Source organism: Streptomyces sp. NPDC056835 (assembly GCF_042789485.1).
GTDB lineage: Bacteria > Actinomycetota > Actinomycetes > Streptomycetales > Streptomycetaceae > Streptomyces.
The window spans coordinates 1-55,135 of sequence record NZ_JBHUBB010000024.1 but is presented as its reverse complement, the minus strand read 5'-3'; the positions used below and the strand labels follow the sequence as shown (position 1 = coordinate 55,135).

The window sequence follows — 55,135 nt, the reverse complement described above, 5'->3', positions numbered from 1 at the left end:
TCTCGACGGCCTCCAGGGTCAGCCCCTCGACACCGGACCCGGTCAGCGGGATGACCGAGGTGGTGAACTTCGGGTCCCACTCCGGGCGTACGTCCAGCGGAAGCGGCCGTTCCAGGGTGACCTCGCGACCGCGTACGGCGGTGATGCGTACGGGCCACTCGTACGGTGCGTACGACGTCAGCTTGGTCATGGCGGCCCAGTCGTACGCCTCGGTGCCGGGGCCACCACCCGCCATGTGCTTCAGAAGGGTGTGGTCCGCGTCATCGGCGAGCTGGAGCAGGACGAGCTGTCCGCGCCTGAGCTTCGAGGCGTCCCGGACGGTCACGGACCGGTCGCCCCGGGCGCCGGGGGCGACGGCGGTGAGGGTGGTCCACTCGTCGCGCGCGTTGCCCGTCCAGCCCTCGAAGGGCCACTCGCGCGCCTTGATGGCGGTGGTGAGGGTGTCCCAACGGTCCTGCGGGCAGAGCCAGATGAGGCCGCCGGCCCAGGACCAGCTGGATTTGTCGCCGCCGTAACGGCTGCCGTAGGGGCCGATCACCTCGGTCAGATTCCGGGTGGCGTACAGCTTCGTACGGTCGCTGCCCGCGCCGCGCAGGACGACGCCGCTGTGCGCGATCCGGATCACGTCGTCGATCCGGTAGGTGCCGGGCGGGATGGAGACCGTGCCCCCGCCACGCTCAGCGGCAGCGGCGAGGGCACGGTTGATGGCGGGGGCGTCGTCCACGGAGCCGTCGCCCTTGGCGCCGTACGCGCGGACGTCGGCCACGACCCGGTACCGGGGAAGGCTTCGCGCACCGGCGCGCTGCCCCGCGCGGCCTACGTACGGGATCTGCGGGTGCGTGTACGGCGACTCGGCGAACTCGCGCCAGAGCGGGGACGTCCGCGGCGGCCTGCGCTCACCGGCGGCGGCGGTTCCCGGGAGTCCGGCGGCCATCGCTCCGGCCGTGGCGGCGACGGCGACCGCGGCGCCGAGCACCGTCCGTCTGCCGAGGGCACGTTGGCGTCGGGGCTCCATCGACATGATCTCGCCTCCATGTATGTGAACGATGTTCAGGTGCACGTCTGGAGGTGAGCATGCCATGGCCTTGGGCGCCCGGGAAGATGTCGAACGCCGAGTCGTTCAGCGGAATTTCGGGCCGGACGGGCAGGCGGGGCGATTCGGACGGGTCGGGTTAGAGGGACGGGCCGGACGGGGCCTGGGTCAGATGGGCGAACGCGTCCAGGTTCCGGGTGGACTCCCCCCGGGACACCCGCCACGCGTACTCCTTGCGGATCGCACTCGCGAACCCCAGCTCCAGCAGGGTGTTGAACGAACCGTCCGCCGCTTCGAGCACCGAGCCGAGCAGCCGGTCGATCTCGTCCTCGGTGACGGCGGTCAGCGGGAGTTTGCCCGTCAGATAGATGTCCCCGAGCCCGTCGACCGCGTAACCCACCCCGTACAGCCTGAGGTTGCGCTCAAGCAGCCAGCGGTGAACACCCTCCGCGTTCTCGTCGGGGTGCCGGATCACAAAGGCGTTGAGGGACAGCGCGTGCCGGCCGACGCGCAGGGAGCAGGTCGTGGAGAGCTTGCGGGTGCCGGGGAGGGTGACGACGTATGAGCCGGGCTCCGGGCTCTCCCACCCCAGCTCGGCGCCCTTCAGCGTCTGCTCGATGACCCGCGCGGCTCGCGCCGCCGGCGAGGATTCCCGGGAGGTCTGCTGTCCGTCGGCCATGGAGCGAGCGTACGTCAGCGGTGATCGGCACGTGGGCCGGACGACGCCGGTGGAGGCGTGGGGCGTAAGGGCGTAAGGCGTAGGGGTGTAGGGCGTAAGGGCCGCAGGGGGCGTAGGGCGTATCCGAGCGGCGCGCTCGGCCGTCCCGTCCCCGTACGTCAGCCGTGGTGCGCGCGTCCGTGCTGCCGCCGGTGGTCGTGCACCGCGGCCGTGTAGACATCAGCCGTCGTCGACGCCGCCGTGTCCCAGCCGAAGGACTGGGCATGGCGCGCGGCCGCCGCGCCCATCCGGTCCACCAGCTCCGGGTGGTCGAGGAACTCGCGCAGCGCCCGCGCGTAGGCCGCCGGCTCACGGTCCCGGACCAGAAAACCGGTCGACCCGTCCCGTACCGCCACCGGCAGCCCGCCCACGGCCGCCGCCACCACCGGAGTGCCCGCCGCCTGGGCCTCTATGGCGACCAGGCCGAAGGACTCGCTGTACGAGGGCATGACCAGTACGGACGCTGCCCGGAACCAGTCCGCCAGCCGGGTCTGGCCCACCGGCGGCCGGAACCGTACGACATCGGCGATCCCGAGCCGCGCGGCGAGCTTCTGGAGCCCTTCCGGCTTCGCCAGTCCGCTGCCGCTCGGGCCGCCGACGACCGGCACGACCAGCTTTCGGCGCAGCGAGGGATCCTGTTCCAGGAGTACGGCCACGGCGCGCAGCAGCACGTCAGGGGCCTTCAGCGGCTGGATACGGCCCGCGAAGAGCGGGATGAAGGCGTCCTGCGGAAGCCCCAGCCGGGCCCGCGCGGCGGCGCGGCCGTCGGCCGGACAGAAACACTCCAGATTCACCCCGGGGTGGACGACGGCGGCCTTGGCCGGATCCGCTTCGTAGAAGCGGACGAGCTCGGCGGCCTCCTCGTCCGTATTGGCGATCAGCCGGTCGGCGGCGCGCACGATCTGCGTCTCGCCGATGACCCGGGCCGTGGGCTCGGGCCGGTCGCCCTCCGCGAGCGCGGCGTTCTTCACCTTCGCCATGGTGTGCATCGCGTGGACGAGCGGGACGCCCCACCGCTCGGAGGCGAGCCAGCCGACATGGCCGGACAGCCAGTAGTGGGAGTGGACCAGGTCGTAGTAGCCGGGGCGCTGGCCGGCCCACGCCTGCATCACCCCGTGCGTGAAGGCGCAGAGCTGCGCGGGCAGCTCTTCCTTGGCCAGGCCCTCGTACGGGCCGGCGTCCACATGCCGTACGAGCACTCCGGGCGCCAGCTCGACCGCCGGGTCCAGGCCGCCGGTCGTGGCGCGCGTGAAGATCTCCACCTCGATGTCGATGGCGGCCAGCCGCTTCGCCAGCTCGACGATATAGACGTTCATGCCGCCCGCGTCGCCCGTCCCCGGCTGGTGCAGCGGGGAGGTGTGGACGCTGAGCATGGCGATCCGGCGTGGCCGGCGGTGCTGGCCGGGGAGCCTGAGACGGGGCGGTCCCACGAACGTGCCTGCGATACGGGACACGTACTGGCTCACGTCTACGGTCCTCTCGCGCGGAGAATTCGGGGCACGGCGAAGAGAGGGTTGCGGGCCCTCCGAGGCTGACAACAGCGGAATCCCCTCCCGCATTTCCGTTTTGCCAAATCATTACCGGCGGCAGCTCAACCGTCCTCCGCCCTCGTTCTGCCCGCCTTCGCCCCCTTTCGCCCCCCTCCGCCCTCGTTCTCCGCCCTCGCCCGCCGCCTTCGTCCGCCCCTCGTCTCGCGCACCCCTCGCCGGGCCGCTCGGCCACCCGGTGTCGTTACGCTCGTTCCCATGGCGCCCGCGACCTCCCGTTCTCCCCGCCCGGTGGGCACGGTGACCCGCGGCACCACCCACCAGAACCGGCTGCGCCGCATGGACCGCTGGATCACCGCCACGCACGGCCCGGCGCTGCGCCGCTCGGCGGACCCGGTCGTGGTGGATCTGGGGTACGGCGCGGCCCCCTGGACGGCGGTCGAGCTGCTGCGGCGGCTGCGTACGGCGGAGCCGCGTACCGAGGTCGTCGGCGTCGAGATCGATCCGGCCCGGGTCGCCGCCGCGCGCCCGTACGAGCGCGACGGGCTCCGGTTCCGGCACGGCGGCTTCGAGATCCCGCTCCCCGGGGGCGTACGGCCGGTGCTCATCCGCGCGGCCAATGTGCTGCGGCAGTACGACGAGGACGAGGTCGCCGCGGTCTGGGCGCGGCTGTGCGCCCGGCTCGCGCCCGGCGGACTGCTGGTCGAGGGGACGTGCGACGAGATCGGCCGGCGGCATGTGTGGGTCGCGCTCGGCCCCGAGGGGCCCCGGACGGTGACGTTCGCGACCCGGCTCGGCTCGCTGGACCGGCCGTCCGATCTGGCCGAGCGGCTGCCGAAGGCGCTGATCCACCGGAATGTGCCGGGCGAGCCCGTCCACGCGTTCCTGCGCGATTTCGACCGGGCGTGGGCCGCGGCGGCGCCGTACGCCTCGCTGGGCGCGCGGCAGCGGTGGATCAGGGCCGTACGGGATCTGGCGGCCGACTGGCCGCTCGCGGACGATCCGCGCAGACGGCGGCAGGGCGAGGTGACGGTGAACTGGTCGGCGCTCGCGCCCGGTTCGGGTACGGGGAGCACCGGCGCCGGGCCGGGCGGCGGAGGCTGACCGCGGGAACGCGGGCGGCTGCCCGTTCGTCCTCACTGGGGCGAGTGCTTCCCGAGGTGGCTCCTGGGGTGCTACCTGTGAGATGCCAAACCCCTCTGTCCCTTTGGCCGAGGGCATGACACGATCGCGGCGTGAGAAGCGTTTGTTGACGATACGTCAGATTCGTGTCTGTCGTGTCGTCCGGTTCTGTCGTGTCATCCAGTGGTGTTGGCTCGGAGGGGGAGCTTGGTGAACCGACGTCGCAGTGCCGCTGCCGCGATCACCGTGGTCTGCGCGCTCGCCGTACTGGCGTCGCCGGCCCTGATGAACGGGGCGTACGCGGCCCCCGGCCCGCCGCCCACCCCCGGATCGTCAGCGTCGGCCGTCGCACCGCCACCGGTCGAACTCCCGCCCGGCGCCTCGTCGTCGGCCGCCCCCGGCACCACGACCGGCTCGGGCAAGAAGTCCCTCGAAGACATCCGCGAGGAGATCGAGGCCCTTTACCAGAAGGCCGCGTCCGCCACCGACGCGTACAACCTCGCCGAGGAAGAGACCAAGAAGCAGTCGGCCGAGGTCATCGAGCTGGCGGAGGACATCGTCACCGGCCAGTTGCGGATCGACGAGCTGAAGAAGCGCGCGGGCGCCGCCGCCCGCGCGCAGTACCGGGGCGGCGGGCTGCCGCCCGAGGCCCAGCTGGTGCTCACCGACGATCCGCAGCTCTTCCTGGACGCGGTGGGACGAATACAGCAGGGCCAGAAGGCCACCCACGATCTCATCGCCGAGCTCTCCCGGGCGCAGGAAGACCTGAAGACGTACACCACCGACGCCTCCACGCAGTGGCAGCGGCTGGAGGCCGGCCGCGTCAAGAAGGAGAAGGCGAAGAAGGAGATCACGCAGCGGATCGCCGCCGCCGAGAAGCTCGAAGCGAGCCTGGAGAAGGAGGAGCGGGCGCGGCTGGCGCGGCTGGAGAGCGAAGCGGCGCAAAAGGCGCAGACGACCTGGCTCGGTTCCGGCGCGCTGAAGGACATCAACCGCTCGTCGAGCGCGCGGGGCAAGAAGGCGATCACGTTCGCGACGGAGCAGATCGGCAAGCCGTACGTCTGGGGCGCGGAGGGACCGGACTCGTACGACTGCTCGGGGCTCACCTCGCGGGCGTGGGCGGCGGCGGGGCGGCCCATCCCGCGCACCTCGCAGGAGCAGTGGCGGCTGCTGCCCAGGATCGACATCAAGGACATGCGCCCCGGCGACCTGATCATTTACCACCAGGACGCGAGCCATGTCGGGATGTACATCGGGGACGGCGCGATCGTGCACTCGCCCCGTCCTGGACGGAACGTGACGCTGGCGGGGGCGGGCTCGATGCGGATCCTCGGGGTCGTACGCCCGGACAAATAAGGGCGATCCATACCGACCGGCCTCGTACGGACACACCGACCGGCCTCGTAGGGACACACCGACCCGACACACACCGTCCCGACACACACCGACCCGGCACGCACCGTCCCGACACACACCGTCCCGCATGGGAAGTGAGCCGGAGCAGTCGTACGTGATGTTTGTCATGGCCGCGGGGCGCCCGATCGCGCCGGATGCGTGACGGGAAGCGGCATATGACATCGGCTCTTCCCCCGTACGCCATTCCGCTGGGGCGGCGGCTAACGCTATGGTCCCCGTCTGGTGAGGCGTCGATCGTCGCCCCGCCCGCGCCCTCGGGGGGAGGGAAAGGAATCCCAGACCGATGCCCGTACCCGTACCCGTTCCGCGGCAGCGCACAGGTTCAACAGTGGAGAGGCAGCCCGCCGCGGAGACCGCCCAGGGCGGTGACCTCGTCCTGCTGGTCATCGAGGACGACCCGGCCGGCATCTTCACCGCGCCGGAGCTGCCGGAGGGGACCGGCGCGCGCCTGCGTATCCGTACCGCCCGCAACCTCACCGAGGCCGAGCGGCTGCTCACCGACGACATCCACTGCATCCTGGTGGACCTCGCCCTTCCGGGGAGGGACGACAGCGACGAGCTGGCCCCGCTGAAGGACGTCCTGCGGCTCGCACCGCGCCATGCCGTACTCGCGCTGGCGGCGGAGGGCGACGCCGAGCGAGCCGCCGCGGCGGTACGGGTCGGCGCCCAGGACTATCTGTTCCGCGACGAGCTGGACGGCCGGCTGCTGAGCCGCGCCATCCGGTACGCCGTCGAGCGCAAGCGCGCGGATGTCGCGCAGCGCCAGCTGACCGAGTCCCGGCTGCGCGCGCAGGAGAACGCCCGGCTGGAGCGCGGACTGCTGCCCACTCCCCTGCTCCAGGGCTCGGAACTGAGCTTCGCCGCCCGCTACCGGCCCGGCCGCTCCAGGGCCCTGCTGGGCGGGGACTTCTACGACACGGTCCGTACGCCTGACGGCACGGTGCACGCGATGATCGGCGACGTCTGCGGCCATGGCCCCGACGAGGCGGCGCTCGGCGTGGAGCTGCGGATCGCGTGGCGGGCGCTGACGCTGGCGGGGCTCTGCGGCGACCAGCTGCTCTCCACGCTCCAGCAGGTCCTGGAGCACGAGCGGGAGAGCGAGGAGATCTTCGCGACGCTCTGCACGGTCGACATCGCACCGGACGGCCGACGGGCGGGCCTCTGCCTGGCGGGTCATCCGTCACCGCTGATCACCCGCCGGGGGCGGGCGGCGCAGCTGCTCCCGCACGAGGAGGGCGGCCCGGCCCTGGGGCTGCTGCCGCGCGCACGCTGGCCGCGCCGGCAGGTCGAGCTGGGCGGGTCGTGGAGTCTGATGATGTACACGGACGGGCTGATCGAGGGCCGGGTCGGCCCCGACGCGAAGCAGCGTCTCGGCCAGGAGGGCCTGGTGGAGATGGTCAGCCGCCAGCTGGCCGAGGGCCTGAGCGGCGACGACCTGCTGGAGGCGGCGGTCGCCCGGGCACGCGAACTGAACGGCGGGGAGCTGACGGACGACGTGGCGGTCCTGCTGCTCGGCCGGGGCGGCGCGCGGCCACCCGCGCGCATCTGATCCGCGTACCGGCGCGTACCACCTGAGCCGCGTGCCTGATTCCGGCGTACCTGATTCCCGCTTGCCTGATCGCAGCTTGCTTGATCGCCGGTGCCTGACCGCCGCTTGCTTGATCGCCGCTTGCTCAGCGGCCGCCGTTGTAGGGGCCGTAAGGACCGTCACTGCTGGAACCGCCGCCACTGCGTCCACCGCCGCCACCGGAGATCGCGTGGACGGCCGGCCGTACGTCGACCATGAAGACGATCGTGGCGACGAGCCCGGCGATCTGGAGGAACAGCATCGGTACGAAGAGGTTCACGGCGACCGTGACACCGAGAATGATCAGCCAGAACTTCTTCGTCTGCTTGTCCGCCGCGCGATAGGCGTCCTCACGAGCCGTGGCGGAGAGGAACAGCGCGATGACTGCCAGGACGAGCATTGCCAGATTGAGCAGCCAGAGAAGTGTGCCGAATCCTTCGAGCAACATGCGGAGCACCGCCTAAGGGGTGGAGGAGACGTCGCGGCCCGTACGCCAAGGTACCTGGATAACGGGCCGGACACCCCCGAGGTGCCCGGCCCGCCTCCGTCGCGGGTGTGCGGTTCGCGGTCGGTTACTTGCCGGCCGGCGGGGTGGACTTCTTCGCCGTCGTTTTGCGCGGGGTGATCTTCTTCGCGGCCGCGGCCGCGGTCTTGGGCTCGGCCTTCTGCGCGGGCTTGACGGCGGGCCTGGAGGCGGGCTTGACCACGGGCTTGACGGCGCTCCTGGTCTGCGCCTTCGTCTCCGTCTTCGGAGCGGGCCTCGGGGCCGTCCTCGGCGTCGGCTCGGGCTCGACGGCGACGGCGATCTCGGTGATCTCGTCCGCGGCCTCACCGCGCCAGGCGCGTACGGTCTGCTCGCCGCGCTCGGCGACCTTCTCGTACGTCTCGCGTGCCTTCACCGCGTACTCCGCGGCCATGCCCACGCTCCGCAGCGCCAGGTCCTGAGCGGTCTCGCCCAGCTTCTTCAGATCGGTGTCGAGCGAGCCGAACACTTCGGTGACCTTGGCCTGAACGGTCGCCTGGGCCTCCTTGGCCTGGACGGAGACCTTCTCCTGGACGGCCTTGGGGTCGGAGTTCCGCACGGCCTCGAACCGCCCGGGGGCCTCGGCCCGCAGCTGCTCGATCAGACCGGGCACCTTCTTGGCCTGCTCGACGGCGATATCGGCGGTACCGGCCGCGAAGTAGAGGGGCGTCGGGTCGGTGAGGGTCTTACGCAGGTCATCGGTGATGGCCATGACTGTGGTCCTCCCGGATCAGTTTGAGGGTGGGGTGGCAGCACTGCCGTCTGTCGTACCGGAACCGCCGGAGGAGCCCCGGGAGCCCCGGGAGCCTCCGGAACCACCGGTGCCTCGGGCGTCGGCACCGGCCGCCCGTCCGGCGGTCCCCGTGTTCTCCGCGGCTTCCGTGTCCTCCGTGCTCTCCGTACTCTCCGTGTCGAGCGCGTTCTCCTTGCGGAACGACTCGTAGATCTGAAGAAGCACCTGCTTCTGACGTTCGTTTATCGAGGGGTCGGCGAGGATGACAGCACGCGTCTCCAGCTCCTCCCGCTCCCGCTCGTCCAACATCCCGGCCTGCACATACAGCGTCTCGGCGGAGATCCGCAGCGCCTTGGCCAGCTGCTGCAGAATGTCCGCGCTCGGCTTGCGCAGCCCGCGCTCGATCTGGCTCAGATACGGATTGGACACCCCGGCGGCATCGGCGAGCTGCCGCAGCGACAGCTGCGCGTTACGCCGCTGCTCGCGCAAGTACTCACCGAGATTGCCGACGTTGAGTGATGCCATACGGCCATCCTGCGTCGCCCCGCTAACTATTGCAAGCGCATGCTTGCAAAAGTGTTCCACGCAACAGCCCGACCCGATGTGGTCGGGGATCAGTTGTCCGTTCCCTGTCTATCTGCGGTTTCCCGCCGAGTCTGCAGTGTGAAGTGAACGGGTCCCGGACGACCTGCGCAGCGAGTTGCTTCACCGTCCCGCGAGGAGGATCGGACCAGTGGCGGTAGCGGGTTGAGGGTTGCGCTCGGTGCAGGCGTCCGTGCGTTCGTCTAACGAATGGTTTTGCCGGAAGGGACTGCGGCAGTGCCGCGCTGTCTCGTGAAGCCACGGCGAGCTGTTGGTGCTGGTGTTCTCGCGCCTGGCGGTCAGGATGGCTGGACTTCGTCGAAGAGGGCCAGGGCTTCGGCGGGGTCCGGGCTCACGAGGCGTTCCAGACCGGCCGTCGTGATCTTCGCCCACCTGCCGGCCCGTGCCCACATCTGTTTCTCGAAGGCGCGGACGGTCTCGTCCAGGTCTTCAGGGCCGGCGGCGATGGACTCGGCGAGTTCGGCGCCTTCCAGCATCGCGAGGTTCGCGCCCGCCCCCAAGGGGGGCATCAGGTGGGCGGCGTCGCCGAGTAGCGTCACCCCGGGGACGTGGGTCCAGGTGTGGGACACGGGCAGGACGTAGAGGGGGCGATGGACGAACGCGGTGCCGTGGCGGAGGAGGTCGAGGACGGGAGCGGCCCAGCCGTCGAACAGAGTCAGCAGGCTCGATCGCATGGCCTCGGTGTCGGCCAGGTCCAGGTTCGTGTGCTCCAGCGGCGCGCGGAACTGGGCGTACACCTTGACGTGGCCGCCGCTGTTGCGCTGGGCGACGAGAGCTCGGTTCACGCCGTACACAGCCACGGAACCGTCGCCGATCAACCGGGCGAGGTCAGGGTGGCGGGTGTCGACGTCGTCCAGGGAGGTCTCGACCAAGGTGACGCCGGTGTAGTGCGGCGTCACCGACGAGACTGCCGGGCGGATCCGGGACCAGGCGCCGTCCGCGCCGACCACGAGGTCGAACGCCTCCTGCCGCCCGTCCGCGAAATGAACCAGTACGCCATCCCGGGTCCCCGGCACCACCTGCGTCACGTCCCGACCCCACTGGACGTCGAGAGCGCCGAGCAGCAGATCACGGAGTTGCCCGCGGTCGATCTCGGGATTGGCCCGGTCATCTGGACGGGGTCGCCAGTCGCGCAGGACGGTCCCGTCCGCGTCCAGGATGCGCATGGCCTGTCCCTCGGGGCGAGACAGCGCCTGGAACTCCGCCAGCAGCCCCGCCTTGTCCAGCGCGAGCTGGCCCAGCCCTTCGTGCAGGTCCAGCGTGCCGCCCGGGGGGCGGGCGTCGGGGGCGGCATCGCGTTCGAGGATGGTGACGGGGTGACCGTGGCGGTGCAGGACGCGGGCGAAGGTAAGGCCGGCAGGACCGCTCCCGACCACTGCGATGCGATGTCTCATACCGATACACTGTATTGCTCGTATACGGCGCATCGCAACGGTACGGTGTGGGCATGACTGTCTGGGACCGGCCGGAGCCGCCGACTCGCCCCGTGCCGCTCGACCGGGAGCGGATTGTCGCCGCTGCCATCGCACTGGCCGACGAGGGCGGGCTGGAGGCGGTGTCGGTGCGCAAGGTCGCGACCCGCCTGGACGCCGGTCCGATGCGGCTGTACAGATACATCTCCACCAAGGAGGAGCTGTTCGACCTCATGGTGGACGAGGTCCACGCCGAGATTCTCCCCGAGGAGCAGCCCGGTGACTGGCGGGAGGCGTTGCGCATCCTTGCCCAGCGCACCAGGCAGGCCGCTCTCCGCCACGAATGGCTGGCCGACCTGCTCGGCGGTCGCCCGGCCCTGGGTCCGAACGGCCTTGCCGTGACCGAGGCCACACTGGCCGCCTTCGACGGCCTCACCGACGTCGACACCGTCATGCGCGCCGTGGAGACTGTCAGCGCCTACTTCATTGGCGCGATCAGGCGCGAGATCGCGAACCTGCGGGCCGAGCGCGCCACGGGCTTGTCCAAGCACGACTGGCAGCGCGCCCACGGCCCGCATGTGACGAGAATGCTGGCCTCCGGCCTCTTCCCGGCGCTGGCCAAGGCCGTGTACGACGGCACGGACGTGGACGCCGAGACATCCTTCGCGACCGGCCTGGACTGGGTCCTCGACGCCGTGGCCGCCAAACTGACCCGGCCGCCGGCGTGACGTTCAGCTCTTGCCGAATGTGAGCGAGGTCGGGGTCGGTATCCACGGGGGTGCGGGGCTTCTGCAAAGTGGCATACATGGGGCTGGGTGTGCTGGAGGGGACGAAGCCGTCACATGTAGACGGCTTCGAGGTCGGCCGGCGGGACGACCATGGTGGACATCGACCGCCGTTGGCGGATGCGGTCTCGGTGCCGTTCGAGGCCGGGCGGCCGGTCCGCGGCTTCCCGTCATGTCGCGGCAACGGCATTTCCCTGGGTTGTATTGGTCGTCGACGACCGGTGGGCACGTGGGGTTCGAGTCCTGGCTGGAACGGATCACGCGATGCTGCTCGACTTCACGCCGCAGGTGATGGGGCTGCTGTCGCAGCCGTTGTGGCTGTTCTGGGAGGACGAGCGGGGCAAGCGGATCTCGCATGCTCCGGACTACTTCGCTCGGTTCGAGAACGGGCGGGGGCTGGTGGTGGACTGCCGGTCGCTGGACCGGATCGACGCACGGTCGGCGGCCAAGTTCGCAGCGGCGCGGGCGGCTTGTGAGGCGGTGGGGTGGGGATACCGCGTCGTCGGCGAGGTCGATCCGGTACGGATGGTGAACGTCCGCTGGCTGGCGGGATACCGGCACCCACGGCATGGGCCGATGACGGGCTCTCGGCCCGGTCGCTGGCCCTGTTCTCGATGCCGTCGCCGCTGGTGGCACATGCTGCGCTGCTCGGTGATCCGATCGCGGTGTTGCCGACGGTGTTCCACCTGCTCTGGCTGGGACGGCTGACAGCGGATCTGTCGCGCCCCCTGTCGGATGACACGCTGGTGTCGCGGGCGGAGGCTCCGTGAGCGGGCACTCAGGGACACGGGCAGTGTTGCGGGTTGGGAATCGGGTGCGGCCAGAGAACCGATCAGGGCCGCATGCCACCGTTCGCACTGTTGGACATCGTGCCGGAGCGGGAAGCCGAGAAAGCGATGGCCTGGGAACGGCATGTGACCGAGGTGGAGATCGGCAGGCCGCTGGATGCTGATCCCACAGCCCTCGGACCTGCACCAGAAGCCGCTCCCACGTACCGTCGGCCGACCAGCGACGATGCCGCTTGTACACCGTCTCCCACGGCCCGAACCGCTCCGGCAGATCACGCCACTGAACCCCCGTCCGGACCCGGAACAGGACACCGTCGATCACCTTGCGGTGATCACTCCAGCGACCACCACGACTCCCGCCGCGAGGCAAGAGCGGCTCAAGACGCTCCCACTCCGCGTTCGTCAACGCACCTCGTCCAGTCACATGAGAGAGCCTGGACCTGCACACCAGGCCCTGTCACCAGATCCGAGAAACAGAACCTAGGCGTCCCGGTGTTGGTCCCGGACCTCGGGGCGTTGCTGGAAGCCGGCCGACCTGTAGGTGGCGACGGCGCCGGCATTGGAGCTCGGGGTGCAGACGATCGCGCTCGACGAGCCCAGCTCCTGGAGTGCGGCAGCCGCGGCGACGGTGATCGCCTTGCCGTGGCCGTGACGGCGATGTTCCCGGTGCACGCCCATCGGTTCGAGCAACCCGGGCCTGCCCGGACCGGCCGACCACACCGTCACCGACGCCACCGCGTTGCCCCGGTCGTCGTACGCGACCAGACACCGGGCGTCGGCGTACGGCAATCCGGCCGCCATCGCGTGCCAGCGCTCGTCCGTGAACCTCGACCCGCCGAACGCTGCCCGATGTACGGCGGCACACACGTGCGCCCGCTCCGGCCCGACCACCTCGATCCGCACGCCGGGGTCATCCACCGGCTCCGTGAGGTCGCGGCGCAGCGGAGTCCACGGCTCGCCGGCGCTCCAGCCGTCCTCGAACAGCAGATCCTGGACCAGTGCACCCGTCGGCGCCTCGATATCCGCCTTCCCCTCGGGCAGCACCCCGCGCTCCGGCACGGTCACGTCTTCAACCAACCGCCGCGCCAGCTCCTCCTCCCGCTGAGCGTCCGGCGCGATCGTCAGCCGCAACAGCCCTGGACCGTCCAGCAGCCCGACGGCGAGAATCTGTCCGTCCCTGCTCCACGTCCTGACCGCCGCGGCGGTCGCTTCCGCACCTGACCGCCAGAACCAGGCCAGGTCCCCCGGATGCAGTTGCATCGGCGCCCCGTCGTACTGCCACTCCCGCAGCACGCCCACAGCATCGCTCAGCCCGTCGACTCCCGGCTTGCCCAGCACAATCGCCATGCCCCGATCACACACCACCGCACCGACGGATCGCACCTGGTTTCCGACCGGCCGACGTGGTGCGGGTTCGGGGACTCGGGGAGGCAGCCGGTGATCGCGAGTTCACCGTCTCCACGCCGGCGCTGGACGAGTCATTCCGAAGGAGCGTCGTCCGCCGCCGGGCAGACGGGACTTCGGAATGACCGTCTAGCGTTGGTCCCATGATCGTATGGCTCAACGGCACCCACGGCGCGGGCAAGACGACGACCAGCGCACTCGTGCAGCGGCTGATCCCGGATTCACGGGTGTTCGACGCCGAGAAGGTCGGCGAGACACTCATGGACATCACGCCGGGGCTGCCCGCGACGGACAACTTCCAGCACTGGCCGCCGTGGCGGCCACTCGTCGTCGAGACCGCCCGCCGCGTACTCGACTACACCGGCGGCACTCTGGTGGTGCCCATGACTGTCCTGGTCGAGCAGTACTGGCGCGAGATCAGCACGGGCCTCGCCCACCATGCCATTCCGGTACGGCACTTCGTCCTCCACGCCGACCAGGACACCCTCCGCGGGCGCATCGCGGGGGACACTGTCCTCGGCCCCAACTCCCCGTTCCGTCTCAAATACCTTGAGCCCTATGCCGAGGCGGCCCGCACATGGCTGCACGGCGAGGCCGAGGTCGTCGACACCACGCACCTCACGCCCGCCCAGGCCGCCCTGCGGATCGCGGAGGCCGTCAAGAGTGAGGTCCACCCGCCACGCGAAACAGGCGCGGGTGGCAACAGAGCAGGTGGCAACAGAGAACGACCTTCCGGTGTCGAGCAGTGCGGATAACGGTGAGGAAGTCCCGCGGCCTCGCCCTGGCAAAAAACCATGGGGCACGCCCACAGCATGGGAGATCATGAAGCATGCGACCGGATGACTGGCACCTCACCGAAGACGTCGACGGATTTCTCGCCCGAGCCGGAGACTTCCTCCGCTCGCGGCCCGGCCCGCATGTCATGCCGCTGACGTGGGCCGAGAGACTGCGAACGCGTGGGGCGGACGCGTTCGGCACCGAAGCCCCCGTCTTCGGCACGCTGGAGCACGCGGGCGAGATCCACGCCACCTTCTACCGCCTCCCGTCCGGCGCCCTGGGCCTCACCCCGCTCACGCCCGAGCAGGCCGATACCCTCGCCGCACGCCTGGCCGCCCTCGGACACACCCTTCCGTCCGTCAGCGCGGACCACAGCACCGCCACCGCTTTCGCCGAGGCCTGGCAGCGGCACACCGGCGCGACGCCGAAGATCCGCGACACGCGGCTGTGTCTGTACCGCCTCGACACGCTCACCCCGCCGGAGCCGATGCCTGCGGGCTCGGGCCGCCTCCTGGGCGAGCAGGACCATGAGCAAGTCATGCACTGGTGCGGCGAGTTCGCCAAGGCCGTCGGGGAAGTCGTCTCCATAGACGCCGACTCCTGGGCCGGCACACGCTACGCCGACAAGCGCTACACGTTCTGGGAGACCCCCGACGGCACTCCCGTCTCCATCGCGGGCATGAACCCGCTGATCGGCGGCCAGATCCAGGTGGACATCGTCTACACCCCGGCCCACCTGCGTGGTCGCGGCTACGCGGGCGCCGTCGCGGCGGAGGTGAGCCGGGCCGCGCTGGCCGCGGGCGCGAAGGACGTCGTGCTGTTCGCGGACCTGTCCAACCCCACCAGCAACGCCCTCTACCAGCGCATCGGGTACGTCCCGGTTACCGAATTCTCCGCGTACGTCTTCACGAGTGACGCGCCGGACGGCGGCTGAGAACTCCGGAGGGTTCCGCTCCGGAGGGTTCCGCTCCGGGAGGTTCAGCTCCGGGGGTTCCGCCGGCGTGCGCCACGATGCCCTTCGGGTGATCGCGCCGGCTCGCCGCCGTAGCGACGCACCCGCTTGCGCATGAGGCATAAGGTGTTGCCTATGACGCAAGACGATGAAGATCTCGACAGCCTGGTACGCAAACGGATCCGCGCTCTGCGCATGGCGCAGGGCTGGTCCCTGGACGAGCTGGCCACCCGCGCCCGGCTCAGCCCCTCCACGCTCAGCCGGATCGAGAACGGTCAGCGCCGCCTCGCCGTGGATCAGCTCGTCACCCTCGCCCGCGCCCTGGACACCACGCTCGACCAACTGGTCGAGACGGCCACGGACGACGTCATCTCCAGCCCGATGATCGACGCCGCCCACCAGCTGATGCGCTGGCCCATCCGGGCGGACCCGGGCATGACCGTCGTACGCCAGCGCATGACGAACCCACCGCCCGACAGCCCCTCACGCATGCGCGCCCACCCGGGCCGCGAATGGCTTGTCGTCCTCTCCGGCACCGCCGTCCTTCTACTGGGCAACCGGCGCTTCCGCGTGGAAACCAACCAAGCCGCCGAGTTCCCCACGATGCTCCCGCACGCCATCGGCGCCGAGGGCGGGCCATGCGAACTCCTGGGCATCTTCGACCGTGACGCCCGCCGCGGCCACCAGCGCAACAACAGCAGCACCGGCAGACCTGCCGGCACCACCGGCACCGGGAACGCGAACAGCCCGTCGCTTTGAACCCAGCCCCGCCCTACGGCTCCTACTCCTCGCGACAGCGGCCTGCCGCTTGCGCGGCGAGCAGGCAAAGCACCCACCATCTTGCTCTTCCGGAAAGGGACCGGGCCGGGCGCTCGCGATCCTCCTACCGTGGGCGCCATGACACACGCATCCCCACACGCCTCACACACGGCGCACGACCACGGCTCCCACCCGGCCCACGAACCGGCCCACGAAGCGGGGCACGACACCGACGGCCAGACGGAAATCCTCGACCTGGACGCCGAGGTGCTGGCCGAACACATCGCCTCCATCACCGCATGGCTGCCCGTCACAGCGAGCCCACGCCACATCGTGGATCTGGGCTGCGGAACCGGGGCCGGCACCCTCGCACTGCTCAAGCGCTTCCCCAAAGCCGAGGTGACCGCCGTCGACACCTCGACCAGCCACCTGCACCGCCTGCGGCACAAGGCCGAGGCAGCCGGTCTCGCCGATCGGGTGCGCACTGTTGAGGCCGACCTCGACGGGGCCTGGCCAGAACTCGGCACGCCCGATCTCGTATGGGCGTCAGCCTCCATGCACCACATGGCCGACCCCGATCGCACCCTGCGCCAAGTCCACGACACACTCGCCCCCGACGGGCTGTTCGCCGTCGTCGAACTGGCGGGCTTCCCGCGCTTCCTGCCCGAAGACGCCCCGGCGAACCGTCCCGGACTCGAAGAACGCTGCCACACCGCACTCGACCGCCACCATGCCGAGCAGGTGCCCCACCGCGGCGCCGACTGGGGACCCAAGCTGACCGCCGCCGGCTTCACCGTCGAGGGCGAACGTGTCATCACCGTCAACCTGGGCCCGCCCCACACCGAGGCCGTCGGCCGCTACGCACTCAGCAGCCTGACCCGTATACGCGGCGGCGTCGCCCAGGCGCTGACGACCGAAGACCTCACCGCACTCGACCAACTGCTCGACACCGACAGCCCTCACAGCATCCTGCGCCGCGACGATCTGACGGTACGCACCGAGCGCACGGTGTGGGCCGCACGCCGCACCTGAACACCGGCGGTGATCCGCGGGACGCCGCGTACCCCGTCCGGCCTGGGCGTTCGTCCGGCCTGGGCGTTCGTCCGGCCTGGGCGTTCGTCCGGCCTGGGCGTTCGTCCGGCCTGGGCGTTCGTCCGGCCTGGGCGTTCGTCCGGCCGGCGTCAGGAGCTTGTGAGGATGACGAGTCGCTGGGTCGCCCGGGTCATCGCGACATAGCGGTCGACCGCCCCTTCGACGCCCTCACCGAACGCCTCGGGGTCCACAAGGACGACCAGGTCGAACTCAAGCCCCTTCGCCAGCTCCGGGGTCAGCGACCGTACGCGGGACGTCGTCCGGAATGTGGGGTCGCCGATGACGCAGGCGATCCCATCGGCATGGGCGGCGAGCCAGGTGTCGAGGGTCGAGCGCAGATCCGATACGGATCCGTGTACGACGGGGACATCGCTGCCGCGGATGGAGGTCGGCACATTGGCGTCCGGGAGCACGGCCCGGATGACCGGCTCGGCTTCGGCCATGATCTCTTTCGGCGTCCGGTAGTTGATGCTCAGGGAGGCCAGGTTGATCCGGTCGAGCCCGATACGCTCCAGCCGTTCCTGCCACGACTCCGTGAACCCGTGCCTGGCCTGGGCACGATCCCCGACGATGGTGAAGCTCCGGGACGGGCAGCGGAGGAGCAACATCTGCCACTCCGCGTCGGTCAGTTCCTGGGCCTCGTCCACGACGACGTGCGCGAACGGGCCGGCGAGCAGGTCCGGTTCGATGCCGGGCGACACGGTCTCGTCCACCAGGCTGTGCCGTGCGTCCTCGCCGCGCAGCATCGTCAGCACACCCTCACCGTCGGCCTCGGACTCGGCCTCAAGCAGGGCGTCGACGACCTTCGCCATCTGCTCGCGTTCGGCGGCGAGAGAGGCCTCGTGCCGACGCTTGCGCCGCGACGTCTCCGGGTCGCCGAGCCGCTGCCGTGCCGCGTCCAGGAACGGCAGGTCGGACACCGTCCATGCCTGGGCCTCCTCGCGCCGCAACCGCGCCACGTCGTCGGGGCCGAGCCAGGGAGCGCACATCCGCAGATAGGCGGGTACCGACCACAGATCCCCTACGAGGTCGGCCGCTTCGAGCAGTGGCCACGCGCGGTTGAAGGTCGTGACCAGTTCCCTGTTCCGCAGCAGCGACTTGCGGAGCTGGTCGGCGGAGACGTCGCCGTCGTGCTTGTCCACCAGGATCGTGAGCAGTTCCTCCCAGACCTGGTCGCGCGCCTCGTTGTGCGGAGTACCGGGTTCCGCCGCTTCGAACGCCACGGCCCAGTCGTCGGCGCTCAGCCAGATGTCGGACCAGTGGGTCGTGATCGTCATCCCCTTGGTGGGCGGCTCCTCGTAGAACCTGACGGCCGTCTCGACCGCCTTCACCAGCTTCGCGGACGACTTCAGGAGGGCCACGTCCGGATCCGCCTCGGTCGCCGCCTCGGCTCCCTCCGCGACGAGGTCCCGCAGGGTGCAGGTCTGCACGCCCTCCTCTCCGAGGCTGGGGAGGACGTCGGCCACGTACCCCAGGTAGGGCTGGTGCGGGCCGACGAAGAGCACGCCGCCGCGGCGGTGACCGAGGCGTGGGTCGGTGTAGAGGAGGTAGGCGGAGCGATGCAGAGCGACGACGGTCTTCCCCGTGCCCGGACCGCCGTCGACGACGAGAGCGCCGCGGGATCCCGCACGGATGATGGCGTCCTGGTCGGCCTGGATGGTGCCGAGGACGTCTCGCATCCGTGCCGAACGGTTCCCGCCCAGGCTGGCGATGAAGGCGGACTGGTCGTCGAGCGCGGCATGCCCGGCGAATCCGTCCGAGGTGAACACCTCGTCCCAGTAGTCGCCGATCCGGCCGCGGGTCCAGCGATACCTGCGGCGGCTTGCCAGACCCATCGGGTTGGCGTGGGTGGCTCCGAAGAACGGCTCGACCGCGGGGGAACGCCAGTCGAGCAGCAGCCGACGGCCCGTGCTGTCCGTAAGGCCAAGTCGCCCCACGTACACGGGCTCGGGGTCGTCCGCGCTGACCATGCGTCCAAGGCACAGGTCCAGACCGAAGCGGCGCAGTGCGCGCAGGCGAGAGGTCAACCGGTGAATCTCCGTGTCCCGGTCCATCGCCTGCCTGCCTATGCCGCCGGGCGCCCTGCGCTCGGCGTCGAGGCGGTCGGACAGGTCGGCGATCGACTGCGCCAGGCACTCCGCGATGGCCGCGAAGTGCTGCTCATCACCGGCGATCAGTGTCGGGTCGGCCTTGGGGGAAAGGCGGTCGGGAAGGTCAAACGCACTGGTAGTCAGGGGGTTCACCGTCATCAGCTCCGATCTGAGGCCGCCGCTTGCGGCCATTGCGCGCGCCAGGACGTCCGGACCCGCGTGACGGACGGACCTGGTGGCCATGGCGAGCAACGCTCCGACGCTCCCCCAGGTTCTGGCTTCGGCCAGTGATTCTGCGGCACGACCCGGGTCTTGCCGCAAGCCCCCCGGTGCGCTATACGTTGAGAGTGGAAAGGAGCGGGTACTCCCCTTTCCCTCGTTCGGTCGTGACCACGCGCGCGCACGCGCGCCGTAAAAAGGCACGGCACGGCCACCAAGTTCAGTGGGCGGACGGGTTCCGCCAGATGAAGACCTCGGTGCTCGGCTGACGCTCGGAGAAGCGGCCCGCCCGCGAGGTCTCCCTCAGCAGTCGGCCGAGGTCCGCCTCAAAGTCGTCACGCCGCGTGCCGAACAGGTGGGGTGCGGAAGAGGACGTCGAGAACACCAAAGCCACGACCTCATCGCAGGACCGCTCCAGCGCCTGCCCCCCGGGTACGACATACCGCTCCGGGCCCGAAAAGCCCGCCCGGCCGAGCACGGCGGCCTCACCGCTGGGCGTTCCGTACCGCAGTACCCCACGGCCGGCCCGTCGGACCGGGCCCAGGTACTGCCCGACCAGATCGTTGATGGCCGCATAGGGCACCCCCGGATACGGAAGACCGTCGACAGCTCGCGTTTCCGTCTTCAGGTCCGAGATATGCACCAGGGCACCACCCGCCGGCCGGAGCATGCTCCTGACGGTCGCCGCCACCAGGTCACGGTCCATCCAGTGGAAGGACTGACCGAACGTCGCGACGGTGAACGTGCCGAGTCCCGCGGGCAGTTCCTCGGCACGAACCTGGACCCACCTCGTCTTCCGCGCCACCCCCGCCTCGTCGGCCTGCTGCCCGGCTTCGGCGATCATGCCGCTGTCCGGGTCCACGCCGACCACCTCGCTGAACAGACGCGCCAAGCTCAGAGCGAGAGTGCCGGGCCCGCAGCCCACATCGAGCAGACGCCCCCGGCCGTCGAGCGTCAGGACCTCGGCGAGCAGTTCCGCGAGCCCGGGCGCGTACGGGAGCCGCCCACGCCGGTAGTAGGGAGCGGAGCCCAAGAACAGTGTGTCGTCCCACTCCCAGCCTTCAGGCATACCGGCCTGCCGCCCTTCTCACACGAACTCACGAACTCACGAACTCACGGACTCACGGACCGATGACTCACGGCGCACGGCTCTACGGCTCTACGGCTCTACGGCTCTACGGCTCTACGGCTCTACGGCCCGATCATGCCCGATCCGAACGCCCCCCTCTGACGCTCCTCGGGTTTTCCCCGGATCGGACCGGGATGCCGGTCCGACGGGAACCGGGGCGCGGAATTCCCAGGTTTGTGATCAGGAGCAGAAGCGCGCCCCCGCGAGGGTGCGATGACTTTCCAGGGGAGCGACAGTCTTCATTGCCGTACACCACAGGAGCGAAAAAAGAGGAGCGAGTCCCATGCGCATCGTGATCACCGCGTTCATGAGTCTGGACGGCGTCGTGCAAGCGCCGGGCGGCGCCGAAGAGGACACGGACGGGGGGTTCGCCCACGGCGGCTGGTCGCATCCGTTCTTCGACCCGGAGGTGGTGGGCGGCGTCTTCGCCGACGCGGCGGCCAAGGCCGACGCGCTGCTGTTCGGGCGGCGTACGTGGCAGACGATGGCCGGGGCGTGGCCCGGGCGGGCGGGCGATCCGTTCGCCGACCGGTTGAACGCCCTGCCGAAGTACGTCGTGTCCGAGACGCTGGGCGACGACGAGCTGACGTGGCACAACACCACGCGCATCCCCGGCGACCGGGCCATCGCCCGTGTGCGGGAGCTGCGTGAGACCGACGGCGGCGACCTGTTGGTCATGGGCAGCCCCATGCTCGTACGCGCCCTCCTGCGCGAGGGACTGGTCGACGAGCTCCGGCTCATGGTCATGCCGGTGCTCCTCGGCGGCGGCAAGACGATCTTCCCCGACGGCGGTGTGCTGCGCACGCTCGAACTGATCTCCACCGTCACCAGCGGCACAGGTGTGAACGTATGCACCTACCGGCCGGTCGCCGCGACGTAGGCACGCGATGACCGTCGCATGAACGAGATCGTCCTGATGTCGGATCCGAGTCGACACCCGTGAGCAGGACGGCGGCGCCGGGAAAGCGAGGACGGCCGCGTAAGCGCGGCCGATTCCTGGTCCGTCCGCTCGGGCCTAGGGCGTGTTGCGAGGGGCGTCGCGCCGGGATCCGAACCCCACCATGCCAACGCGCTGGTTGAGGTAATCGAGGGCGAGTCCCACCCCACGAGCGACCCACTGCGCTGCCTTCACCACGGACTCGTCCACCGCATCCTTCTTTCCACAACGTGCGTTTCCCTCTGAGACTCAGCTACCGCCCAGTAGGTTGTCAATGTGACGTTGTCGCAGGTCAAGGCGTGGGCGACGTACTCACCCGGGCGTAACGCCGAGCACCGCCGGCAGCGGGCGGCTGTGCACGATGTCCAGGCGGGACACCGCGCGGGTGAGGGCCACGTACAGCCGGTGCCGGCCCCGCGCCTCCGCCTCCGCGATGGCCACCGGCTCGGCGAGCACGACATGGTCGTACTCCAGCCCCTTCGCCGCCGTCGCGGGCAGCACCGTCACCCGGTCCGTCGAAGCGCCGAGTTCGTCCGGCGTCGCCGTGGCGATACCGGCGGCCGTGAGTGCGGTACGAAGCCGCTCGGCCTCCGGGTCCGCCGCGATGACGCCGATCGAGCCCTCGCGGGTGAGCGCCTTCCGTACGGCCTCGGTCACCCCGCCCGCAAGATCCCGCACCTGACGTATCGTCAATTCCCCGTCCCCGCGCAGGGAACGGGCCGGAGGTACGTCGACATCCAGCGAGGCGAGCAGCCGGTTGGCGAGTTCCACGACGGCTCCTGGGACCCGGAAGCCGGTGGTCAGCGGGGTGACCGTGGCGTCCGGTCTGCCGAGGTGGGCGAGGAGTTCGGGCCAGGAGCGGGCGGCCCAGGGCGTGGTGCCCTGGGCGAGATCGCCCAGCACCGTCAGCGAACCGAACTCCGCACGGCGGGCGATCGCCCGGCACTCCATCGGGGACAGGTCCTGCGCCTCGTCGATGACGATATGGCCGTACCCCTCGGGGTGTTCGATGAGGCACGCGAGCTCGTCGAGCAGCACCAGATCGGCCGCGGACCACGGCAGTTCCCTGGCGGCCCGCGCGGACGGCGCGCCGCCGGGCCGCCCGGTCCGGGTGATCGCCCGCCGCTCCTCGGGGGTGAGGATGGCCCCGGCCGCCGCCTCCGGATCGGCGAGCAGAGCCGCCAGCACCTCCTCGGGCCCCGCCTTGGGCCAGACCGTGTCGAGATACGCGGTGACCGCCCGCGAACCGGCCACCCTCCGCACCCACGCACCGGACTTCGGACCCGCCCGCCGTTCCGCCCGGAGCTGGATCTCCCGTACGGCGCGGCTGCGGACCCGTTCCCTGCCGAGGGCGTACGGGGGCGCCTCGGCCCGTACCTCCTCGACGATCCGGACCAGTTCGTCGAGCCCGAGGCGCCAGCGGTACGAACCGTCCGGGACGGTCAGCGGCTCGGCGGGCGCCGCGACCCGCCCGTACAGCGCCCGGCGGCAGACCTCGGCCATCCGGGCGTCGTGCTTGACGACCGCCGCCGCCTCCGGGTCCTCCGTACGCACCGGATGGCGCGCGATCTCGTCACCCACCGTCGACTGCCGGATGCCGATCTCCCCAAGGGCGGGCAGCACTTCGGAGATATAGGAGAGGAACGTGCGGTTGGGGCCGAGGATCAGCAGGCCGCCACGCTGGATCCGGCGCGGATACGTATAGAGGAGGTAGGCGGCGCGGTGCAGCCCGACGGCGGTCTTGCCGGTGCCCGGGGCGCCCTGGACGCAGACGGACCGGGTGAGGTCGGCCCGTACGAGCTCGTCCTGTTCCGGCTGGATGGTGGCCGCGATGTCACGCATCGGACCGACGCGGGGGCGTTCGATCTCGCCGGTGAGGATCGCGCTTCCGGCCGGCGGCGCCCCGTTCCCCGGGCCGAACCGCTCGCCCGTCACCCACTCATCCGCCAACCGCTCGTCCGCCGGATCCTCGTCCGCCGGATCCTCGTCCGCCGGATCCTCGTCCGCCGGATCCTCGCCCGCCGGATCCTCGCCCGCCGGATCCTCGCCCGCCAACGGCTCGTCCTCCAGGCCGGTCAGATCCTCCGGCGCCCCTTTGCTCCAGGGCGCCCAGCCGAATCGCCGACGCACGGCGACGCCCTGGGGGTCGCGCGCGCTCGCCCGGTAGAAGGCGCGCGAGACGGGCGCGCGCCAGTCGATGACCAGGGGCGGCGCCGAGGGGTGTTCGCTGATCCGGCGCCGGCCGATGTGGTAGCTCTGGCCACTGTGATCGCCGCCCGGCGCCACTGCGAAGTCGAGGCGGCCGAAGAAGAGCGGACTGTCGGGCTCCAGCCGCAATTCCTTGGCGCGGCTGCGCAGATGGCGGCCAAGGACCTCGGCGTCCGCGCCGGAGGCGAAGGCGTTCTCGCCGGTGACGACCTGTTCGTGCGCGTCGTCCACCATGCCGGTCAGCGCGGCGCGGCAGGTCTCGTGGTAGGTCCGTTCGCGATCCAGTTCGCGATCCAGTTCACGGTTGAGGTCACGGTTGAGTTCGCCGTTCATTCCGTCGAGAATAACGTAACCAAGTTAAAAACGTTACCGAGTCTCACACCCGCCCTCCCCCGGCTCGGGCTCACCAGATATTGAGCCCGGAGCGCAGCTGCCCGAAGGCCAGCTCCGCCGCCGCGACGGCGTCAGGACACACCTCCCCGGCGCTCTCCCCCGCCGTGATCCGCCGCCAGTTCTCCTCCGCGAGGACGCGCTGTACGGCGATGATCTGGCCCGAGGCGAGCGCGCCCTCGATCCCGCCGCCGAGGGCCCCGGCCAGCGCCACCTCGGAGCGCCGCTGATACCCGTACAGCCTGGCCACCAGACTCGGCGCCCCGTACAGCAGCCGGTAGTACGCGTGCACCCTGTCGTCGTCATTGAGCCCGGTCACGGGGTCGCGTCGGTCGAGCCCCGCCAGGAAACGCAGCCGCAGGGCGTCGAGCGGGCGTACGCCGTCGGGCCTGCCGGCGACCACCCTGGCCGCCTCGTCCTCGTGGTCGGCGAAGCGGTGCAGTACCAGATCCTCCTTCGTCGGGAAGTACCGGAAGAGGGTGGGCTTGGAGATGTCGGCCGCCGCCGCGACCTCCGCGACCGACACCCGGTCGAAGCCCTTCGCGAGGAAGAGCCCGATCGCGGCTTCGGAGATCTCCTGGTACCGCTGCCGTTTCTTGCGTGCGCGCAGACCGAGGTCCTGATCGTTCATGAGGGCGAAGCGTACGCAGCGCTTGACCTCAACCGGACTTGAAGTTCAAGACTCGTCGCAAGGAATAACGCGAAGGCGTACAGAGTGATGTCGCGACGGTATGGACGGGTGTGATGGATATGCGTGCAGCTCGGGTGACGGCTTTCGGAGGTCCCGAGGTCCTGGTGACGGCCGAGGTGCCGGACCCGGTGGCGGGCCCCGGCGAGGTGGTGATCGGCGTCGCGGTGGTGGACACGGTCTTCGTACAGACGCAGGTACGGGCGGGCTGGGGGCTGGAGTACTTCCCCGTGCTGCCCCCGTACATCCTGGGCGGCGGAGTCGCCGGCACGGTGCGCTCGGTCGGCGCGGGAGTGGACGCCGACTGGACCGGCCGCCGCGTCGTGGCCTCGCTCGGCATCACCGGCGGCTCGGCGGAGCTGGTCGCGACCCCGGTCGAATCGCTGGTGCCCATACCGGACGGGGTCCCGTTCCCGACGGCCGCCGCGGTGTTCCAGGACGCCGTCACCGCCCTGGCCCTGATGGACCTCACCGAGGTGACGGCGGGCGAACGCGTACTGATCACGGGCGCGTCGGGCGGCATGGGCACGCTGATGGTCCAATTCGCCAAGGCCCGGGGCGCGTACGTCGTGGGCGTCGCGCGGGGCGAGCGGAAGACCGCTCTCGTACGGGAGCTGGGCGCCGACGCCGTGATCGACGGCGCCCACGAGGACTGGCCGGCGCGCGCCCGCGACGCGCTCGGCGCGGCGGGCGCCGATGTCGTCCTGGACGGCGTGGGAGGCGAAACGGGCCTGGCGGCCTTCCCGTTGACGGCGGACGGCGGCCGCTTCTCGGCCCACGGCGCACCGACGGGTGCCTTCGCCCCGGTGGATCCTCGCCGGGCGGCGGACCGGAGGATCAGGCTGCTTGCCATCGCGGACGCACAGATCCCGCGGCGGGAGAGCGTACGACTGATGGCGCACGCCCTGACGGAAACGGCGGCGGGCCGCCTGCGCCCGGTGATCGGCGGCACGTTCCCCCTGGACAGGGCGGCGGACGCGCACCGGGCGATCGAGGGCCGCGGCCTGCTGGGAAAGGTCCTGCTGACGATCTGACGGTCAGACGGTCAGACGGTCTGACGGGCTGGCCGACTGACGGGCTGACTGGCTGACTGGCTGAAGGCCCGGGCGGCTGACGGTCAGACGGACTTGACGGGCCGCGCCTGCCCCCGTCTCTCACTCCCCACAGCACCCCCATGGGGCGCACACGAGCCGACCGCGCCTGGGGTACTGCGCCCGCGGTCCGCTCGTGCGCCCTTGACGATCCGGATGAACCACCGTGAGCCTCGTGCTAGTTGGTGCAAGCCACTTCGCACGGGAGGCATCCATGACGCTACGGTTCGTCGGAAAAGACCCTGAGTCGGGAGATCACGGTTCTCCGGCTGTGTGGGTCGATGAGGAGACGAAGGATCTCCTGTTCCAGGGATGGAAGGCCGATGAACAGACGGAGAGCGAAAGCTCGAAAGACGTTCCGATCCCCAGCCACGAAGCAGTGATCCGGGTGCCGAAGCGGATGATCCCGCTTCTCAGGGAGGCTCTTGATGTCGCAGAGCTTGACTAGCTTTGCCGAACTTCTCCGGACGGTTGAGAAATCAGCCGTCCATCTGGAGATGCGCGACGCGTACGGCGTGGAGAACGAGAACGAGGAGTTCGCGGCATGGCGGAAGGGTAAGCGGCTGGATCCCGGCGATCGCGTGGCGTGGTGGCGGCCGTGGCTCGACCTCGTGCGGGACGTCACGAACAAAGGCGTGACGATGCGCCGCGCACGAATCGTCTCGGAGCCTGTGAGTGACTACATCCGCTTTGAGCACCACGGAACGTTCACCAACGTGGCGGCGGGCGAGCAGATTCGTTGGCTCCCCCGGCGCAGCGCCTCGGATCTGTCTCTGCCGGGCAACGATTTCTGGCTGTTCGACGGTCGGTTGGTCCAGTTCAATATCTTTGACGGGGATGGTCGCTGGGTCCATACCGACCAGACGGAGGATCCGGCGGCCGTGCGGCTCTGTGCCTCGGCGTTCGAAGCCGTATGGGAACGTGCCATCCCGCACGAGAAGTACAGCGTCTGATACCGACCGGTCCGGATCATGTCCTCGTCCCCGCTCTCCAGCGTCGAAACGGCACGCGCGGCCGTGGCCGCCCGCCTGCTGGCCATCATGCGGGACGCCGGACTCACCGGGCATGAACTGGCCACGCGCTGCGGCTGGCACAAGTCGAAGTCGTCGCGGATCGCGCGTGGCAGGACACCTCCGTCCGACGCCGACATCCGGGCCTGGTGTACGGCCTGCGGCGCCGAGGATCAGATCGCGGATCTGATCGCGTCGTCGCGGAACGCGGCGTCGATGTACGTCGAGTGGAAGCGGATCCACCGTGACGGAATGCGCCGCGTCCACGAACAGACGGTGCCGCTGTATCAGCGAACTCGTCACTTCCGGGTCTACGCCTCCAACCTCGTTCCGGGGATGCTCCAGACGTCCGAGTACGCCACCGGCCTACTGCGTTCCATCACCGACTTTCAGCGGACCCCGGACGACGTGGCCGAGGCCGTACGCGCCCGGCTCAACCGTTCCCGCGTCGTCCGGCAGGGCGACCACCGGTTTGCCCTGCTGCTCGAAGAGGCGGTGCTTCGCTACCGCGTCAGTGACGACGCCGCGATGGTAGGCCAGCTCAGCCATCTGCTCTCTGTGATGGCGCGGCCGAACGTCTCGCTCGGGGTGATCCCGTTCAGCACTCGTCGTACGGTGTGGCCGCTGGAGGCGTTCTACGCGTTTGATGACGCTCAAGTCGCTGTCGAGACGCTGACAGCGGAAATCAATGTGACCGCTCCCAGCGAGATCCGCACGTACCTCAGAGCCTTCGGGGACCTCTCGAAGATTGCGGTATTCGGCTCCGAGGCCCGGAACCTCATCACAGAGGCGGTCGACTCACTCGGGTGAATCGCTGCAACCGCGTGCAACAACGTGGACCGGCAATTTCCGTGCCTCGTAGCGTCATTGGCATGACGGACGACGAAGTCTCGCGCAGGCTGAAGCTGGTCGGTGGCGCACGTCTGGACGGCGACAGGATCGCCGTCTCGGCGATGCTCTTCAAAGGGCCCGTGCACCTCTCGACCGAGGAGGTGTCCTTGAGCATCGACGATGCCTCGGTCCTTCAGGCGGTGGCCCCAGATAGACAGGGAGATGCCTGTGAACCTTTCCGGCCCTGAGCGCGTCGATCGGTACGAGACGCGCGTCCCGGATGCCGAGGGGTGGAGGGGCGTTCCGTTCCGCCACCCGGCAGAGGTGGAGGCGGACGGCGGTAAGCACGACGGGGGCCCGATGCCGCCGGAAGCGCCGCCTGTCCCGCAACCGCAGGAGGGAGACGGCGGCGAGTAGCGCGGCCGTCCCGCCCCGTCCCTCGCTCCCCGGCTACTCCCGGGCGCGAGCGCCCGCCGCCCCCTCAGGCCCCGCCCCCTCCGCCCCCGTCTCCTCCGGTCCCGTCCCCTCCGGCCCCGTCCCCGTCCCCCGTCCCCGTCCCCCGGCCCCGTCTCCGTACCAGCACCTCGACCCCGTCCAGCACGCGGTCGAGGCCGAAGGTGAACTCCGTGTCCGGGCCGTCCTCGCCGTCCAGGCCGCCGGCCGCCAGCAGTTCGGCGACCGCCGGGTAGCGGGCCGGGTCGGCCAGTCTGCGGAGGGTGTGTTCGTAGCCGGCCATGACCTGCTGGGCCGAGGAGCCGCTTGCCTTGATGGCCGTGTCCAGGTCGGACATCAGCGTCGCCTCGTTCCGTACGAAGCCGCTGACCAGCAGGATCACCGATATTTTCGTGCCGTCGTCCAGTCCCGTACCGGCCAGGGCGTTGAGGCCGCGCTCCCACCACGCCACCGAGTTGGGGGTCGCGGGCGGGCCCGAGATCGGGATGCGCAGCGCCCAGAGGTTGCGGTGGTACGCCGCGCGCTGCGTCCAGGCCCATTGGGACAGCGCCTCGCGCCAGCCGGTGCCGGGCTCCGGCGGGGGCGGGGGCTCGCCCACGGCCGCTTCGTGCATCAGGAGGTACAGCTCGTCCTTGGCGGCGACGTAGCGGTACAGCGACATCGTGGAGACGCCCAGTTCCTTGGCGACCCGCCCCATGGAGACCGCGCCAAGCCCTTCCGCCGCCGCGATCGCGACCGCCGCGTCGACGATCCGCGTCAGGCCGATGCCGGGCTTGGGCCCCTTGGCCGGGCGTTCGCGCAGTCCCCAGGCGGCCTCGATGCTGGCGGGCAGCCCCGTACCGCCACCGCCGCCACCACCGCGACCACCGCCGCCGCCCCCCTCACCCTCACCGTCATCGCGGTCCGTCATCGTCTCCGCCCTCCTCCGCCCGCTCCCCGCTTGACGTCCATCCTAGTAATGCGTAACCCTTACACAGTAACGCGTAGGCCATACGCAGTAGATCGTCGGCAGGTCGTCAACGGGCCGGCGGCAGCATCAGGGGGGATGACCATGACCGCACAACCGGCCATCGAGGCCACCGGCCTCGAAAAGTCGTACGGAAAGGGAACCGCGCGGGTGACAGTCCTGCGCGGGATTGATCTCCGCGTCGAACGCGGCACTGTCTTCGCGCTCCTCGGCCCCAACGGCGCGGGCAAGACAACGGCCGTACGGATCCTCACCACCCTCACCACCGCCGACAGCGGCACCGCCAGGGTCGCCGGGTACGACGTCGTCGCCGACCGGCGCCGGGTGCGCGGCGCCATCAGCCTGACCGGGCAGTTCGCCGCCGTGGACGAGAAACAGACCGGCGAGGAGAACCTCCGCATGATGGCCCGCCTCAGTGGGCTCTCCAGGGCCGACGCGCGCCGCCGCGCCGCCGGGCTCCTCGACCGGTTCGGCCTCGCCGACGCGGGCGGCCGGCTCGCCGTCACCTACTCCGGCGGCATGCGGCGCCGGCTCGATCTGGCCGCCGGTCTGGTCGGCAACCCCGAGGTGGTGTTCCTGGACGAGCCGACCACCGGCCTCGACCCCCGCAGCCGCCAGGAGCTGTGGCAGGTCGTACGGGATCTCTCCGCGCGGGGCGCCACTGTCTTCCTGACCACCCAATACCTGGAGGAGGCCGACCAGTTGGCGGACCGAATCGCGGTGGTCGACCACGGTCTGGTGGTCGCCGAGGGTACGGCGGAGGAGCTGAAGAGCCGGGTCGCGGGCCACCGCCTCGATCTCGTACTGACCAGCCACGAGGCCTATCTCCGCCTCGCGTCCCGGGCCGTCCACCACGCGCCGGAAAACCTCACACTCGGGCTGCCGACCGACGGCACCGCCGCGCGGGTGCGCGCGCTGCTGGACGAGATCGACCCGGACGGTACGGAGGTGGCGCGCTTCGCGCTCCGCGGCGCCACCCTCGACGATGTCTTCCTCGCGCTGACGGGCGCGACCCCGACGACCGGCCACCACCGGACGAAGCAGGAGCCCACCCATGTCTGACGCGCTCGCGTCCTCCCGTACCCACGCCCTCACGATGGCCGGCCGCGGCATCCGTCTCAGCAGGCGCAATATCGACGCCGTCATCACCGCGATGATGCTGCCGATCATGCTGATGCTGATCTTCGTCTACTTCTTCGGCGGCGCCATCGACACCGGTACGGACTACGTGACCTACGTCGTCCCCGGCGTCCTGCTCCTCTGCGCCGGCTTCGGCTCGTCGAGCACCGCCGTGAGCGTCAGCGAGGACATGAAGGGCGGGATCATCGACCGCTTCCGCTCCCTCGACCTCGGCGGCGCGCCGATCCTCGCAGGACATGTGACGGCGAGCGTCGCCCGTAACGTCGTCTCGACGGCACTCGTCCTCGGCGTCGCCCTCCTGATCGGCTTCCGCCCGTCGGCCACCCCCGCCGCCGCGCTCGCCGCCGCCGGCATCCTGTTCGCCTTCATCGTGGCCATCTCCTGGCTCTCGGCGGCGATCGGCCTGCTCGCCAAGTCCCCGGAGGCGGCGGGCGGGTTCACGTTCTTCATGATGTTCCTGCCCTACCCGAGCAGCGCCTTCGTCCCGATCGACACCATGCCGGACTGGCTCCACGGCTTCGCCGACCACCAGCCGGTCACGTCGGTCATCGAGTCCCTGCGCGGGCTGCTGCTGGGACTGCCCGTCGGCTCGGCGCCATGGGTGGCGCTGGCGTGGTGCACCGGGCTCCTGGCGCTCGCGCTCGGGCTGTCGGGGGTGCTGTTCAAGGTGCGGACGGCGTAAGAGGCCGCGCGGATAGGGGGCGGCGCCGCGTGCCGATGGACGGCGCCCCGGCCGCCCCGGGGGGTGCCGTCGAGCAGCGGCATCGCGCGCCGTCAGAAGACGTCCGGGCACCAAGGGCGTCGCGCCGTACGGAACAGCGTCTCCGCGACCGCCGCCGCCCCCGGCCGCTCCTCGGTCAGCAGACCGAGCGCCGCGAGCCGCACCGCCGACTCCTCCCCCAGGTACAGCGAGCCCAGCTCCCGTACATCCAGGGCGATGTCCGGCGACTCCGTGGTCGGCGCGCAGACCCCGCCCGCCGGCGTCCCCTCCAGCCGGAACCGGCCGCCCGCCAGACCGTCCCTGTCGTGGATCTCCAGCGTCAGCGTGGCCGGCACGGCGTACGTACGCGCCTCCAGGGCCCGTACGCTGTCGAGGATCCGTACCCACAGGAAGTCCGCCTGCGTCACGATCCGCGCCGCGCGGGGGTCGGGAAGGAACCGGGGCAACAGATCGTCCGTGGCGCGGTGCCCCGTCCTGACCGTGGTGACCCAGTCGATCGAGCAGACGAAGTGCCACAGCGCGCGCTCCGCCGCCGGGGTCAGCGCGATCAGCTTCCGTACCGACGCGGTGTTCAGCGGCTGCTTGGCGTCGCCCCAGTTGTCGTCGGAGGCGTAGGTGACCAGCCCCTCGATCTCACCCGCCGCCGAGCGGTACACCGCGTTGAAGGGCTCCGTCCAGGGCACACCGGACGGCACCTGACCGGTTGCGACCCCCCACCAGCGCTCGTCACGGTCGATCGCGCCGTGCTGGTGCACCCGGAAGCGCTCATGCAGTTCGGGGCCGAGTTTCCGTACCTCCGCGAGGTCGACCAGATCGATCCTGCCGCCGTCGTCTGGCCCCGCCCACCGCGGATCAAGTCCCGTACGCGCCACATCGATCGACCACTCGGTGACCCCGGCGGCGGGGCCGAACCCGTATCGCCCGTAGATCGGGTACTCGGCGGCGATCAGCGTGGCGACGGCGTCCCCGCGCTCCTTCGCCGCCGCCAGATCCGCGGCCATCATCCGGCTGAGCAGCCCGCGCCGGCGGTGGGTGGCCGACACGGTCACGTTGCTGATCGCGTCAGCGGGGAGTACGGCGCCGCCGACGACCGTCAGTTCCTGTGCGAAGGACCGGAAGGTGGCGACGCAGCGTCCGTCGTCGAACGCGCCGCGCGTACGGGCCGGCTCCAAGTGCGCCGTCCGCGCGACCGCCGAATCGTCCCAGACGCCCGGCGCCCGCAAAAACCCGGTGGCCAGGGCGCGCTGCCAGTCGGGGAACTCGGATTCGGTGACCGTACGAATGTCGACAGAGCTCATGACCGTCACGCTAAGCGGTCGCGGCGGCCCACCGCATCCGGATTTTCACCGGCTCACCAGCCGCAGAGGTCTCGGAGGCCTCAGGGGCCTCAGGGGCCTCAGAACGCCGCGCGCACCGCGCCGACCTCCACACCGCCGCCCAGCAGCGGCGCCCGCCCGATCCGGCCCAGCACCTCCGCCTCCACCCCCAGCAGTTGGAGTGCTCGCGTCAGCACGGGCCCCAGCGCCCGGCTCCCGCCGTCGTCGATCTTGAAGGCCAGCGCACGGCCGTCCGGCAGCGCCACCGCCTGCACCGCCTCCGCGCCCGTCTTGGCGAGCGTGCCCGGCATCTCCGTCATCAGCCACGTGTCGGACCTGCGCGTCCCCCCGACGTACTCGGGGTGGGCGCGCATCGCGTCCGCCACCCGCCGCTCGGCCGACCCCGGCGCCGCGAGGACGAAGTGGCGGAAGGCGCGGGCGAGACCGGTGAGGCTGATCGCCATCAGCGGGGCGCCGCAGCCGTCCGTACCGATCGTGGGGACCCGCTCGGCCGCCGTCTCCTCGATGACCGTCCGGACGAGCTTCTGCACCGGATGGGCCGGGTCCAGATAGCTCTCCGTCGGCCAGCCGTTGCGTACGCAGGCCGCCAGCATCGCGGTGTGCTTGCCCGAGCAGTTCATGACGATCCGCTCCCGCACCCCGCCACCGGCGAGATACGCCTCCGCCTCGACCCGGTCGAGCGGCAGATCGGGCGGCGTGCGCAGATCGTCGGCCGTCAGCCCGTGCTCGGCGAGCATCGTACGGACGAGTGCGAGATGGAACCTCTCGCCCGAATGGCTCGCCGCCGCCAGCGCCAGCCGCTCCCCGGACAGCTCCACCCCGGCCCGCAGCACGGCCGCGGCCTGCATCGGCTTGTTGCTGGAGCGAGGGAAGACCGGGGCCTCGGGGTCGCCGAGCTCCAGCTCGACCGTGCCGTCCGCCGCCAGCAGTACCAGCGTTCCCCGGTGACTGCCCTCGACAAAGCCTGAACGTACGACTTCGGCGAGTACCGGCGGTACGGCCGACGATATGGCGTGGGAACTGGAGGACATCATCGGCCTTCCGGGACTGGGGGCACCCGCTCGCGCGGTCCGGCGCGGATCGGCACGGATCCGCGGGGATCCGCACGGATCCACTGTGATCAGCGGGCGGTTGGGACGGTACGGATCAACACGGAATCAACACGGAGTCAGACGGAATCACTACGTCAGCAGGTCGTCCACCTGGGCTTCACCCTCACGGTACCTGCGGGCGATCTCCGCGCTGCAGTTGTCCGCCGTTCGCTGCAACTGATGACGGCGGCGCGAGAGCTGCTGCTCGTTGCGGACCAGCCGCCCCATCGCCGTATGCAGCTCCTCGTCCGTACGGGCCGCCAGGTCCGACAGCTCCACCTCGGCGAGCGTCTCGGCGGCCAGCAGGCGGTACTCCTCGCTGCGCGGTGTGGAGAGCGTGACATGGCGGGCGGACGAGCGGTGGCGTGAAGGAGAGTCGGTCAGGATCTCCGACAGCCGGTCGACCACCCGGGTCTCGGGGGCGGTACGACGGGCCAGTTCGGCCCGCAGGATGTCGATCCTGCCCTGGAGCAGCCGCCGCAGATAGCTCAGATCGGCCTCGTCCCGCTGCGAGTCACGGCGCAGCGCGCGCAGTTCGGGCAGCCGCAGCACACCGAAGTCGTACGGCCGGGGCGCGGGCAGCGTGCCCTCAGCGCCGGTCCGCTGCACGGGTGGCCGGAGCCCCCCGCTCCCCGGACCGGTTCCCGGCCCCGCCCCGGCCGGCCCCGCCGCTCCGGGCCCGGCCGCTCCTGGCCCGTGGCCCGTGCCCGGACCGGCGGCCGGTCCGCTGCCTGTCCCGGTGGTCGTACGGGTCGTCGGTACGGGACCGGGCGGCTGCCCGGCGCCAGATGTGCTCATCGCGCGTACTTCCCCTCACTCCGCTGGAGAGACCCCTGCCCCTATCCGCTGGGAACCCCCATCCCTCGACAGGTACGCAGCACGCACCGCCTCCGTGCATCGTGCCACTCCCACGGCCGCGCGTGCGGGCACTCCGCACCCGTTCGGCCCCCGATAGGTTGGTCCGTATGCGTGCGGTGGTGCAGAGAGTCGACGGCGCGAGCGTCGTGGCAGTGACGGAGTCCGGGCCGGAATCCGTCGGCGAGATCATCGGTGAGGGCTTGTGTGTGCTGGTGGGAGTCACCCACGAGGACACGGTGGAGCAGGCGGAACGGCTGGCCCGCAAGCTCTGGTCGATACGGATGCTGGAGGGCGAGAAGTCCTGTTCAGAGGTGAACGCCCCGCTCCTCGTGATCTCGCAGTTCACTCTCTACGGGGACGCCCGGAAGGGCCGCCGACCCACCTGGAACGCCGCGGCCCCCGGCTCGGTGGCCGAACCGCTGGTCGACGAGGTGGTGGCACAGCTGCGGGCGCTGGGAGCGAAGGTGGAGACGGGCCGGTTCGGAGCGGACATGCGCGTCTCGCTCACGAATCACGGCCCGTTCACGGTGCTGCTGGACATGTGAGACGCGGTACGGGAGGAGGCGGCCCGTCCACACCCCGTCGATCCTGTCCACCCCGTCCACGTCACCCGGGAACCAGGACCGGACCGGGACCGGGACAAGGACCGGGACCGGGACAAGGACCAGGACCGAGACAGGGACCAGGACCGGGACAGACACAGGGACAGGGACCAGGACCGGGGCTACGCCTCGACCACCGTCTCCTGCGCCGCCGCCGTGTCCCCCGCCAGCAGTGGCGCGTCCAGCGGCACATTGCGCTTGATCAGGGCCAGCGCGATCGGCCCCAGCTCGTGATGGCGGGCCGAGGTGGTGATGAAGCCCAGCTGACGCCCCTCGGCGCCGTCGGCGGCGAGCCGGACCGGCGTGCCGTGGCCGGGCAGATGGACATCGCTGCCGTCCAGGTGCAGGAAGACCAGCCGGCGCGGCGGCTTCCCCAGGTTCTGGACGCGGGCCACGGTCTCCTGGCCCCGGTAGCAGCCCTTGTCGAGATGGACCGCGGTGCCGATCAGCCCCACCTCGTGCGGGATGGTCCGGTGGTCGGTCTCGAAGCCGAGGCGCGGCCGGTGGCCCTCGACCCGCAGCGCCTCGTACGCGAGGATCCCGGCGACCGGACCGTGCGCGGCGGCGTACGACTCCAGGTCGGCGCGGGGCAGGAAGAGATCCCGGCCGTACGAGGTCTCCCGTACGGCGACGCCCTCGGGCGCCTCGGCGATGGAGCCCGCCGGCAGATGGACGACCGCGAAGTCGTCCGTACGGTCCGCGACCTCGACCCGGTAGAAGAACTTCATCGACTCCAGATAGCCGATCAGCGCCTCCCGCGTGCCGGGCTCGACATGCGCCCAGACCGTCGCGCCGTCGTCCACGAGATACAGCGCGTGCTCGATATGGCCGTGCGGGGAGAGGATCAGCGCCTCCGTGGCCCGGCCGACGGGCAGCTCGCTGACGTGCTGGGTGAGCAGGAGATGCAGCCAGCTCAGCCGGTCGTCACCGGTGACGGTGATGACTCCGCGGTGCGAGAGATCCACCAGACCGGTGCCATCGGCGAGGGCTCGTTGTTCGCGGAACAGATCACCGTAGTGGGCGGCGACACCTTCGTCCTGTCCTTCGGCGGCGACGGCTCCGGGCAGGGACAGCAGAGGGCTCTTCATGGTGATTAGCCTACGACTCGCCGTTCGCGGCGCGGGCGGCGCAGTTCCGGCACCGGCCGAAGATCGCGAAGTGCTTCATGTCCGTCGTGAACCCGAAGTCCTCGCGCAGCTTGGCGGTGAACTCCGCGGCCACCTCGACATCCGCCTCGATGACATGCGTGCAGTCCCGGCAGACCAGGTGGATGTGGTGGTGCCGGTCGGCGAGGTGGTACGTGGGAGCGCCGTGTCCGAGGTGGGCGTGCGAGACGAGGCCCAGCTCCTCCAGCAGCTCCAGGGTCCGGTAGACGGTGGAGATGTTCACGCCGGAGGCGGTCCTGCGCACCTCGCACAGGATGTCGTCGGGTGTCGCGTGCTCCAGGGAGTCGACAGCTTCAAGAACAAGCTGGCGCTGGGGGGTCAGCCGGTACCCGCGCTGCCGCAGGTCACTCTTCCAGTCGGTGCTCACCACGCTCCCAGTGTAGGCAGGCGCGGCGGCGCGGGGGACTCTCCTGGAAGCGGATCTCGGTGACGCGGGTCCTGTCCTGAGTCGGCGCGGGTCTTGGCGGGTCTTACGTGAAGAAGAAGGCGGGTCTTACTTGAAGAAGGCGATGCCGTCGTCCGGGAGGTCGCCGAGGTCCTTGGCCCATGCCTCGACCTGGTCCGGGGACACGACCTTCTTCAGATGCGCCGACATGTACGGGCGCAGCGGGACCTCGGGGGTGGACTTCTCGCCCACCCACATCAGGTCGCCCTTCACATAGCCGTACAGCCGCTTGCCACCGCTGTAGGGCCCGGAGGCGGCCGTACGGGCCACCGCGTCGGTCACCAGGTCGATCTGCGGCTTCTGGTCGGCCAGCTCGCCGTACCAGACCTCCACGACGCCCTGGTCCCTGACCATCACGACCTCGACCTTGCGGTCCTTGTCGATCCGCCAGTAGCCGGCCTCGGACTCGATCGGCCTGACCTTCTTGCCCTCGTCGTCCAGCGCCCAGGTGTGCGAGACGTACTCGACGAAGTCCCGGCCGTCGTGGCTGAAGGTGACCTCCTGGCCGAAGTTGGCCTTCTCGTCTCCCGGGAAGTCGAAGACACCGACGCCCTCCCAGTTGCCGAGGAGGAAGGCGAGGGGAACAAGGTCCGGGTGCAGGTCGGACGGGATCTCGATCATGAGCGGCTCAGGCGATCTGTAGGGGTGAGGACGGGGTGACCAGCGTGCGGCGACCGGCGCGAGGTGTCAGCGCTGACCCTGGTACAGCTTCTTCACGGCCAGAACGGCGAAGGCGAGCACGCCGACGCAGACAAGAACCAGCAGGGAAGTGAAGAAAGCCTCAAGCACGGCGTGCTCCTCGGATGAGCGGTGTGGGCGGTAAGGGCCGGGCCCCAGCCTAATGGGTGGGGGCCCGGCCCTCTCGGCGAGGTACTCCGTCGCATACCGGGACACTCGGGAGGGGCCCGATGGTCCAGGCTCAGCCGAGAAGCTGGTTCTGGAGGATCACCGTCTGTCGGAAGGGAACGGCCGCGGCGCCGCCCTTCTTCTCATGGACGATCAGCGCGAGGATGTCGCCCGCGACGACATACGCCTGACGGATCTGCGTACCGCCGTACGGCGCGGGCTCCAGGAACAGCTCCGCCGAGGTGTTTTCCACGGCACTCGCCAGCGAGTCCGACCAGCCCTCGTCGATGTCGGTCGTCGGCGCCCCGACGAGCGGAACGCCCCCGTCGGCCCCGGACCCGATCTCCGCGTCCTTGAATTCCTGGGCGGACGCGGCCGACTGGAAGCGCAGCAGATAGACGCGCGAGGAGGTGCCGTCCGGCATGGTCCAGCCGCGGGCCGCGATATGCCGTACGGCTTGGTCGCGCAGCGCCTGCCGGAGACCGGCCCGACGGTCCTCGGCGTACTCGGACGCGTACTGCTCGGTGCTCACCCAGCCGCCGGTCAGCTTCTTGTCCGCGCTGGCCCCGGCGGGGGCGGGGAGCAGCAGCTCACGCGGATCGGTGTAGTGGATCTCGCCGGTATTGCCCTCGGTGAAGGGGCGCGGGGAACCGGCCGGCAGGGCGGGCAGGGAGAGCCGCGGATAGTCCCAGCGGCCGTCGTCCTGTGTCGCGAGCCCGGGTACGTCGGTGCGCTCCATCGAGCTGATGCCGTACGCGGCGCCGGTGCCGAGCCCGGCGAAGACGACCGCGGCGGCCGTCCAGCGGGCGACCGCGCGCAGCACCCGGCGGGGCGGCCGGGGGGCGGGGGTGTGCACGACGGGCGGCTGCGGCGGCTGCGGCGGCGGCTGCGGGGGCATGGGCGGCAGCGGCGGCGGTACGAGAGCCGCCGGACCGGGCTCTGTGGACGTGGGGCCGGGCTCCGTGGGGCCAGGCTCTGTAGGACCGGGCTCCGTGGGACCGGGCTCCGCCGACGGGGTGATCTGCTCGGTCATACGTACTTCCCCGGGGATGCGATGTGGTCGAGCTGATCCTTCATCAGCTCGGCGGCGGCAGCCGAGTCGAACGGCTTCACGCCGGACGCGAGGAGCGTGACGGCCAGGTCGCCGTCGTACGCCACACACCGCATCGAGTCGAGGTCGAACTCGCCGCCGGACTTCGGTGCCAGGAAGCACCGCGCCTTCCCGTGTCCCTCGATCTTCGGGCCCTTGCGGGCACCGGGCCAGTCCGTCTCCGCCGCGTACCAACTCCGCAGGAACTGACTGTTCTCGGTCCGCATGAGATACACCTCGGCGACGAGATCGGCCATATCCGCCGAGTACGAGCGCACGGCGATGCCCTTGACGCCCAGCTTGTCGATCTCCTTGTTCAGCGCCCGGCGCAGCGAGCCGGAGAGGCCCTTGCCCGCGGACTTCATGAGCGCCGTCGCCTGCTTGTCGGTCAGCTCACCGTCGTTGCCGTACCCGTCGTGGCCGTACCCCTCCACGTCGGGACCGAGGGTGTAGCCCGCCGGCACGGGCAGCAGTCTTTTGCTGAGTTCGGTTTCCGTACGGCCCTTGGCGAAGTCCCCGGCGGGATCGTCGCCCGGCTGTCTGATCGTCTTCGTCCACACCGTGGTCGGTGCGGTCCTGTCGGCCCCGTCGACGGTGGTCTTGATGAAGCCGAGGCCGCCGGCGATGGCACCGAGGACGAGGACGGCGGGCAGGACGGTCCCGACGAGCCGGCGCGCGCGGGCGCGCGGGGCGGGATTCGTGTCTACGGGATTCGTGTCGACGGGGGGCACGTCGGCGGGCGACGCTTCGACGGGCGACACGTCAGCAGGCGACACGTCAGCGGGCGGAGGCGTCTCCAGGTCGTCGTTCACAGCCGCTCCACCTGCCGCTCGGCCAGCGTCCGGATGTCCTTCTTGCTGATCGGCTTGGTGTCGAACATGTTGATGTCGACCATGACGTCACCGCGATGGGCGATGGCGCGGGCGCGGTACAACGGCAGATAACCGGCCTTCCGCTCGGGCTTGTAAAGGTAGTAACGGCCGTTGCCGCTGCCCTTGATGGGATCACCGGAGTTGCCCGCGCTGTACTCCTCGTCGTCGGGCATGTAGGACCGCTGCCCCTCCGCGTGAACGGCCGCACCCAAGGTGTAGCTGGCCCGGAACTGCACGAGGAAGATGTTCACCTCGCGGTTCTCGCCCTGTGTCCAGGACGCGCCCACGGCCCGGCGGAAGCCGTCCCTCGTCAAGTCCTGGAACATGACGCTCGGTTCCTGGAAGTCGAGGGCGTACATGTCGAGCGACATCCACCCGTCGTTGAGCCAGTCCGGGAAGGCTTCCTCCGCACCGGAGGGTTTACCGACCAGCAGCTTGCGCAGATCACCGTCCGTCCTGACCCGGGTGTCCTCCTTCGCGGACAGCGGCTCCGCTTCCTTCCCGCCGGGCAGGGACTTCGCGGGATACCCGATGCCCGGCTGGGCGAGCACCGGCAGGGGCGTCGGCTCGCGTTCGGCCTGGACCGCGTACCCGGTGGCCGTTCCCGCGACGACGCCGAGCACGGCCGCGGCGGCGATGAGCAGGGTCGTACGACCGCGTCTTCGTCTTCGTCGATTTTCCAAAGGGGTCCCCCCACGAGACCTGAGGCGCATGGCCTGAGGCACGGATTCCGTTACCCGCGCACAGATCTGACCGGCGGACGGAGGGAGTGGTTGTATCCGCGCGGATTACAGTTCCGCATATGCACTCCGCGAAGAAGCTCGTGATCAAAGTGACCGCCGGGGCCGACGCCCCCGAGCGCTGCTCCCAGGCGTTCACCGTGGCGGCTGTCGCCGTGGCCAGTGGGGTGGAGGTCTCGCTGTGGCTGACGGGTGAGTCCGCGTGGTTCGCGCTGCCGGGCCGGGCGGCGGAGTTCGAGCTGCCGCACTCCGCGCCACTGCCCGAACTCATCGAGTCGATCCAGGCCGCCGGCCTGATCACGCTGTGCACGCAGTGCGCGGCCCGGCGGGACATCACGGAGAAGGATGTGCTGGACGGGGTACGGATCGCCGGGGCTCAGGTCTTCGTCAGCGAGATCATGGCGGACGGCGTACAGGCGCTCGTCTACTGACCGCCCGGTCTCCCACCCGGTCTCCGGTCCGGCCTCTCGCCGGGCTCGTCGCCATGGCTCGCGCCGTACCGCTCCCGCCGCTCATGACCCTTCCTGTGGTCCAGCTCGTCCAGCCACTTCTCGGACTCGGACGGAGCGTCGTCCGGCGGATCGTCCCACCAGCGGTCGGTCTTGTCCTTGGTGTTGCCCACGATGGCGGCGGCCGGCGGTATGAACATCGCGACAAGGGTGAGGGCGACGGCGGCGGGGACCGAAATATCGCGCACGAACGTCCAGGCGGAGACGAAGAGCACCAGACACACGCCCATGAGCAGGAAGTACCGACGACGGCGTCGCGCGTACATATTTTCAGTGTACGTCCGGAATTACCGGGATCAGCCTGCCGTACGGCAGGTACGGCACGTACAGCACGTACAGCACGGAGGGCCGCACCCAAGCGGGGTGCGGCCCTCCGGTGACAAGAAAGAGCTCAGAGCTCAGAGCTCAGACCGCGATCGCGACCTCGGAGAGGCCCCCGGTCTGCGCGACGACCGTACGGTCCGCCGTGGCGCCCGGCACGAGAGCGCGCAGCGTCCACGTGCCCTCCGCCGCGTAGAAGCGGAACTGGCCGGTCGCCGAGGTCGGGACCTCCGCGGTGAACTCTCCGGTCGAGTCCAGCAGGCGTACGTAACCGGTGACGGGCTCGCCGTCGCGGGTCACGGAACCCTGGATGGTGGTCTCACCGGGCTTGATCGTCGAAGCGTCGGGGCCGCCGGCCTGTGCTCCACACATACTGTTCAGTCCTCCGGGTCGGGGCGTGATTACTTGTTGGCGCCGAGCTCGATCGGCACACCGACGAGCGAGCCGTACTCGGTCCACGAGCCGTCGTAGTTCTTGACGTTCTCGACACCGAGCAGCTCGTGCAGCACGAACCAGGTGAGCGCGGAGCGCTCGCCGATACGGCAGTAGGCGACGGTGTCCTTGGTCAGGTCGACCTGCTCCTCGGCGTACAGCTCCTTGAGCTCGTCGTCCGACTTGAAGGTGCCGTCGTCGTTGGCGTTCTTCGACCACGGGATGTTGCGCGCGGTCGGGATGTGCCCCGGACGCTGCGACTGCTCCTGCGGGAGGTGCGCCGGAGCGAGCAGCTTGCCGCTGAACTCGTCGGGCGAGCGCACGTCGACCAGGTTCTGCGTGCCGATCGCGGCGACCGCGTCGTCACGGAAGGCGCGGATCGAGGTGTTCTGGGCCTTCGCCTGGTACGTGGTGGCGGCACGCGTCGGAACGGCGTCGACCAGGTCGCGGGAGTCCAGCTCCCACTTCTTGCGGCCGCCGTCGAGGAGCTTGACGGAGTCGTGCCCGTACAGCTTGAAGTACCAGTACGCGTAGGACGCGAACCAGTTGTTGTTGCCGCCGTAGAGGATGACGGTGTCGTCGTTGGCGATGCCCTTGGCCGACAGAAGCTTCTCGAAGCCCTCCTGGTCGACGAAGTCACGGCGGACCGGGTCCTGGAGGTCCTTCTTCCAGTCGATCCTGACAGCGTTCTTGATGTGGTTCTTGTCGTAGGCCGAGGTGTCCTCGTCGACCTCGACAATGACCACCTTCGGGTCGTCGATGTGGGCCTCGACCCAGTCGGCGTCTACCAGGACGTCGCTGCGGCTCATGCTGTTCTCCTCCGGGGATGGGGTCTCCCCTGCTCGTAAGAGCTTGGGGAAGTGCGGCGGGGTGCTGCGAGGTGCTGGACCCGGCTGCCGCCGCGGCTTCCGGGCACGGGGCCCGGGCGGGCGTACGGCGCGCGGGGTGGCCCTGAGAATCTCGAAGGGCCCGGGGGAAACGGGACGCGAACGTCCCGCTCAGACGGTGCGACAGAGCATGGCGGCGACGCGGCACAGGTCAACTGCCCGCCGCTTTGTGAAGTCCGCCTGTTGCTTCATACGTCCGATCGTAGGGACGTCCCGGCGAACATGTCACCGGGGTGTCACATTCTGAGACTCGATCGTCCAAAAGGCGAGACGATCGTATGGTCGGGCCGGTGTCCGCCGACCGGCCCGCTGCCGATGTCCCGCCGCCATCTGAGGAGCGGACGCCGACGTCTCACCATCCGGTTACCCGCACTCCGGACCGCGCTGACCCGGCACATCACCGCGGTCGGGCGATGGCTCAGCCCGTGAGGGAGACGTTCGACCCGGTGCCGGAGAAGTGCAGACCGTCCTCGGCCGCGGTGACCTTGTCGAGCTTGACGGTCGACGGCAGTCCGTCGATCTTCAGGTCGTAATCGACCACGTCCCGCACCTGCTCGTCCATGCCGGGCACCGGCAGCTCGGGAAGGGTCGCGGCCTTCAGCCGGACCGTGTCACCGCCGTCCAGCGTCACCGTGCTGTACGCCGTGACGCTCCGGCCGCCCAGCAGGGACTTGACCGTGTCCGGGATCTCGATGCCCGCGCCTTCCAGCACGTCCGTCAGCGGCCCCGAGACCTTGACCTCACCCTTCGCGGCCCGCTCGGCGCCCGCGTAGCCGACAGTCGCGCCCTTGGGCGCCGACTTGGCGAGGTCCGCGTACGAGATGCGCGCCGAGCCGTCGGCCTGCCCGGCCACGGCGGACGAGAAGCTGCTGTCGATCTTGACGTCCTTCAGCGCGGCCCTGACCTGGGTCACCCGGACCGCGTGGCCGTCCGCCGTGGCGTTGACGCCGTCGAGGCTGATCTCGACCTCGTCCAGCGAGGTGCCGAGGACCTGGGTCAGGAAGGGGAAGCCCTTGATGGACACGTCGGGCTGGGAGCTCAGCCCCGCGCTCGATCTGACCCGGTCGGCGACCTCGCTCTCGGCGAAGTACACCGCGGCCCTGTCCGCGGCGACGAACAGCCCGCCGAAGATCACAAGGAATATCAGCAGTATCCGCAGTGCGCGCATGGTTCGGTGTCCCCCACCTGATCGTTTCTGCCCCCTGACGACCGCGAGCGTAACGCCAGTCGGGTTGGCCGCATGTCGGAGTGATCGACGTCCGGCGCGGACGTACGGTTCCCCGCCGGCCGTGCGCCGTACGTCACTGGCGTGTCAGGCCCTGTCGGATCCGGGTCGGGTCGCTTCGGGTCAGTCCGGCCAGGTCCGGGTCAGACCAGCATGCGGCCCAGCAGATAGACGGCGGGGGCGGCGGCCGTGAGCGGCAGCGCCACTCCGGCGGTCATGTGCACGAAGCGGGACGGGTAGTCGTAGCTCGCCGCGCGCAGCCCGACCAGCGCGCAGACCCCCGCGCCGAGCCCCAGCAGCGCGCCCTGGCCGCCCAGGTCCGTCATCCCGCCCGCCACGATCCCGGCGCCCGCGCCGGCCAGCAGGGCCACCACGACCGAGACGAACCCCGGCAGCGGCAGCGCGCGGGCCACGGTCGCCGCGGCGACCGCCACCCCGCCGACGACCGCCGCGTCCGGCACGGCCGCGAGCTGGCCCGTGGCGAGGATGGCGAGCGCGGTCGAGGCGACGGTGGCCATCAGGCCCGTCATCCGCTCGTCGGCGCTCGCGCGGCTGCGCAGTTGCAGGACGACGACGAGCAGCACCCACACACCGAGCGTGCCGATGATCGCGGCGGGAGCGTTCTCCCTGCCCGCCGCGAGGAGGGCGATATCGGCGGTGATCCCGCCGAGGAAGGCGAGCGCGATGCCCTGCCTGGCGGGCCACATGCCGTTCAGCCGGAACCAGCCGGCCGCCGTGACGGCCTGGAGCAGGACGAGCGGGACGAGCAGCGCGTACGGCCCGATGGCCGCGCCGCCGGCCAGCAGCAGGCCGAGCAGGGCGGTCAGCCCGGCGGGCTGGATGCCCGGCGGGATGATCGGCGAGCGGCCCTCGGCGCGGGCGCGCTGGGCGTCGGTGATCCGGGCGTTGCCCATGGTGGTGGGCGCGCTGTAGCCGTCGGCGGACCCGGGAGGCGTGGTGCCGCCGGTAGGCGCGGTGCCCGGGGCAGCGGTGAAGGGTGCCTGGCTCTGGGGCTGGGGCTGGGCCGGGGCCTGGGGCTGGGCCGAGGCCTGGGGCGCGTACGGCGCCGAGGCGGGCGACGGCACCTCCGAGGGGACCTCCGGGGGCAGCGGGTAGGCGGCCTGTGGCGGCAGATACGCGGTGTCGGCGGCGGCAGCGGCCTGCTGTGGCTGGGGCCGGTACGCGTGAGCCTGGCCCTGCGACTGCTGGACGTGCGGCTGGACGTGCGGCTGATACTGGGTGTCCCAGGTCTGGCCCTCCCACGTCTGCGCGGCGGGCTCCTGGTGGGCCTGCGGCTGGTACTGGGGCTCTGTCCAGCCCTGCGAGGCACCCGGGCCCGGGTGCGGGTCCTGGTAGGCCCCGTTCGTGCCGTGGAACGGCTGCCGCGGGCGGCCGTACTGGTCGTACTGAGCCTGGTCGGGCGCCTGGTCCCCGTACGGCGCCGGCCCCCGCGCCTGCGCCTGGTCTCCGTACTCGCCCTGGCCGTAGCCCTGCCTCTGGCCCTGGCCCTGGCCCTGGCCGTATCGATACTGCTGATCGTCGTCGCTCATGTGCTGCGGTTCACCCTCCTGCGAACGGCGGGAGCACCTCGACCGTGCCGCCCTCGGCAAGCCGTACGGTCTCATGCCCACGGGCCCCCACAGGGTCACCGTCGACGACGAAGGAACACCTCTGGAGTACGCGGACCAGCTCGCCCGGGTGTCTCACCCGCGCGGCGGCGAGCGCGTCGGCCAGGGTGTCCGCCGCGTACGGCTCCTCCGCCGTGCCCGCGGCGGCCTTGGCCGCGGCCCAGTAGCGGATCGTGCCCGATGCCATGGCGGCGCTCCTTTCGTCGGCTCCCATGATGGCCGACGGCACTCGCGCGTCCGTCAGCCACTCCCCGAGACGGGCGAGCAGCGCGTCGTCGGCGGCGTTCTCGGCGTGGCCCATACCCGGCTCAAGCCACAGTTCGGCGGCGCCCGGAGCCGCGGCCCCGGCCAGCGCGCGGGGATGGTCCAGCGGGAAGTACGGGTCGCGGTCGCCGTGTACGACGAGCAGCGGGACCGGCGCGATCAGCGGGACGGACTCGACCGGGGAGAGCGGCACCGGATCCCAGTCCCGGTCATGGATACGGGTACGCAATCCGTAGCGGCCGACGAGCCGGCCCAGGGGCCGCGTCACCACCCAGTGCAGGCGTCGCATCGGGGCCGTTCCCCGGTAGTACCAGCGGGCGGGAGCACTCACGGCGGCCACGGCGTCGGTCCGCGCACCTGTGCGCCCCCTGTGCGACGCGGCATGGCGCAGCACCACGGAGCCGCCCATGGAGAAGCCGACGGTCACGACACGCGAATGGCCCAGCGCGCGGGCCCATTCCACGGCCGCCGCCAGATCGAGGATCTCGCGGTCGCCGACCGTGGAGCGCCCGCCCGAGCGGCCGTGCCCGCGAAAGGAGAACGTGACGACGGCCGCACGCTGCGCGAACACCCGCGCCGCCCGTCGTACGGCGGGCCTGTCGACTGACCCGGTGAACCCGTGTGCGAGCACGATCGCGGTCCCGGCGTCCGCCCGGAAATCCTGCCCGAAACCCGCCGTACACGGCTCGTACACCGCCTCGATGGGGACCCCGTCCACGGTCCTGAGGACCGTGCGCCGGGTGCTCCGGGCACGCGGGGAATCTGGTGATCTGCGGGATTGACCCTCTGGTGCCGAGCACATGTGGGTTATTCTGCTGCGAAGAGGATCCGGGCAATGTAGCCCCCGGGTCCTTTTGTGTTTCCCGTCCGTTGTTACAGACAGATGACACAGACGGAAGACACGGACATCACGGCCGCGGCCTCAGGGCGAGGGATCCGCGACCGGCACCACGTAGGACAAGCAGTGCCGCATACGTCCTCGCAGGGACCGAGGAGGAACCGACGTAATGGGCAAGCGAACCGTGTATGACAACAGTCCGGCCGAGGCAGGTGGGCGGCGATGAGTTCTCTGCTGCTTCTGACCAACGCACTCCAGCCCTCGACGGAGGTGCTGCCTGCTCTTGGACTGCTGCTCCACAACGTGCGGGTGGCCCCCGCCGAAGGGCCCGCTCTCGTCGACACCCCGGGTGCCGATGTCATTCTGATCGACGGCCGGCGCGACCTTCCGCAGGTGCGGTCGCTCTGCCAGCTGCTCCGGTCCACCGGACCGGGCTGCCCGCTGATCCTCGTCGTGACGGAGGGCGGTCTCGCCGCCGTCACCGCGGACTGGGGCATCGACGACGTACTGCTCGACACGGCGGGTCCGGCCGAGGTCGAGGCCCGGCTGCGGCTCGCGATGGGCAGGCAGCAGATCTCGACCGACGACTCCCCGATGGAGATCCGCAACGGTGATCTGTCGGTCGACGAGGCGACCTACAGCGCGAAGCTCAAGGGGCGGGTCCTTGACCTGACCTTCAAGGAGTTCGAGCTGCTCAAGTACCTCGCGCAGCACCCCGGCCGGGTCTTCACCCGGGCCCAGCTGCTCCAGGAGGTCTGGGGCTACGACTACTTCGGCGGTACGCGAACGGTCGACGTCCACGTACGGCGGCTGCGCGCGAAGCTCGGCCCCGAGCACGAGTCGCTGATCGGGACCGTACGGAACGTCGGCTACCGATTCGTCACCCCGGAGAAGGGCGAGCGCGGTTCGGAGAAAGCCGACCGGGCGTCCGAAGGGACGCGCGGGAACGCCGCCGCGGAGTCGTCCCACACCGGGTCGCACACCGGGTCGCACAACGGGTCCCGCAACGGGTCCCACCCCGAGCCCCGGCACGAGAAGGCCGAGGACCCCGGGGACGACGACACGGCCGCCGGACTGGACGCCACACAAGAAAATGCCGTGCGACCCGCCAAGCGGTAGGTCACCACGCGTAGACTCCGCGCGTGGCCAAGGTGACGCGGGACGATGTGGCACGACTGGCGGGTACGTCCACCGCTGTCGTCAGCTATGTCATCAACAACGGACCGAGGCCGGTCGCCCCGGCCACGCGCGAGCGGGTGGTCGCCGCGATCAAGGAGCTGGGCTACCGGCCCGACCGGGTCGCCCAGGCGATGGCCTCGCGGCGGACCGACCTCATAGGGGTCGTCGTGCCGGACGCGAGACAGCCCTTCTTCGCGGAGATGGCGCACGCGGTCGAACAGGCCGCGGCCGAGCGCGGCAAGATGGTGCTCGTCGGCAACTCCGACTACCGCAATGAGCGGGAGGTCCACTATCTGCGGGCCTTCCTGGGCATGCGGGTGTCGGGGCTGATCCTGGTCAGCCAGGGCCCCAGCGAGCGCGCGGCGGCCGAGATAGAGGCCTGGGACGCCCGGGTCGTACTGCTGCACGAGCGGCCAGAGGGCATCGACGACGTAGCGGTCGTCACCGACGACATCGGCGGCGCCCAGCTCGCCACCCGTCATCTGCTGGAGCACGGCCATCCGTACGTGGCCTGCCTCGGCGGGGTCGAGTCCACCCCGGTCATCGGCGACCCGGTGACCGACCACGTCGAGGGCTGGCGGCGGGCGATGCTGGAGGCCGGGCGGCCGGTGGAGGGACGCCTCTTCCGGGCGCTCTACAACCGGTACGACGCGTACCAGGTCGCGCTGGAGCTGCTGGCGGGCCCCGACCGGCCGCCGGCGATCTTCTGCTCCACCGACGACCAGGCGATCGGCGTACTGCGCGCCGCCCGCGAACTGCGGATCGACGTCCCCGGCGAGCTGGCGGTGGCGGGCTTCGACGACGTCAAGGAAGCCGGCCTCACGGACCCGCCGCTGACGACGATCTCCTCGGACCGGCCGGCGATGGCGCGGGCCGCGGTGGATCTCGTACTGGACGACGGGCTGCGGGTGGCGGGGTCGCGGCGGGAACGGGTGAAGCAGTTCCCGTCGGCGCTGATCGTGCGCCGCTCCTGCGGCTGCGCGTAACCGCCGTCCGGTCGCCGGCGCTGGGCCGTGGGCCATGGGCTCGGATGTTGGCGCCGGAGCACCGGCAGATCGCCGGGCAACCGGAGTGCTTCGTACTGCTCACACTGCTCACGCGTAGGCACGGCCGTCATCCGATCCTCATCTCGTAGCGCAGCCGCTGCCGGTGTGCGGGCATGGTCATCTTGTCGAGCTGGATGGGCCGGTCCTCCCTGTCGAGAGTGACCCGGGTCAGGCGCAGCACCGGCTCGCCCGGCTCGACGCACAGGGCTTCGCGCTCTTCCTCCGCGGGCATCCGGGCGGTCACGTCCTCCCGGACGCGTACACCGACGTACCCCAGCTCGGCGAGGAGAGCGACGGCTCCGCCGGGGATCTTCGCTGTCCCGGCGAGACGCGTGCCGTGTGCGATGGAAGCGGGGTAGTACGTGTCGGTCAGCTCGCAGGGCAGGTCCTCCAGGAACATCACCCGCCTCCGCACAACGACCAACTCCCCCACGGCGACGCAGAGCAATCCGGCCACCTCGTCCGAAGCCGCCACCTCGCCCGCACCGACGATCCGCTGACCACCCCGCCGCCCCCGTGCCGCCGACTCCGCGCCCCACGCGTCGGGTTGGCCCTCACCGGGTGGTGTCAGATACGGCATCGAGGTACTGACCCATTCGCCGGCGCTCATAACGTCCTCCTGTGCCGCTGACACGACCTCGACCTTGCCGCTTTACACGGTGAGCCATCGCCACTCACGACCCCCCTCAGCAATCCTGCCGCTTCTCGCGAACAGCGGCGGGAAGCCGGCCGGTGCTGGATGCCCGGGGGAGTCGTGGGCCGCAGGAAGCAGCCGCCTCGGCTTGCGTGGCGCGCGGCCTTTATATGGGGCATACGCGGTTTTGTTGCCCTTCTCAGGGCCTCCTCAGCCCGTTCTCATCTACGCCGCCGACAGTCGTAGTCATGACCGACTACTACCGCGGCAGCGGCGACGAAGGCAGCGAACAGCACCACCCCACCCAGGGGTTCCAGGGGCAGGGGTTCCAGGGCTCGGCGTACCCGCCGCCGCCCTCGTACGGTCCCACCGTTCCCGCCGGCGGCACCGCCACCGTCACCGCTCACCGGCGCGCCAGGCGGCCGGTAGCGCTGCTCGCCGCCGTGGCCATCGCCGCGGCGGTCGTCGGCGGCGGTACGGCGGCCCTGGTCGGGAACTACACCGGCGGCGGCACCGACAGCACCGGCACGGCGGTCAGCGGGACGACCGTCTCGCAGAGCAGCGCGGGTACGGTCGCCGGGGTCGCCCAGGCCGTGGCCCCCGCCATCGTCGAGATCAACGCGACCTCCACGAGCGGTGAGTCCACCGGCTCGGGCGTGATCATCACGTCCGACGGCGAGATCGTCACCAACAACCATGTGATCGCCGGGGCCTCCTCGATAAAGGTCCAGCTCAGCACGGGGAAGAGCTATACCGCCCAGGTCGTCGGCACCGACGCGGACAAGGACCTCGCGCTGATCAAGCTGGAGGGCGCGAGCGGCCTCAAGACGGCCACGCTCGGCAACTCCGACCAGGCGAAGGTCGGCGACCAGGTCGTGGCGATCGGCTCCCCCGAGGGCCTGACCGGCACCGTCACCAGCGGCATCATCTCGGCGCTCAACCGCGATGTCACCGTGGCCAAGGAGCAGGACCCGAGCCAGCAGCAGCAACCGCAGCAGCGGGGCGGGGGGAACTGGCCGTTCGAGTTCGGCGGGCAGCAGTTCAACGGGGACACCGGCTCCTCGAAGACCACGTACAAGGCGCTCCAGACGGACGCCTCGCTCAACCCCGGCAACTCGGGTGGCGCGCTGATCAATATGAACGGCGAGATCATCGGCATCAACTCCGCGATGTACGCGCCGAGTTCGTCGTCCGCGTCCGGCAGCTCCGGCGCCGGCAGCGTGGGGCTGGGCTTCGCCATCCCCGTCAACACCGTCAAGTCGGACCTCGCGGCACTGCGCTCCGGCGGTACCGGCTGATCCCCGGGGGAACGGCCGCGGTACGAACCGCTGGGCGCGAGCCGTCGTGGGGCGGGCGGGCGTGCGACGCTGTTAGCACGGGCCGCGCCGGGTCGTGCGACCGTTGACCTTTGTCCGACCGTTCCACCGTTCCACCGTTCCAGCCCGTTCCACCGTTCCGCCGTTCCGCCACCGAGCCGACTGACGAGGTAGTAGCGACATGAGTCCCGCCGAAGGCGATCCCCAGCGGATCCTGATCGTCGACGACGAGCCCGCCGTACGCGAGGCCCTCCAGCGGAGCCTCGCCTTCGACGGATACGGGACCGAGGTCGCCGTCGACGGCATCGACGCGCTCGGCAAGGCCGCGGCCTACGGTCCGGATCTGATCGTCCTCGACATCCAGATGCCACGGATGGACGGCCTGACGGCGGCCCGCAGGCTCCGGGGAAGCGGCTCGAAGGTGCCGATCCTGATGCTGACGGCCCGCGACACGGTCGGTGACCGGGTCACGGGGCTGGACGCGGGCGCCGACGACTACCTGGTCAAACCCTTCGAGCTGGACGAACTGTTCGCCCGGATCCGCGCCCTGCTGCGACGCAGCTCGTACGCGGCGGCCCCGGCCGGCGATCAGCCCAACGACGATGTGCTGGCCTTCGCCGATCTGCGGATGGACCTGACGACGCGCGAAGTGACGCGCGGAAACAGGCGGGTGGAGCTGACCCGTACCGAATTCACCCTGCTGGAGATGTTCCTGGCGCACCCGAGACAGGTGCTGACCCGGGAGCAGATCCTCAAGGCGGTGTGGGGCTTCGACTTCGAGCCGAGCTCCAACTCCCTGGATGTGTACGTGATGTATCTGCGCCGGAAGACGGAGAGCGGCGGTGAACCCCGGCTGGTCCACACGGTGCGGGGCGTGGGGTACGCGCTGCGCGGCGACGGGGCGGGCGGCGCGGGCGGCGGGGCGGGGAGCGGTGGCGCGGGCGGTGGGGCGGGCGCGGGCGCCGGGACGGGTGGCCCGGCGTGACCGGTCCGACGGGCCCGCTCCACCGGCTCCGTACGCTGCCGCTCCGCTCCCGTCTCGCGCTGCTGGTCGCCACGGCGGTCGCGGTGGCGGTCGCGGTCGCGGCGGTGGCCTGCTGGCTGCTGACGCGCACGCAGCTGGAGAGCGAGCTGGACAACTCGCTCAGGAACACCAGAGCCGAACAGCCCGCGGTGCAGGACGCGCTCAACAACTGCGGCGCCCCGACCAGCCCCGAGAACAGGACCGGCTTCGCCTATGTCCAGGTGGTCCTGAGCGACGGCACCCGCTGTGTGGCCTCGTACTCGGAGCCTGTGAAGGTCCAGCCGCAGGATGTGGCGGTCGCCACCGGCACCCTGCGTGACTCGCTCCACAACAGCGTCACCGACGGCGGGGCCAAAGTCCGCGTCTTCACGAGGGCCACCCTCTACCGGCCCGGCACCCAGGTCGCCGTCACCGTGTCCCGTCCCCTCGCGGAGATCGACGCCTCCCTGAACCGGCTCGCCCTGCTGCTCACCGCCGTCGCCGGCGTCGGCGTGATCGGCGCGGGCGCGGCCGGGCTCTGGGTCGCCAGGTCGGGGCTGCGGCCCGTCGACGGGCTGACCCGGGCAGTCGAGCATGTGGCGCGGACCGAGGATCTGGCCATCCGTATCCCCGTCGAGGGCGAGGACGAGATCGCCCGGCTGTCCCGCTCCTTCAACTCCATGACCGCCGCACTCGCGTCCTCCCGGGACCGGCAGTCGCAGCTGATCGCCGACGCCGGGCACGAGCTGCGGACCCCGCTCACCTCGCTCCGTACGAATATCGAGCTGCTCGCCCGCAGCGAGGAGACGGGCCGGGCGATCCCGCCCGACGACCGCAAGGCGCTCATGGCGTCCGTCAAGGCGCAGATGACCGAGCTGGCCGCACTCATCGGTGATCTCCAGGAGCTGTCGCGACCGGACGCCGCCGATCCGGGGCCGCTTCAGGTCGTCGCGCTGCACAACGTCGTGGAGAGCGCGCTGGAGCGGGCACGGCTGCGCGGGCCCGATCTGGCCATCAGCGCCGAGCTCAGCCCGTGGTACGTACGGGCCGAGCCGGCCGCCCTCGAACGGGCGCTGATCAACGTCCTCGACAACGCGGTGAAGTTCAGCCCGTCCGGCGGTTCGGTGGAGGTGTCGCTGAGCGCGAGCGGCGAACTGACCGTACGGGACCACGGCCCGGGCATCCCGGCCGACGAGCTGCCGCACGTCTTCGAACGGTTCTGGCGCTCGCCGTCGGCCCGCGCGCTGCCGGGCTCAGGTCTGGGGCTGTCGATCGTGGCGCGTACGGTCCAGCAGACGGGCGGCGAGATCGCGCTGCGCCAGGCGGCGGGGGGCGGGACGGTGGCGGCGATCCGTATCCCGGGGGCGCCGAAACCGCCGCCGGAGACCCCCGGAGCGGTCTGAGTCCACCGGAGCGGTCTGAGACCCCGGAAGGGCTGAGACCCCCGGACCGGCGGCCGGGATTCCTGAGCGGCCGGTTCCGGGGGCCTCGCGTCGTTCTCGCGTCAATCTCGCGTCGTCCTCGGTCGTCCTCGGTCGTCCTGCTTCGTTCTGCGTCGTCCTCGATCAGCCGTTGTGGCGGATGAGCGATTCGACCAGTCCGGGCCGGGTGGCGGGGAAGTCCAGCGGGACGATCCCGAGCCCGCGCCAACCGCTCGCCTCGGCTCCGTCGAGGAAGGTGTGGACCTGCGGGTTCAGCCGGTCGGAGTTCCAGCGGGGCGGCAGCAGGGCCGCCGTGCTCACGTAGTTGATGAACATCTTCCCGGGCTGCTGGGCCGCCTTGCGGAAGTGCGCCTCGATCTTGGGGTACTTGGCACCGGGCTCCGCCTGGTAGTCGTCCTGGATGTCGAAGAGCCCGGCGTCCCCGTACCGCACCCCGGGCAGTCCCCCGTTGTCCGCGAGCAGGACGACCCGTCCGCGCGCCTCGCCGAGCGTCGGGAGATTGCCGTCGAGCCGGAAGAGGGAGCGCCAGCCCTTGCCGTCGAGATAGGTGTCGAAGATCCGCCGGAACTCCGCGTCGCTCTCACCGGAGTACTCCTGCTTGACGCGCATCAGGACGGTCTCGGAGGGGTTGGCCCGGAGGAAGTCCCGGCACGCGTTCAGTACATCGTCGAAGTTCAGGTTCTGGTAGAACGCGGCGTGGTGGATCGTGAACGCGTTCTCGAACGCCCGGCAGCGGACGTCGAGGAACCGGACACCGCTGTTCAACTGCTCGGCGATGGTGGTGTCCTGGCAGGCCACCCAGAGACCGCCGGAGCGCGCGCCGGAGTTGTGCGTGCCGGGGATGGTCAGTCGCTGTACGGGGGTGGAGTCGGCGAAGCCGCCCATCCAGTCGTACGTGGCGAGCGCGCGCCGTGGCGCGGCCACGGCCGGGGCCGCACCGATCAGGGCGGCGGCGGAAACAGCGAACGCGCCGGCCAAAAAGCCACGGCGCGTACCGATATGCGTACCGATATGCGCGCTTGTACGCGTGCTCATAAGAGGGTGCCTCCGTAAGGAATGGGGGGTCAGCCCTCGGATTATGACCGGTACACGACACGCAAGGAACAGCGCATCGGCGGACGGCTAAGGTTGATCATCATTTTGATCGGTGGTCGCGGGAGGGGCGTCAATGTCCGAGGAAGAGGTACTCACGGGGGCGGGCAGAGGAGGGGCCCACCGGATGCGGGAGGGCATCATGACGGCCGGAACGGGCCTGCGGGTCTACCCCGAACCCACGGACGTGTTCGTCGGCGACCAGGTCGAACTGGCCCGGCATCTGCACCCCTTGATCTCGATCGACCTCGCGCAGGTCGACCCGGCCTGGCACGGGTGGATCCATCTGGTCAGCCCGCTGGAACCGGCGGAGGGCTATCTCGGCGACCACACCCGGGACTTCCACTCCACATTGCAGACGCCCAACTGGCTCGGGTTCGCGCTGGAGGACGACCGGTACCGGTTACTCGGCGACGTACGGTACTTCGCGCGGGCGACCACCCCCGAGGAGGTGCCGGAACCCTGGCCAGGGTTCCGCGCCGCGCTCGACGAGCACTGCGAGAGCCAGGAGCTGAGCTACCGGACGCACCGGGACGCGTTCCGGCGCGACGGCCGACTGTTCATGCGCGACGACGACGGGACTCCGGTGTACGGGGCTACCGACGGGGTGGCGCTGCTCGACCAGCTCGGCGGCTACGCGGACCAGGGCAACTGGGCTGATCCCGACCTGTTCCGGCTTGAGTTCGACGAGAACCGCGCATGGCCGGTGAGCCCGGCCGGAAACGCGTTCCGATTCGTGGCGGCGGTGCCGGGCTGGCACTACCGGCGCGGCGGCGCCGACTGGATTCTGCTGTTCTTCGAGCCTGTTGAGCGGCTGGCGCTACTGACGTTCGACTGGAGCTGAGGGGCGGGGGCGGGTGAGGGTGCGGGTTCGTGCCGGGGGGTAGTCGGGGTCACCCGGGGGTTTGATGGCGGGTGGGGGCCGCCCCTGAGCTCTGAGTTTCGCGGTTCCGGGTCGGGTGTCAAGGGCGCTCCTGCGTCGCGTCGGCTACGCCGATGACCTGCGGTCACCCTTGACACCCAACCCTCCACCGCAAGTGCAGCTTCGAGGGGGGCGGCCCGGGGTAGACCGTACACCCTGGGAGTCAGGAAATCACCAGGTCAGGGCATGAAAAAGCCCCGCCCGGCGCGTCTTGAGTTCTAGTGGTCCTCGCAACACCCCAGCTCAGGGGATGCGATGGACTTCGAGATCCGGGACCGGACGGTCAACCGGGGGCGTAAGAAGCT

General features: G+C 70.5%; 53 protein-coding genes and 4 pseudogenes (1 of these 57 cut by a window edge). 25 read left to right on the top strand and 32 right to left on the bottom strand.

The annotated features are described in order from the left end of the window. From ACFRMN_RS25735 to mshA, 3 genes are all read right to left on the bottom strand, one after another. Nucleotides 1-1,015: the 5' portion of a glycosyl hydrolase family 28-related protein gene (locus tag ACFRMN_RS25735; protein WP_383023336.1), read on the bottom strand. Its footprint begins 674 nt before the window's first position; only the first 1,015 of its 1,689 coding nucleotides appear in the window; it begins with the start codon at nt 1,013-1,015; its stop codon lies beyond the left edge, outside the window. A 157-nt stretch (nt 1,016-1,172) separates the two neighbouring features. After that, nucleotides 1,173-1,712 (bottom strand): YbjN domain-containing protein, encoded by a 540-nt coding sequence (locus ACFRMN_RS25730; RefSeq protein WP_383023209.1) that lies wholly within the window; start codon nt 1,710-1,712, stop codon nt 1,173-1,175. Between the two features lie 158 nt (nt 1,713-1,870). Beyond that, nucleotides 1,871-3,217 (bottom strand): D-inositol-3-phosphate glycosyltransferase, encoded by a 1,347-nt coding sequence (mshA, locus tag ACFRMN_RS25725; protein WP_383023207.1) that lies wholly within the window; start codon nt 3,215-3,217, stop codon nt 1,871-1,873. Between the two features lie 279 nt (nt 3,218-3,496). Between mshA and ACFRMN_RS25720 the strand changes: the two genes are divergently transcribed. From ACFRMN_RS25720 to ACFRMN_RS25710, 3 genes are all read left to right on the top strand, one after another. Then, nucleotides 3,497-4,342 carry a class I SAM-dependent methyltransferase gene (locus ACFRMN_RS25720; protein ID WP_383023205.1) on the top strand — a complete coding sequence of 282 codons (846 nt, stop codon included), beginning with the start codon at nt 3,497-3,499 and terminating at the stop codon, nt 4,340-4,342. 228 nt (nt 4,343-4,570) lie between these two features. Beyond that, complete coding sequence (locus ACFRMN_RS25715; protein WP_383023203.1) at nt 4,571-5,716, top strand: NlpC/P60 family protein; 1,146 nt, start codon at nt 4,571-4,573, stop codon at nt 5,714-5,716. Nucleotides 5,717-6,059: 343 nt separating this feature from the next. Then, nucleotides 6,060-7,325 carry a PP2C family protein-serine/threonine phosphatase gene (locus tag ACFRMN_RS25710; RefSeq protein ID WP_383023202.1) on the top strand — a complete coding sequence of 422 codons (1,266 nt, stop codon included), beginning with the start codon at nt 6,060-6,062 and terminating at the stop codon, nt 7,323-7,325. Nucleotides 7,326-7,449: 124 nt separating this feature from the next. Here ACFRMN_RS25710 and ACFRMN_RS25705 read toward each other — a convergent pair whose 3' ends face one another. From ACFRMN_RS25705 to ACFRMN_RS25690, 4 genes are all read right to left on the bottom strand, one after another. After that, a complete protein-coding gene (locus ACFRMN_RS25705) occupies nt 7,450-7,791 on the bottom strand; it encodes a DUF2516 family protein (RefSeq protein WP_383023200.1) in 342 nt (113 codons plus the stop codon). Nucleotides 7,792-7,915: 124 nt separating this feature from the next. After that, nucleotides 7,916-8,578 (bottom strand): hypothetical protein, encoded by a 663-nt coding sequence (locus ACFRMN_RS25700; protein WP_383023198.1) that lies wholly within the window; start codon nt 8,576-8,578, stop codon nt 7,916-7,918. An 18-nt stretch (nt 8,579-8,596) separates the two neighbouring features. Further along, nucleotides 8,597-9,124, bottom strand: a complete 528-nt coding sequence (locus tag ACFRMN_RS25695; protein WP_383023196.1) for a helix-turn-helix domain-containing protein — start codon at nt 9,122-9,124, stop codon at nt 8,597-8,599. Nucleotides 9,125-9,480: 356 nt separating this feature from the next. Further along, on the bottom strand, nt 9,481-10,596 hold the full coding sequence (locus ACFRMN_RS25690; RefSeq protein ID WP_383023195.1) for an FAD-dependent oxidoreductase: 1,116 nt from the start codon (nt 10,594-10,596) through the stop codon (nt 9,481-9,483). A 53-nt stretch (nt 10,597-10,649) separates the two neighbouring features. Here ACFRMN_RS25690 and ACFRMN_RS25685 point away from each other — a divergent pair, with 53 nt between their 5' ends. Together ACFRMN_RS25685 and ACFRMN_RS25680 are read left to right on the top strand one after the other, a co-directional pair. Beyond that, entirely contained in the window at nt 10,650-11,342 is a 693-nt protein-coding gene (locus ACFRMN_RS25685) for a TetR/AcrR family transcriptional regulator (protein WP_383023193.1), read from the top strand. Nucleotides 11,343-11,663: 321 nt separating this feature from the next. Beyond that, the gene (locus ACFRMN_RS25680; RefSeq protein WP_383023191.1) at nt 11,664-12,107 is read left to right on the top strand and encodes a TnsA-like heteromeric transposase endonuclease subunit; all 444 of its coding nucleotides are present in this window, start codon (nt 11,664-11,666) and stop codon (nt 12,105-12,107) included. Between the two features lie 255 nt (nt 12,108-12,362). Here ACFRMN_RS25680 and ACFRMN_RS25675 read toward each other — a convergent pair. Then, nucleotides 12,363-12,611 (bottom strand): annotated as a pseudogene (locus ACFRMN_RS25675) (transposase); the annotation flags it as partial. A 56-nt stretch (nt 12,612-12,667) separates the two neighbouring features. Further along, complete coding sequence (locus tag ACFRMN_RS25670) at nt 12,668-13,534, bottom strand: GNAT family N-acetyltransferase (protein WP_383023189.1); 867 nt, start codon at nt 13,532-13,534, stop codon at nt 12,668-12,670. Nucleotides 13,535-13,734: 200 nt separating this feature from the next. Here ACFRMN_RS25670 and ACFRMN_RS25665 point away from each other — a divergent pair. The 4 genes and pseudogenes from ACFRMN_RS25665 to ACFRMN_RS25650 all read left to right on the top strand — a co-directional run. Then, nucleotides 13,735-14,256: pseudogene (locus ACFRMN_RS25665) on the top strand (ATP-binding protein); the annotation flags it as partial. A gap of 164 nt (nt 14,257-14,420) precedes the next feature. Then, complete coding sequence (locus ACFRMN_RS25660) at nt 14,421-15,302, top strand: GNAT family N-acetyltransferase (protein WP_383023187.1); 882 nt, start codon at nt 14,421-14,423, stop codon at nt 15,300-15,302. Nucleotides 15,303-15,455: 153 nt separating this feature from the next. Beyond that, a complete protein-coding gene (locus tag ACFRMN_RS25655) occupies nt 15,456-16,079 on the top strand; it encodes a helix-turn-helix domain-containing protein (protein ID WP_383023185.1) in 624 nt (207 codons plus the stop codon). Between the two features lie 138 nt (nt 16,080-16,217). Beyond that, nucleotides 16,218-17,111, top strand: coding sequence for a class I SAM-dependent methyltransferase (locus tag ACFRMN_RS25650; RefSeq protein WP_383023184.1), 894 nt, complete (start codon nt 16,218-16,220; stop codon nt 17,109-17,111). A gap of 149 nt (nt 17,112-17,260) precedes the next feature. Here ACFRMN_RS25650 and helR read toward each other — a convergent pair whose 3' ends face one another. Both helR and ACFRMN_RS25640 read right to left on the bottom strand, forming a co-directional pair. Beyond that, complete coding sequence (gene helR, locus ACFRMN_RS25645) at nt 17,261-19,414, bottom strand: RNA polymerase recycling motor ATPase HelR (protein WP_383023182.1); 2,154 nt, start codon at nt 19,412-19,414, stop codon at nt 17,261-17,263. Between the two features lie 286 nt (nt 19,415-19,700). Beyond that, a complete protein-coding gene (locus ACFRMN_RS25640) occupies nt 19,701-20,549 on the bottom strand; it encodes a class I SAM-dependent methyltransferase (RefSeq protein WP_383023181.1) in 849 nt (282 codons plus the stop codon). A 343-nt stretch (nt 20,550-20,892) separates the two neighbouring features. Between ACFRMN_RS25640 and ACFRMN_RS25635 the strand changes: the two genes are divergently transcribed. Then, nucleotides 20,893-21,489, top strand: a complete 597-nt coding sequence (locus ACFRMN_RS25635) for a dihydrofolate reductase family protein (RefSeq protein ID WP_383023179.1) — start codon at nt 20,893-20,895, stop codon at nt 21,487-21,489. Between the two features lie 369 nt (nt 21,490-21,858). Here the strand turns inward: ACFRMN_RS25635 and ACFRMN_RS25630 are convergent, their stop codons facing one another. Then, a complete protein-coding gene (locus ACFRMN_RS25630; protein WP_383023178.1) occupies nt 21,859-24,087 on the bottom strand; it encodes a HelD family protein in 2,229 nt (742 codons plus the stop codon). 70 nt (nt 24,088-24,157) lie between these two features. Then, the gene (locus ACFRMN_RS25625) at nt 24,158-24,775 is read right to left on the bottom strand and encodes a TetR/AcrR family transcriptional regulator (protein ID WP_383023176.1); all 618 of its coding nucleotides are present in this window, start codon (nt 24,773-24,775) and stop codon (nt 24,158-24,160) included. Nucleotides 24,776-24,888: 113 nt separating this feature from the next. On the opposite strand from ACFRMN_RS25625, the gene ACFRMN_RS25620 reads away from it, so the two are divergent. From ACFRMN_RS25620 to ACFRMN_RS25600, 5 genes are all read left to right on the top strand, one after another. Continuing rightward, nucleotides 24,889-25,866: a zinc-binding dehydrogenase gene (locus ACFRMN_RS25620; RefSeq protein WP_383023174.1), complete on the top strand. Its 978-nt coding sequence runs from the start codon at nt 24,889-24,891 to the stop codon at nt 25,864-25,866. 271 nt (nt 25,867-26,137) lie between these two features. After that, nucleotides 26,138-26,371, top strand: coding sequence for a hypothetical protein (locus ACFRMN_RS25615; RefSeq protein ID WP_383023173.1), 234 nt, complete (start codon nt 26,138-26,140; stop codon nt 26,369-26,371). Continuing rightward, complete coding sequence (locus tag ACFRMN_RS25610; protein WP_383023171.1) at nt 26,352-26,876, top strand: DUF6879 family protein; 525 nt, start codon at nt 26,352-26,354, stop codon at nt 26,874-26,876. The genes ACFRMN_RS25615 and ACFRMN_RS25610 overlap by 20 nt, the downstream gene beginning before the upstream one ends. A gap of 18 nt (nt 26,877-26,894) precedes the next feature. Further along, nucleotides 26,895-27,743, top strand: coding sequence for a helix-turn-helix domain-containing protein (locus ACFRMN_RS25605; protein WP_383023169.1), 849 nt, complete (start codon nt 26,895-26,897; stop codon nt 27,741-27,743). A gap of 62 nt (nt 27,744-27,805) precedes the next feature. After that, entirely contained in the window at nt 27,806-28,012 is a 207-nt protein-coding gene (locus ACFRMN_RS25600; RefSeq protein WP_383023167.1) for a hypothetical protein, read from the top strand. 233 nt (nt 28,013-28,245) lie between these two features. On the opposite strand, the gene ACFRMN_RS25595 is transcribed toward ACFRMN_RS25600, so the two are convergent. Continuing rightward, nucleotides 28,246-29,127 (bottom strand): TetR/AcrR family transcriptional regulator, encoded by an 882-nt coding sequence (locus tag ACFRMN_RS25595; RefSeq protein ID WP_383023165.1) that lies wholly within the window; start codon nt 29,125-29,127, stop codon nt 28,246-28,248. A 141-nt stretch (nt 29,128-29,268) separates the two neighbouring features. Between ACFRMN_RS25595 and ACFRMN_RS25590 the strand changes: the two genes are divergently transcribed. Both ACFRMN_RS25590 and ACFRMN_RS25585 read left to right on the top strand, forming a co-directional pair. Beyond that, nucleotides 29,269-30,246, top strand: coding sequence for an ATP-binding cassette domain-containing protein (locus ACFRMN_RS25590; protein WP_383023164.1), 978 nt, complete (start codon nt 29,269-29,271; stop codon nt 30,244-30,246). After that, complete coding sequence (locus tag ACFRMN_RS25585; RefSeq protein ID WP_383023162.1) at nt 30,239-31,006, top strand: ABC transporter permease; 768 nt, start codon at nt 30,239-30,241, stop codon at nt 31,004-31,006. The genes ACFRMN_RS25590 and ACFRMN_RS25585 overlap by 8 nt, the downstream gene beginning before the upstream one ends. Nucleotides 31,007-31,098: 92 nt before the next feature. On the opposite strand, the gene ACFRMN_RS25580 is transcribed toward ACFRMN_RS25585, so the two are convergent. The 3 genes from ACFRMN_RS25580 to ACFRMN_RS25570 form a co-directional block, all read right to left on the bottom strand. Further along, nucleotides 31,099-32,343, bottom strand: a complete 1,245-nt coding sequence (locus ACFRMN_RS25580; protein WP_383023160.1) for a GNAT family N-acetyltransferase — start codon at nt 32,341-32,343, stop codon at nt 31,099-31,101. Between the two features lie 98 nt (nt 32,344-32,441). Continuing rightward, nucleotides 32,442-33,416 carry an asparaginase gene (locus ACFRMN_RS25575; RefSeq protein WP_383023159.1) on the bottom strand — a complete coding sequence of 325 codons (975 nt, stop codon included), beginning with the start codon at nt 33,414-33,416 and terminating at the stop codon, nt 32,442-32,444. A 147-nt stretch (nt 33,417-33,563) separates the two neighbouring features. Beyond that, nucleotides 33,564-34,271, bottom strand: coding sequence for an ABC transporter substrate-binding protein (locus tag ACFRMN_RS25570; protein ID WP_383023157.1), 708 nt, complete (start codon nt 34,269-34,271; stop codon nt 33,564-33,566). A gap of 167 nt (nt 34,272-34,438) precedes the next feature. Here ACFRMN_RS25570 and dtd point away from each other — a divergent pair, with 167 nt between their 5' ends. Beyond that, entirely contained in the window at nt 34,439-34,876 is a 438-nt protein-coding gene (gene dtd / locus ACFRMN_RS25565) for a D-aminoacyl-tRNA deacylase (RefSeq protein WP_383023155.1), read from the top strand. A 179-nt stretch (nt 34,877-35,055) separates the two neighbouring features. Here dtd and ACFRMN_RS25560 read toward each other — a convergent pair whose 3' ends face one another. From ACFRMN_RS25560 to ACFRMN_RS25535, 6 genes are all read right to left on the bottom strand, one after another. Next, nucleotides 35,056-36,021 carry a YgfZ/GcvT domain-containing protein gene (locus ACFRMN_RS25560; protein ID WP_383023153.1) on the bottom strand — a complete coding sequence of 322 codons (966 nt, stop codon included), beginning with the start codon at nt 36,019-36,021 and terminating at the stop codon, nt 35,056-35,058. A gap of 10 nt (nt 36,022-36,031) precedes the next feature. Then, nucleotides 36,032-36,469, bottom strand: coding sequence for a Fur family transcriptional regulator (locus ACFRMN_RS25555; protein WP_382523861.1), 438 nt, complete (start codon nt 36,467-36,469; stop codon nt 36,032-36,034). A gap of 123 nt (nt 36,470-36,592) precedes the next feature. Then, on the bottom strand, nt 36,593-37,165 hold the full coding sequence (locus ACFRMN_RS25550; protein WP_249952245.1) for an FABP family protein: 573 nt from the start codon (nt 37,163-37,165) through the stop codon (nt 36,593-36,595). 298 nt (nt 37,166-37,463) lie between these two features. After that, nucleotides 37,464-38,288, bottom strand: coding sequence for a hypothetical protein (locus tag ACFRMN_RS25545; RefSeq protein WP_383023333.1), 825 nt, complete (start codon nt 38,286-38,288; stop codon nt 37,464-37,466). 131 nt (nt 38,289-38,419) lie between these two features. Beyond that, nucleotides 38,420-39,292, bottom strand: coding sequence for a hypothetical protein (locus ACFRMN_RS25540; RefSeq protein WP_383023151.1), 873 nt, complete (start codon nt 39,290-39,292; stop codon nt 38,420-38,422). Then, complete coding sequence (locus tag ACFRMN_RS25535) at nt 39,289-40,035, bottom strand: hypothetical protein (protein WP_383023149.1); 747 nt, start codon at nt 40,033-40,035, stop codon at nt 39,289-39,291. Before ACFRMN_RS25535 ends, ACFRMN_RS25540 begins: the two co-directional genes overlap by 4 nt. A 119-nt stretch (nt 40,036-40,154) precedes the next feature. Here ACFRMN_RS25535 and ACFRMN_RS25530 point away from each other — a divergent pair, with 119 nt between their 5' ends. Then, entirely contained in the window at nt 40,155-40,523 is a 369-nt protein-coding gene (locus tag ACFRMN_RS25530) for a DsrE family protein (RefSeq protein ID WP_030353446.1), read from the top strand. Here ACFRMN_RS25530 and ACFRMN_RS25525 read toward each other — a convergent pair. From ACFRMN_RS25525 to ACFRMN_RS25495, 7 genes and pseudogenes are all read right to left on the bottom strand, one after another. Beyond that, nucleotides 40,517-40,867 carry a DUF3099 domain-containing protein gene (locus ACFRMN_RS25525; protein ID WP_383023147.1) on the bottom strand — a complete coding sequence of 117 codons (351 nt, stop codon included), beginning with the start codon at nt 40,865-40,867 and terminating at the stop codon, nt 40,517-40,519. The genes ACFRMN_RS25530 and ACFRMN_RS25525 overlap by 7 nt on opposite strands. Nucleotides 40,868-41,006: 139 nt before the next feature. After that, nucleotides 41,007-41,294, bottom strand: a complete 288-nt coding sequence (locus tag ACFRMN_RS25520) for a DUF1416 domain-containing protein (RefSeq protein WP_030353448.1) — start codon at nt 41,292-41,294, stop codon at nt 41,007-41,009. Between the two features lie 29 nt (nt 41,295-41,323). Then, complete coding sequence (locus ACFRMN_RS25515; protein WP_383023145.1) at nt 41,324-42,163, bottom strand: sulfurtransferase; 840 nt, start codon at nt 42,161-42,163, stop codon at nt 41,324-41,326. 496 nt (nt 42,164-42,659) lie between these two features. Then, nucleotides 42,660-43,409: a DUF2993 domain-containing protein gene (locus ACFRMN_RS25510; RefSeq protein WP_383023143.1), complete on the bottom strand. Its 750-nt coding sequence runs from the start codon at nt 43,407-43,409 to the stop codon at nt 42,660-42,662. Between the two features lie 200 nt (nt 43,410-43,609). Continuing rightward, complete coding sequence (locus ACFRMN_RS25505) at nt 43,610-45,016, bottom strand: hypothetical protein (protein WP_383023141.1); 1,407 nt, start codon at nt 45,014-45,016, stop codon at nt 43,610-43,612. Between the two features lie 10 nt (nt 45,017-45,026). Next, on the bottom strand, nt 45,027-45,281 hold the full coding sequence (locus ACFRMN_RS25500; protein ID WP_383023330.1) for a MoaD/ThiS family protein: 255 nt from the start codon (nt 45,279-45,281) through the stop codon (nt 45,027-45,029). 51 nt (nt 45,282-45,332) lie between these two features. Then, a pseudogene (locus tag ACFRMN_RS25495) lies at nt 45,333-46,160 on the bottom strand (alpha/beta hydrolase); the annotation flags it as partial. Between the two features lie 258 nt (nt 46,161-46,418). Here ACFRMN_RS25495 and ACFRMN_RS25490 point away from each other — a divergent pair. Then, nucleotides 46,419-47,315: a response regulator transcription factor gene (locus tag ACFRMN_RS25490; protein ID WP_383023140.1), complete on the top strand. Its 897-nt coding sequence runs from the start codon at nt 46,419-46,421 to the stop codon at nt 47,313-47,315. Between the two features lie 23 nt (nt 47,316-47,338). Beyond that, entirely contained in the window at nt 47,339-48,361 is a 1,023-nt protein-coding gene (locus ACFRMN_RS25485; protein WP_383023138.1) for a LacI family DNA-binding transcriptional regulator, read from the top strand. A 127-nt stretch (nt 48,362-48,488) separates the two neighbouring features. Here ACFRMN_RS25485 and ACFRMN_RS25480 read toward each other — a convergent pair whose 3' ends face one another. After that, nucleotides 48,489-49,031 carry a GntR family transcriptional regulator gene (locus tag ACFRMN_RS25480; protein WP_383023137.1) on the bottom strand — a complete coding sequence of 181 codons (543 nt, stop codon included), beginning with the start codon at nt 49,029-49,031 and terminating at the stop codon, nt 48,489-48,491. A gap of 272 nt (nt 49,032-49,303) precedes the next feature. Here ACFRMN_RS25480 and ACFRMN_RS25475 point away from each other — a divergent pair, with 272 nt between their 5' ends. From ACFRMN_RS25475 to ACFRMN_RS25465, 3 genes and pseudogenes are all read left to right on the top strand, one after another. Next, nucleotides 49,304-50,353 (top strand): S1C family serine protease, encoded by a 1,050-nt coding sequence (locus tag ACFRMN_RS25475; protein ID WP_383023133.1) that lies wholly within the window; start codon nt 49,304-49,306, stop codon nt 50,351-50,353. Between the two features lie 199 nt (nt 50,354-50,552). Further along, a pseudogene (locus tag ACFRMN_RS25470) lies at nt 50,553-51,275 on the top strand (response regulator transcription factor); the annotation flags it as partial. A gap of 77 nt (nt 51,276-51,352) precedes the next feature. Next, the gene (locus tag ACFRMN_RS25465; RefSeq protein ID WP_383023131.1) at nt 51,353-52,777 is read left to right on the top strand and encodes a sensor histidine kinase; all 1,425 of its coding nucleotides are present in this window, start codon (nt 51,353-51,355) and stop codon (nt 52,775-52,777) included. 162 nt (nt 52,778-52,939) lie between these two features. On the opposite strand, the gene ACFRMN_RS25460 is transcribed toward ACFRMN_RS25465, so the two are convergent. Next, complete coding sequence (locus ACFRMN_RS25460) at nt 52,940-53,851, bottom strand: phosphatidylinositol-specific phospholipase C (protein ID WP_383023129.1); 912 nt, start codon at nt 53,849-53,851, stop codon at nt 52,940-52,942. A 133-nt stretch (nt 53,852-53,984) separates the two neighbouring features. Between ACFRMN_RS25460 and ACFRMN_RS25455 the strand changes: the two genes are divergently transcribed. Then, nucleotides 53,985-54,752, top strand: a complete 768-nt coding sequence (locus tag ACFRMN_RS25455) for a hypothetical protein (protein ID WP_383023127.1) — start codon at nt 53,985-53,987, stop codon at nt 54,750-54,752. Nucleotides 54,753-55,135: the final 383 nt, after the last annotated feature.

Coding starts and splice junctions, on each gene's coding strand:
- ACFRMN_RS25730 (WP_383023209.1), bottom strand. CDS start 1,712: ATGGCCGACGGACAGCAGACCTCCCGGGAATCCTCGCCGGCGGCGCGA.
- ACFRMN_RS25720 (WP_383023205.1), top strand. CDS start 3,497: ATGGCGCCCGCGACCTCCCGTTCTCCCCGCCCGGTGGGCACGGTGACC.
- ACFRMN_RS25710 (WP_383023202.1), top strand. CDS start 6,060: ATGCCCGTACCCGTACCCGTTCCGCGGCAGCGCACAGGTTCAACAGTG.
- ACFRMN_RS25705 (WP_383023200.1), bottom strand. CDS start 7,791: ATGTTGCTCGAAGGATTCGGCACACTTCTCTGGCTGCTCAATCTGGCA.
- ACFRMN_RS25700 (WP_383023198.1), bottom strand. CDS start 8,578: ATGGCCATCACCGATGACCTGCGTAAGACCCTCACCGACCCGACGCCC.
- ACFRMN_RS25695 (WP_383023196.1), bottom strand. CDS start 9,124: ATGGCATCACTCAACGTCGGCAATCTCGGTGAGTACTTGCGCGAGCAG.
- ACFRMN_RS25690 (WP_383023195.1), bottom strand. CDS start 10,596: ATGAGACATCGCATCGCAGTGGTCGGGAGCGGTCCTGCCGGCCTTACC.
- ACFRMN_RS25685 (WP_383023193.1), top strand. CDS start 10,650: ATGACTGTCTGGGACCGGCCGGAGCCGCCGACTCGCCCCGTGCCGCTC.
- ACFRMN_RS25680 (WP_383023191.1), top strand. CDS start 11,664: ATGCTGCTCGACTTCACGCCGCAGGTGATGGGGCTGCTGTCGCAGCCG.
- ACFRMN_RS25670 (WP_383023189.1), bottom strand. CDS start 13,534: ATGGCGATTGTGCTGGGCAAGCCGGGAGTCGACGGGCTGAGCGATGCT.
- ACFRMN_RS25660 (WP_383023187.1), top strand. CDS start 14,421: ATGCGACCGGATGACTGGCACCTCACCGAAGACGTCGACGGATTTCTC.
- ACFRMN_RS25655 (WP_383023185.1), top strand. CDS start 15,456: ATGACGCAAGACGATGAAGATCTCGACAGCCTGGTACGCAAACGGATC.
- ACFRMN_RS25650 (WP_383023184.1), top strand. CDS start 16,218: ATGACACACGCATCCCCACACGCCTCACACACGGCGCACGACCACGGC.
- ACFRMN_RS25640 (WP_383023181.1), bottom strand. CDS start 20,549: ATGCCTGAAGGCTGGGAGTGGGACGACACACTGTTCTTGGGCTCCGCT.
- ACFRMN_RS25635 (WP_383023179.1), top strand. CDS start 20,893: ATGCGCATCGTGATCACCGCGTTCATGAGTCTGGACGGCGTCGTGCAA.
- ACFRMN_RS25630 (WP_383023178.1), bottom strand. CDS start 24,087: ATGAACGGCGAACTCAACCGTGACCTCAACCGTGAACTGGATCGCGAA.
- ACFRMN_RS25625 (WP_383023176.1), bottom strand. CDS start 24,775: ATGAACGATCAGGACCTCGGTCTGCGCGCACGCAAGAAACGGCAGCGG.
- ACFRMN_RS25620 (WP_383023174.1), top strand. CDS start 24,889: ATGGATATGCGTGCAGCTCGGGTGACGGCTTTCGGAGGTCCCGAGGTC.
- ACFRMN_RS25615 (WP_383023173.1), top strand. CDS start 26,138: ATGACGCTACGGTTCGTCGGAAAAGACCCTGAGTCGGGAGATCACGGT.
- ACFRMN_RS25610 (WP_383023171.1), top strand. CDS start 26,352: ATGTCGCAGAGCTTGACTAGCTTTGCCGAACTTCTCCGGACGGTTGAG.
- ACFRMN_RS25605 (WP_383023169.1), top strand. CDS start 26,895: ATGTCCTCGTCCCCGCTCTCCAGCGTCGAAACGGCACGCGCGGCCGTG.
- ACFRMN_RS25600 (WP_383023167.1), top strand. CDS start 27,806: ATGACGGACGACGAAGTCTCGCGCAGGCTGAAGCTGGTCGGTGGCGCA.
- ACFRMN_RS25595 (WP_383023165.1), bottom strand. CDS start 29,127: ATGACGGACCGCGATGACGGTGAGGGTGAGGGGGGCGGCGGCGGTGGT.
- ACFRMN_RS25590 (WP_383023164.1), top strand. CDS start 29,269: ATGACCGCACAACCGGCCATCGAGGCCACCGGCCTCGAAAAGTCGTAC.
- ACFRMN_RS25585 (WP_383023162.1), top strand. CDS start 30,239: ATGTCTGACGCGCTCGCGTCCTCCCGTACCCACGCCCTCACGATGGCC.
- ACFRMN_RS25580 (WP_383023160.1), bottom strand. CDS start 32,343: ATGAGCTCTGTCGACATTCGTACGGTCACCGAATCCGAGTTCCCCGAC.
- ACFRMN_RS25575 (WP_383023159.1), bottom strand. CDS start 33,416: ATGATGTCCTCCAGTTCCCACGCCATATCGTCGGCCGTACCGCCGGTA.
- ACFRMN_RS25570 (WP_383023157.1), bottom strand. CDS start 34,271: ATGAGCACATCTGGCGCCGGGCAGCCGCCCGGTCCCGTACCGACGACC.
- dtd (WP_383023155.1), top strand. CDS start 34,439: ATGCGTGCGGTGGTGCAGAGAGTCGACGGCGCGAGCGTCGTGGCAGTG.
- ACFRMN_RS25560 (WP_383023153.1), bottom strand. CDS start 36,021: ATGAAGAGCCCTCTGCTGTCCCTGCCCGGAGCCGTCGCCGCCGAAGGA.
- ACFRMN_RS25550 (WP_249952245.1), bottom strand. CDS start 37,165: ATGATCGAGATCCCGTCCGACCTGCACCCGGACCTTGTTCCCCTCGCC.
- ACFRMN_RS25545 (WP_383023333.1), bottom strand. CDS start 38,288: ATGCCCCCGCAGCCGCCGCCGCAGCCGCCGCAGCCGCCCGTCGTGCAC.
- ACFRMN_RS25530 (WP_030353446.1), top strand. CDS start 40,155: ATGCACTCCGCGAAGAAGCTCGTGATCAAAGTGACCGCCGGGGCCGAC.
- ACFRMN_RS25525 (WP_383023147.1), bottom strand. CDS start 40,867: ATGTACGCGCGACGCCGTCGTCGGTACTTCCTGCTCATGGGCGTGTGT.
- ACFRMN_RS25520 (WP_030353448.1), bottom strand. CDS start 41,294: ATGTGTGGAGCACAGGCCGGCGGCCCCGACGCTTCGACGATCAAGCCC.
- ACFRMN_RS25515 (WP_383023145.1), bottom strand. CDS start 42,163: ATGAGCCGCAGCGACGTCCTGGTAGACGCCGACTGGGTCGAGGCCCAC.
- ACFRMN_RS25510 (WP_383023143.1), bottom strand. CDS start 43,409: ATGCGCGCACTGCGGATACTGCTGATATTCCTTGTGATCTTCGGCGGG.
- ACFRMN_RS25505 (WP_383023141.1), bottom strand. CDS start 45,016: ATGAGCGACGACGATCAGCAGTATCGATACGGCCAGGGCCAGGGCCAG.
- ACFRMN_RS25500 (WP_383023330.1), bottom strand. CDS start 45,281: ATGGCATCGGGCACGATCCGCTACTGGGCCGCGGCCAAGGCCGCCGCG.
- ACFRMN_RS25490 (WP_383023140.1), top strand. CDS start 46,419: ATGAGTTCTCTGCTGCTTCTGACCAACGCACTCCAGCCCTCGACGGAG.
- ACFRMN_RS25480 (WP_383023137.1), bottom strand. CDS start 49,031: ATGAGCGCCGGCGAATGGGTCAGTACCTCGATGCCGTATCTGACACCA.
- ACFRMN_RS25475 (WP_383023133.1), top strand. CDS start 49,304: ATGACCGACTACTACCGCGGCAGCGGCGACGAAGGCAGCGAACAGCAC.
- ACFRMN_RS25460 (WP_383023129.1), bottom strand. CDS start 53,851: ATGAGCACGCGTACAAGCGCGCATATCGGTACGCATATCGGTACGCGC.
- ACFRMN_RS25455 (WP_383023127.1), top strand. CDS start 53,985: ATGTCCGAGGAAGAGGTACTCACGGGGGCGGGCAGAGGAGGGGCCCAC.